The 43,986-nt window shown below is 73.7% G+C and carries 39 protein-coding genes; 26 read left to right on the forward strand and 13 right to left on the reverse strand.

The features are described 5' to 3' along the window. The 4 genes from ACZ3TI_RS38075 to ACZ3TI_RS38090 all read left to right on the forward strand — a co-directional run. Positions 1-111 (forward strand): acyl-CoA dehydrogenase family protein (locus tag ACZ3TI_RS38075; protein ID WP_358751260.1); only part of this gene is annotated, 111 nt, incomplete at its 5' end. 183 nt (positions 112-294) lie between these two features. After that, the gene (locus ACZ3TI_RS38080; protein WP_465734682.1) at positions 295-1,161 is read left to right on the forward strand and encodes an oxidoreductase; all 867 of its coding nucleotides are present in this window, start codon (positions 295-297) and stop codon (positions 1,159-1,161) included. A 104-nt stretch (positions 1,162-1,265) separates the two neighbouring features. Continuing rightward, positions 1,266-1,751 carry a GNAT family N-acetyltransferase gene (locus tag ACZ3TI_RS38085; protein WP_465734684.1) on the forward strand — a complete coding sequence of 162 codons (486 nt, stop codon included), beginning with the start codon at positions 1,266-1,268 and terminating at the stop codon, positions 1,749-1,751. A gap of 93 nt (positions 1,752-1,844) precedes the next feature. After that, positions 1,845-2,504 (forward strand): class I SAM-dependent methyltransferase, encoded by a 660-nt coding sequence (locus tag ACZ3TI_RS38090; RefSeq protein WP_465734686.1) that lies wholly within the window; start codon positions 1,845-1,847, stop codon positions 2,502-2,504. On the opposite strand, the gene ACZ3TI_RS38095 is transcribed toward ACZ3TI_RS38090, so the two are convergent. Next, complete coding sequence (locus ACZ3TI_RS38095; protein ID WP_465734688.1) at positions 2,501-2,887, reverse strand: MerR family transcriptional regulator; 387 nt, start codon at positions 2,885-2,887, stop codon at positions 2,501-2,503. The genes ACZ3TI_RS38090 and ACZ3TI_RS38095 overlap by 4 nt on opposite strands. Positions 2,888-2,958: 71 nt before the next feature. On the opposite strand from ACZ3TI_RS38095, the gene ACZ3TI_RS38100 reads away from it, so the two are divergent. The 4 genes from ACZ3TI_RS38100 (at position 2,959) to ACZ3TI_RS38115 (ending at position 5,537) form a co-directional block, all read left to right on the forward strand. Continuing rightward, positions 2,959-3,276, forward strand: a complete 318-nt coding sequence (locus ACZ3TI_RS38100; RefSeq protein ID WP_465734690.1) for an oxidoreductase — start codon at positions 2,959-2,961, stop codon at positions 3,274-3,276. A gap of 27 nt (positions 3,277-3,303) precedes the next feature. Beyond that, complete coding sequence (locus ACZ3TI_RS38105; protein ID WP_465734691.1) at positions 3,304-3,798, forward strand: peptidylprolyl isomerase; 495 nt, start codon at positions 3,304-3,306, stop codon at positions 3,796-3,798. 123 nt (positions 3,799-3,921) lie between these two features. After that, a complete protein-coding gene (locus tag ACZ3TI_RS38110) occupies positions 3,922-4,773 on the forward strand; it encodes an arylamine N-acetyltransferase family protein (RefSeq protein ID WP_465734693.1) in 852 nt (283 codons plus the stop codon). 128 nt (positions 4,774-4,901) lie between these two features. Further along, a complete protein-coding gene (locus tag ACZ3TI_RS38115; RefSeq protein ID WP_465734695.1) occupies positions 4,902-5,537 on the forward strand; it encodes a hypothetical protein in 636 nt (211 codons plus the stop codon). Between the two features lie 126 nt (positions 5,538-5,663). Here the strand turns inward: ACZ3TI_RS38115 and ACZ3TI_RS38120 are convergent, their stop codons facing one another. Continuing rightward, a complete protein-coding gene (locus tag ACZ3TI_RS38120) occupies positions 5,664-6,986 on the reverse strand; it encodes an LCP family protein (RefSeq protein ID WP_465734697.1) in 1,323 nt (440 codons plus the stop codon). Between the two features lie 432 nt (positions 6,987-7,418). Between ACZ3TI_RS38120 and ssuE the strand changes: the two genes are divergently transcribed. The 5 genes from ssuE to ACZ3TI_RS38145 all read left to right on the forward strand — a co-directional run bounded on the left by ssuE (position 7,419) and on the right by ACZ3TI_RS38145 (position 15,054). Beyond that, positions 7,419-7,976: an NADPH-dependent FMN reductase gene (gene ssuE, locus ACZ3TI_RS38125; RefSeq protein ID WP_465734699.1), complete on the forward strand. Its 558-nt coding sequence runs from the start codon at positions 7,419-7,421 to the stop codon at positions 7,974-7,976. Positions 7,977-8,331: 355 nt separating this feature from the next. Further along, positions 8,332-9,120: an ABC transporter ATP-binding protein gene (locus tag ACZ3TI_RS38130; protein ID WP_465734701.1), complete on the forward strand. Its 789-nt coding sequence runs from the start codon at positions 8,332-8,334 to the stop codon at positions 9,118-9,120. 16 nt (positions 9,121-9,136) lie between these two features. Continuing rightward, a complete protein-coding gene (locus ACZ3TI_RS38135; RefSeq protein WP_465734749.1) occupies positions 9,137-11,707 on the forward strand; it encodes an ABC transporter permease in 2,571 nt (856 codons plus the stop codon). Positions 11,708-11,853: 146 nt separating this feature from the next. Further along, the gene (locus ACZ3TI_RS38140; RefSeq protein WP_465734703.1) at positions 11,854-13,851 is read left to right on the forward strand and encodes a hypothetical protein; all 1,998 of its coding nucleotides are present in this window, start codon (positions 11,854-11,856) and stop codon (positions 13,849-13,851) included. A 162-nt stretch (positions 13,852-14,013) separates the two neighbouring features. After that, positions 14,014-15,054 carry a glycosyltransferase family 2 protein gene (locus ACZ3TI_RS38145; RefSeq protein WP_465734705.1) on the forward strand — a complete coding sequence of 347 codons (1,041 nt, stop codon included), beginning with the start codon at positions 14,014-14,016 and terminating at the stop codon, positions 15,052-15,054. A gap of 73 nt (positions 15,055-15,127) precedes the next feature. On the opposite strand, the gene ACZ3TI_RS38150 is transcribed toward ACZ3TI_RS38145, so the two are convergent. From ACZ3TI_RS38150 to ACZ3TI_RS38160, 3 genes are all read right to left on the reverse strand, one after another. Beyond that, complete coding sequence (locus ACZ3TI_RS38150) at positions 15,128-16,714, reverse strand: LCP family protein (protein WP_465734707.1); 1,587 nt, start codon at positions 16,712-16,714, stop codon at positions 15,128-15,130. Between the two features lie 225 nt (positions 16,715-16,939). Then, a complete protein-coding gene (locus ACZ3TI_RS38155; RefSeq protein ID WP_465734709.1) occupies positions 16,940-18,226 on the reverse strand; it encodes an LCP family protein in 1,287 nt (428 codons plus the stop codon). 37 nt (positions 18,227-18,263) lie between these two features. Next, a complete protein-coding gene (locus tag ACZ3TI_RS38160; RefSeq protein WP_465734711.1) occupies positions 18,264-19,055 on the reverse strand; it encodes a TIGR03089 family protein in 792 nt (263 codons plus the stop codon). Positions 19,056-19,159: 104 nt separating this feature from the next. Here ACZ3TI_RS38160 and ACZ3TI_RS38165 point away from each other — a divergent pair, with 104 nt between their 5' ends. After that, positions 19,160-20,311 (forward strand): peptidoglycan recognition protein family protein, encoded by a 1,152-nt coding sequence (locus tag ACZ3TI_RS38165; protein ID WP_465734713.1) that lies wholly within the window; start codon positions 19,160-19,162, stop codon positions 20,309-20,311. Between the two features lie 88 nt (positions 20,312-20,399). Here the strand turns inward: ACZ3TI_RS38165 and ACZ3TI_RS38170 are convergent, their stop codons facing one another. Beyond that, positions 20,400-20,891 (reverse strand): SgcJ/EcaC family oxidoreductase, encoded by a 492-nt coding sequence (locus ACZ3TI_RS38170; RefSeq protein WP_465734715.1) that lies wholly within the window; start codon positions 20,889-20,891, stop codon positions 20,400-20,402. Positions 20,892-20,897: 6 nt separating this feature from the next. On the opposite strand from ACZ3TI_RS38170, the gene ACZ3TI_RS38175 reads away from it, so the two are divergent. Further along, positions 20,898-21,863 carry a DNA-3-methyladenine glycosylase family protein gene (locus ACZ3TI_RS38175; RefSeq protein ID WP_465734717.1) on the forward strand — a complete coding sequence of 322 codons (966 nt, stop codon included), beginning with the start codon at positions 20,898-20,900 and terminating at the stop codon, positions 21,861-21,863. A 3-nt stretch (positions 21,864-21,866) separates the two neighbouring features. Here ACZ3TI_RS38175 and ACZ3TI_RS38180 read toward each other — a convergent pair whose 3' ends face one another. Genes ACZ3TI_RS38180 through ACZ3TI_RS38190 form a run of 3 tightly spaced genes read right to left on the reverse strand, consistent with a single transcriptional unit; the run spans position 21,867 to position 24,784 of the window. Next, positions 21,867-23,165: a coenzyme F420-0:L-glutamate ligase gene (locus ACZ3TI_RS38180; RefSeq protein WP_465734719.1), complete on the reverse strand. Its 1,299-nt coding sequence runs from the start codon at positions 23,163-23,165 to the stop codon at positions 21,867-21,869. Next, the gene (cofD, locus tag ACZ3TI_RS38185) at positions 23,162-24,121 is read right to left on the reverse strand and encodes a 2-phospho-L-lactate transferase (protein WP_465734721.1); all 960 of its coding nucleotides are present in this window, start codon (positions 24,119-24,121) and stop codon (positions 23,162-23,164) included. Before cofD ends, ACZ3TI_RS38180 begins: the two co-directional genes overlap by 4 nt. 42 nt (positions 24,122-24,163) lie before the next feature. Next, positions 24,164-24,784 carry a cysteine dioxygenase gene (locus ACZ3TI_RS38190; RefSeq protein ID WP_465734723.1) on the reverse strand — a complete coding sequence of 207 codons (621 nt, stop codon included), beginning with the start codon at positions 24,782-24,784 and terminating at the stop codon, positions 24,164-24,166. A 622-nt stretch (positions 24,785-25,406) separates the two neighbouring features. On the opposite strand from ACZ3TI_RS38190, the gene ACZ3TI_RS38195 reads away from it, so the two are divergent. The 3 genes from ACZ3TI_RS38195 to ACZ3TI_RS38205 all read left to right on the forward strand — a co-directional run bounded on the left by ACZ3TI_RS38195 (position 25,407) and on the right by ACZ3TI_RS38205 (position 31,642). After that, on the forward strand, positions 25,407-25,679 hold the full coding sequence (locus tag ACZ3TI_RS38195; RefSeq protein ID WP_030062195.1) for a WhiB family transcriptional regulator: 273 nt from the start codon (positions 25,407-25,409) through the stop codon (positions 25,677-25,679). Positions 25,680-26,011: 332 nt separating this feature from the next. After that, on the forward strand, positions 26,012-29,908 hold the full coding sequence (locus ACZ3TI_RS38200; RefSeq protein WP_465734725.1) for a glycosyltransferase family 2 protein: 3,897 nt from the start codon (positions 26,012-26,014) through the stop codon (positions 29,906-29,908). A 6-nt stretch (positions 29,909-29,914) separates the two neighbouring features. Next, positions 29,915-31,642 (forward strand): DUF5719 family protein, encoded by a 1,728-nt coding sequence (locus ACZ3TI_RS38205; RefSeq protein ID WP_465734727.1) that lies wholly within the window; start codon positions 29,915-29,917, stop codon positions 31,640-31,642. 69 nt (positions 31,643-31,711) lie between these two features. On the opposite strand, the gene ACZ3TI_RS38210 is transcribed toward ACZ3TI_RS38205, so the two are convergent. Beyond that, positions 31,712-32,164, reverse strand: a complete 453-nt coding sequence (locus tag ACZ3TI_RS38210; RefSeq protein WP_030245500.1) for a metallopeptidase family protein — start codon at positions 32,162-32,164, stop codon at positions 31,712-31,714. A gap of 163 nt (positions 32,165-32,327) precedes the next feature. On the opposite strand from ACZ3TI_RS38210, the gene ACZ3TI_RS38215 reads away from it, so the two are divergent. From ACZ3TI_RS38215 to ahcY, 6 genes are all read left to right on the forward strand, one after another. Continuing rightward, positions 32,328-32,693 (forward strand): DUF3499 domain-containing protein, encoded by a 366-nt coding sequence (locus ACZ3TI_RS38215; RefSeq protein ID WP_465734730.1) that lies wholly within the window; start codon positions 32,328-32,330, stop codon positions 32,691-32,693. Between the two features lie 186 nt (positions 32,694-32,879). Next, positions 32,880-34,265, forward strand: a complete 1,386-nt coding sequence (locus tag ACZ3TI_RS38220) for a phosphomannomutase/phosphoglucomutase (protein ID WP_465734732.1) — start codon at positions 32,880-32,882, stop codon at positions 34,263-34,265. 111 nt (positions 34,266-34,376) lie between these two features. Continuing rightward, positions 34,377-34,559 (forward strand): Trm112 family protein, encoded by a 183-nt coding sequence (locus ACZ3TI_RS38225; protein ID WP_097237660.1) that lies wholly within the window; start codon positions 34,377-34,379, stop codon positions 34,557-34,559. Positions 34,560-34,633: 74 nt separating this feature from the next. Next, positions 34,634-35,878, forward strand: a complete 1,245-nt coding sequence (locus ACZ3TI_RS38230; protein ID WP_465734734.1) for an SIS domain-containing protein — start codon at positions 34,634-34,636, stop codon at positions 35,876-35,878. Between the two features lie 159 nt (positions 35,879-36,037). After that, complete coding sequence (locus ACZ3TI_RS38235) at positions 36,038-37,015, forward strand: cation diffusion facilitator family transporter (protein WP_465734736.1); 978 nt, start codon at positions 36,038-36,040, stop codon at positions 37,013-37,015. A 337-nt stretch (positions 37,016-37,352) separates the two neighbouring features. Next, the gene (gene ahcY / locus ACZ3TI_RS38240) at positions 37,353-38,801 is read left to right on the forward strand and encodes an adenosylhomocysteinase (RefSeq protein ID WP_465734738.1); all 1,449 of its coding nucleotides are present in this window, start codon (positions 37,353-37,355) and stop codon (positions 38,799-38,801) included. Between the two features lie 77 nt (positions 38,802-38,878). On the opposite strand, the gene ACZ3TI_RS38245 is transcribed toward ahcY, so the two are convergent. Next, positions 38,879-39,958, reverse strand: a complete 1,080-nt coding sequence (locus tag ACZ3TI_RS38245; RefSeq protein ID WP_465734739.1) for a hypothetical protein — start codon at positions 39,956-39,958, stop codon at positions 38,879-38,881. Beyond that, positions 39,955-40,467: a SigE family RNA polymerase sigma factor gene (locus tag ACZ3TI_RS38250; RefSeq protein WP_465734741.1), complete on the reverse strand. Its 513-nt coding sequence runs from the start codon at positions 40,465-40,467 to the stop codon at positions 39,955-39,957. Before ACZ3TI_RS38250 ends, ACZ3TI_RS38245 begins: the two co-directional genes overlap by 4 nt. A 110-nt stretch (positions 40,468-40,577) precedes the next feature. On the opposite strand from ACZ3TI_RS38250, the gene ACZ3TI_RS38255 reads away from it, so the two are divergent. Continuing rightward, complete coding sequence (locus ACZ3TI_RS38255) at positions 40,578-41,213, forward strand: hypothetical protein (protein ID WP_465734743.1); 636 nt, start codon at positions 40,578-40,580, stop codon at positions 41,211-41,213. Positions 41,214-41,249: 36 nt separating this feature from the next. On the opposite strand, the gene ACZ3TI_RS38260 is transcribed toward ACZ3TI_RS38255, so the two are convergent. After that, positions 41,250-42,263, reverse strand: a complete 1,014-nt coding sequence (locus ACZ3TI_RS38260; protein ID WP_465734745.1) for an RDD family protein — start codon at positions 42,261-42,263, stop codon at positions 41,250-41,252. A 292-nt stretch (positions 42,264-42,555) separates the two neighbouring features. On the opposite strand from ACZ3TI_RS38260, the gene ACZ3TI_RS38265 reads away from it, so the two are divergent. Next, on the forward strand, positions 42,556-43,560 hold the full coding sequence (locus ACZ3TI_RS38265; protein ID WP_465734747.1) for a stage II sporulation protein M: 1,005 nt from the start codon (positions 42,556-42,558) through the stop codon (positions 43,558-43,560). Positions 43,561-43,986 lie beyond the last annotated feature (426 nt).

The raw sequence follows: 43,986 nt of genomic DNA on the forward strand, positions 1-43,986 counted from the left end.
TACACCCGTGACTACCCGGTGGAGCGGATGATGCGCGACGCGAAGATCACGCAGATCTACGAGGGCACCAACCAGGTCCAGCGCATCGTGATGGCCCGCAACCTCCCGTAACACCGCCCGACGGCGCACGACCCACGGCCCCCGAACCGCCCGTCCGCGGTTCGGGGGCCGTTCGCCGTCCGGCGTCCGACTGTCCTCCGGCTCCGAACCATCCTGGACGGATCCATGCGCCCGATGTCATAAATGATCGTCAACTCACAGGCAGCGAACGACGATCGCGGGAGATAACGGATCATGGGCAACACCCCCGAGCAGCACCCCGCCGGCAAGGTCTGGCTGGTCACCGGCGCCAACTCCGGTTTCGGCCAGGCGATCGCCGAGGCCGCCCTGGCGGCCGGCGACACCGTCGTCGCGGCGGCCCGGCGCCCCGAGACGCTGGCCGAGCTGGCCGCGGCGCACCCGGAGCGGCTGGTCCCGGTACGGCTGGACGTGACCGACCAGGAGCGGATCCCCGCCGTCGTCGCGGAGACCGTCCAGCGGCACGGACGGATCGACGTCCTGGTGAACAACGCCGGGCGCGGCCTGATCGGCGCCGTCGAGGAGTACACCGACCGCGAGCTGCGGGACCTCATGGAGCTGCACTTCTTCGGCCCGGCCGCGCTCACCCGCGCGGTGCTGCCGCACATGCGGGCCCAGGGCACCGGCGCGGTGGTGCAGATGAGCAGCATGGGCGGCCGCTTCTCCTTCCCCGGCGTGGGCGCCTACTCGGCCACCAAGTTCGCGCTGGAGGGGCTGTCCGAGGCGCTGGCGCAGGAGGTCGCCGGGTTCGGGATCAAGGTGCTGGTCGTCGAGCCGGGTGCGTTCCGGACGGGCTTCGCGGGCGGCGGCGCACTCGCCCATGCCGCGCCGATCGCCGCGTACGACCCGGTGGTCGGCCCTGTCCGCACCGGTCTGCCGGACTCCGACGGCAAGCAGCCCGGCGACCCGGTGAAGGCCGCCGCGGCGATCCTGGCCGCCCTGGACGCCGAGCGGACCCCGCTGCGGCTCGCGCTCGGCAGCGACGCCGTGGACGCCATCCTGGGCAACCTGGACGGCGCTCGGCAGGAGGTCGAGGCCTGGGCGGCGGTCGGCCGCGGCACCGACTTCGCCGCGGGGGAGTGACGGCGGGGCTCCCCGCTCGGGAGGCTCCCGAGGGAGCCGGAACCGGACGCTCCTGAGGAAAAAGCACACGCCGGCGGGCAGCCCCGCTCCTTATGCTGCCCGCCATGCACTCCGCCACCGCCACCCCCGCCACGCTCACCCTGGCCGCCATCACCCCCGAGAACATCGACGCCGCCCTCGCCCTGCGGGTGCGCCCAGACCAGGAGGGGCTGGTCGCGCCGGTGGTGAAGTCGCTGGCCGAGGCATACGCGTACGGGGAGACCGCCTGGCCCCGGCTGATCCTGGACGGCGAGCGGCCGGTGGGCTTCGTGATGGCCTTCTTCGACATCCACTTCTACCCGGAGCGGCCCGACGACCGCCCCCGCTCCGGCCTGTGGCGCCTGCTGGTCGACGCCGACGCGCAGCGCGGGGGCTACGGCCGCTTCGCCGTCGAGCAGGTGTGCGCGGAGATCCGCCGCCGCGGCGGCACCCGTGCCACGGTCACGTACGAGCCCGGCCCGGACGGCCCGACGGGGTTCTACGCCCGCCTCGGCTTCCGCCCCACCGGCGAGCTGAGCGGCGACCAGACGGTGGCGGAACTGGACCTGTGAGTCTGGCCGGGCGCCGGGCGCCGGGTCCCGGGTCCCGGTCCTCGGCCGAGAAGTGCCGCTGCGTCCCGGGCCCGGCGGGTAGGGTGCCGGACCATGACCGAGTCGGACTTCCTCACCACGACCAGGACCTTCTACGACACCATCGCCGCCGATTATGCCGACCGCTTCCGGGACGCGATGGACACCATGCCGACGGACCGCGCCCTGCTGGCGCTCTTCGCCGACCTGGTCCGCGCCGAGCGTCCGGACCCGAGGACGGCCGAACTCGGCTGCGGCCCGGGCCGGGTGACGGGCCACCTGCACCGGCTCGGTCTGGACGTGCGCGGCATCGACCTCTCGCCGCGGATGGTCGAGCTGGCCCGGGAGGCCTACCCGGAGGTGCCGTTCGCCGTCGGCTCGCTCTTCGACCTCCCGTTCCAGGACGGCGAGTTGGACGGCGCGGTGGCCTGGTACTCGATCATCCACACCCCGACGGAGCGCCTGCCGGAGGTGTTCGCCGAGTTCGCCCGGGTGCTCGCCCCCGGCGGGCACCTGCTGCTCGCCTTCCAGGTCGGCGACGAGCCCCTGCGCCTGGAGCAGCCCTTCGGCCACCCGGTGTCGCTGGACTTCCGCCGCCTGCGGCCTGAGCGCGTCGAGGAGTTGATCCGCGGCGCGGGCCTGCGGATGACCTCCCGTACGGTCCGCGAGCCGGACGGCGAGGAGAAGGTCCCGCAGGCCTACCTGCTGGCCCGCAAGCCCGGGGGCACGTCCTAGGCGGCTTCGGAGGACGGCTGTGACGGCTGCCCGGAGGCGGTGGCGATCACCTGGTCCAGCACCTCGCGCGAGCGCAGCAGGTCGATGATCATCCGGTCGATCCGCTCGCGCTCCGCGGTGAGCTCCTCGACGAGCAGCGGGGTGGCGATCTCGCTCGGGCTGCCGTCGGAGTCCCGCATGCAGGGGAGGATCTTGTAGATGGTGCGGCTGTGCAGGCCTGCCGCGAACAGCTCCTGGATGTGGACGACGCGGTCGACCGCCATCTCCGGGTACTCCCGGTGTCCGCCCTCGGTGCGGCGGGCGACCAGCAGGCCCTGCTGCTCGTAGTAGCGCAGCGAGCGCTCGCTCACGCCCGTCCGCCGGGCCAGTTCGCCGATCCGCATGCCGTCCACCCCGTCATCCGCTTCGAAGAGCCCTTGAACCTGACACGGATGTTAGCTTTTACCGTTCCGGCATGACGACGAAGACGGAAACCGCCGGTCTCTTCCAGCCCGCCGAACTCGGCCCGCTCCACCTCCCCAATCGTCTGGTGATGGCCCCGATGACCCGGACCCGGGCCGGTGCCGACGGCGTCCCCCGGCCGATCATGGCCGAGTACTACGCGCAGCGCGCCGGGGCCGGGCTGATCGTCGCCGAGGCCGCCACCCGCAATCCGGTCGGCCGGGACCAGCGGCGGCGCCGAGGGGTACACCGACTACCCCGCGCCGGCGGGGCGGAGCGCCGGATAACACGGCGCTCCGCGCCCGCGCCCTGCCGGGGGTACCGAGCGTGAGCCGACCGCTCGTGCCATGATCCCTGCATGAGTTCCAACGTTTTCTTCGACATCACCATCAACGACGAGCCGGCCGGCCGCATCGTCTTCAAGCTGTTCGACGAGGTCGTCCCGAAGACCGCCCGCAACTTCCGCGAGCTGGCCACCGGCCAGAACGGCTTCGGCTACGAGGGCTCCGGCTTCCACCGCGTGATCCCGGCCTTCATGCTGCAGGGCGGTGACTTCACCAACCACAACGGCACCGGCGGCAAGAGCATCTACGGCGAGAAGTTCGCGGACGAGAACTTCCAGCTCAAGCACGACCGCCCGGGCCTGCTCTCGATGGCCAACGCCGGCCGCAACACCAACGGCTCGCAGTTCTTCATCACCACCATCGTCACCGACTGGCTGGACGGCAAGCACGTCGTCTTCGGCGAGGTCGTCGAGGGCATGGACCTGGTGAAGAAGATCGAGTCGCTCGGCTCGCAGAGCGGCCGCACCTCGGCCAAGATCACCATCGCCAAGTCCGGCGTGGTCGAGTAATCACCGTCGCTCCTGACACGCGTACCGCCCCGGAAGAAGTCGGATCCGCCGACTTCCCACTCCGGGGCGGTGGCATTTCCCGCCCGGGCAGATCCGAAGGAGAGGTCCTAAGCCCAAGGACCGATGGCCGAGCGCCCCGGGCCCGGCTGGAATGGGCGGATGGACCACGACAAGGCGTACGGGGGCCTGACCCCCGCCGAGCGGACGGCGTACCTGGCGCGCATCGGCGTGCCCGACCCCGGGGAGCCGTCGGCACGGGCGCTGGCGCGGCTGCAGCAGGCCCACCTGCGGACCGTCCCCTTCGAGAACCTGAGCATCCACCTCGGCGAGCTGGTCGTACTGGACCCGGTGGCCCTGGTGGCCAAGCTGGTGGACCGGCGGCGCGGCGGCTTCTGCTACGAACTCAACGGCGCCTTCGCCGAGTTGCTGCGCTCCCTGGGCTACCGGGTGAGCCTGCTGGCGGCCCGGGTCTTCGACGGGGAGCGCCCCGGCCCGCCGTTCGACCACCTCGCGCTGCGGGTCGACCTGGACGAGCCCTGGCTGGTCGACGTCGGCTTCGGACGGTTCAGCGTGCGTCCGCTGCGCCTGGACGAGCGCGGCCCGCAGTCCGACCCGTGCGGCACGTTCACCGTCCGCCCGTACGGCGCCCACGGCGAGTTGGACGTCCTGACGGACGGCGCCCCGCAGTACCGCCTCGACCCGCGCCCGTACCCGCTCGCCGACTTCGGGCCGACCTGCTGGTGGCAGAGCACCTCGCCGGAGTCGCACTTCACCCGCTCGGCCACCTGCTCCCTGCTCACCGAGGACGGCGGCCGGACCACGCTCAGCGGCACCCGGCTCATCCGCACCGGGCCCGACGGCACCCGCACCGAGCGGCAGCTCACCGACGCGCAGGCGTCGGCCGCCTACCGCGAGCACTTCGGCATCGCGCTCGACCGGCTGCCGGGCACGCCGCAGGGCGGAAGGGCAGGGTAGCCGGGCGCGCGACCGTTCGGGGCGGAACCGGGCGATCACCCCGGCCGGCGCGGCCGCCGTCCTAGGCTCTCCTCGGACGCGGACCGGGCCGCGTCCCGAACTCGACGTCCCGGCAAGGTGGTTCACCGATGATCGAGCAGAGCGCCGACGACGGCGAGGTGACGTACGAGCAGGTGACGGTGGTCTCCCTGGCCTCCTGCGAACCGGTGAACGGCGGACCCGTGAACGGCGGGCCGGTGAACGGCGGACCGGCCTCCGGCGAGCCGGTGGGGCCGGCGCGGTTCGCGGTCCGGGTTGTCCGCGAGGGCATGACCGTCAAGCGGGTGGCGGGCTACTGGGTGCGCTGGGACGAGCGCCGCGGCGAGGAGGAGATCCGCCACCACGCGCGCTGGGTCGCCGACGAGGAGTACGTCATTCCGGACACCGGCAGCCTGGACGGCACGCTCGCCGTGACGGTCGCCGCGTACTGGACGGACGGCGCGCGCATCTTCTCCCGCCGCCCGAGCACGGAGACCGCGGTGGTCTTCCGGCCCGGGGAGACCGAGCACGAGCTGGTGCTGGAGCAGGCCGCGCCGCACCGCCCGGCGGCCCTGTCGGTGCAGTTGGCGCACGCCCGCTGGCTGGGCGGCGACGGGCAGCCGATCCACTACGGCTACTCGGGCGCCACCGAGGCCGCGGGCGGCGAGGGGGAGTGGCTGGTCCGCTTCCCGGAGTGCGGCACCGGCCTGCTGCCGTACGCCGGTCAGGCCGAAGCCGAGTACTGAGCCCGGCAGGTGGAACGCGACCGCCTCCTGGACCGGACGGGCCCAGGAGGCGGTGGCGACGGCGGTGGACCGGCGCGGTGACGAGCGGCATCCACTCATGGGGTCGCCGTCACGCGAAGTTCACCGCTACTTGAACTCCGGTACGGCGGTGTCGTTCTTGAAGGCGTCGAAGACCTGCTTGGACTTGCCGGCGTCCCACTGCACCGCGGACTCGCCGGTCTTGGTGCGGTAGTCCGCGTTGCCGATCGGCACGGTCATGCTCTTGCCGCTGCCGCCGTTGACGTCCTTCATGGCGAGGAAGAGCGAGCCGAGGTCGGTCAGCCCGCAGTCGTCGTCCACGATCAGGGTGCCGAGCGCCGAGTCGACCAGCGGGTAGAAGGTGAACGGGTCGAGCAGGTTGCCGGGGGAGGCGGCCTGGTGGGCGAGGGCGCCGAGGAACTTCTGCTGGTTGCGCATCCGGCCGAGGTCCTGGTCGGCCATCTGGTGGCGCTGGCGGACGAAGGCCAGGGCCTGCTTGCCGGTGAGGGTCTGGTCGCCGGCCTGGAGGTCGAGTCCGGAGTCCTTGTCCTTGATCGGCTGGTCGATCTTCATCTCGACGCCGCCGATCGAGTCGACGATGCCGACGAAGCCGGCGAAGCCGATCTCGGCGTAGTGGTCGATGCGGATGCCGGTGTTCGTCTCGACGGTCTGGACGAGCAGACGCCCGCCGCCCGCGCCGAAGGCCGAGTTGATCTTCGCGGTGGTGCCCTTGACCGGCTTGCCGTTGCTGCCCTGGTGCTCGGGGATCGGCACCCAGGAGTCACGCGGGATGCTCATCAGGGTGTTCCCGTTGTCCCCGATGTGCAGGATCATCATCGAGTCGCTGCGCTTGCCCTCGGTGTCGTGCCCGGTGTGCAGGTCGTCCTGCTCGGAGTCGGTGAGGCCCTGGCGGCTGTCGGAGCCGACGATCAGCCAGTTGGTGCCCTTGCCCGCGGCGGGGCGGCCCGGGTAGTCGGCGAGCACGTTCTCGTGGTTGAGCTTGGAGTCCGCCCAGAACCAGGTGGAGACGGCGGTCACCATGACGGCGATCAGCAGACCGAAGACCGACCACTTGACGATCCGCCGCCGCGGCCAGCGCGTGGGCTGCGTACCGGCCGGGCGGGCACTCCCGGGGGCACCCGGACCACCGGGACCACCCGGGCCGCCCGGGCCACCCGGCCCACCGGGACCGCCAGGACGCCCCGGACCGGCCGGTCCGCCGGGGTGGACGCCGGGCGCGCCGGCCCCCTGCTGCGGGACGCCGCCCAGCCGGGAGGGCCCCGGCTGCTCCGGCGGCCGCGGCGCGGGCGCCCCCGGGCCGCGCGGGTTCAGCGAGGCCGGCAGCGGCGGCTCGGCCGCCGCGCCGCCTCCGCCGTTGCCGCCGTACGGGTTCCCGCCGCCCCCCGGGCGGCCCTCCTGCCACGTGTTCATGCCGTCGAGGATGCCCGACCCCGGTCGGGCTGACTCCCCCCGGGGGCCCTACCAGGCCTCTTGTAGCCGTTTTGATGCACGCACCGGATCGTTCCGCCGCAAGGTCCCGAGGTCCGGCGTCGCCCACTCGGCCACGTACCCCGCAATGTCCGGACATCCGGTGTTCCAGAGGCTGAAACGTTTCTTGACCGGCTCGAACGCCGCGTGTTTGCATTCCAGGCATGGATCAGCGTTGGGCACTCACGCGTCGGCGGCACGTCGACCTGCGGCGTGGTGTGGCCTGTTCGCTCTGTCGCGGCTGACGCGCGCCCGTCGGAACCCGCACGTCCACCGACGTAGCGCTCCCGGTACCGGCCCCACCCCGGTCACCCCCACCGCAGCGCCCTCCCCCCGCTGCGCAGCGCCGCCCCGCTCCCAGCCAGAGGTGAACCCATGGCCGTCGTCCTGTCCGTTTCCGGCTCCCCGTCCGCCACCTCCCGCACCACCCGTCTGCTGCGCCACGTCGACGCGCGGCTGGCGGACCGCGGCCACCACGTCGTCCCCTTCGAGGCCCGCAGCCTGCCCGCGCACGCGCTGCTGTCGGGCGACTTCGACCACCCCGAGATCGTCGCCGTCACCGAGCTGTTCGCCCGCGCCGACGGCGTCGTCATCGGCACCCCCGTCTACAAGGCCGCGTACTCGGGGCTGTTGAAGGTGCTGCTGGACGTGCTGCCGCAGTACGCGCTCGCGGGCAAGGCCGTGCTGCCGCTGGCCACCGGCGGCTCGCCCGCGCACGTCCTCGCGGTGGACTACGCGCTGCGCCCGGTGCTCAGCTCGATGGGCGCCGGCCACATCACCCAGGGCTGGTTCGTGCTCGACCGCCACATCACCGCCCGGGAGGACGGGGCGACCGTGCTGGAGCGCGAGACCGAGACCCTGCTCGCCCCGGTCGTCGAGGGCTTCGCCACCGCCCTGGAGCGGCTGGCCGCACCGGCGTTGACCGGCTGCTGACCGGGCTGCCGACCGGCTGAGGACCGGTCGGGCGAGCACCCGCCGCGGCCCGTACGGGGCGTCCCCGAGACGGGCCGTGGCGACCCCTAGGGGGAGGGGCGCCGCGCCCCGTAGAACCTTGGTTGAGCCGCTTCATTCCGTCGGATGACGAGCGGTCCGCCGTCCACTCCTAACGTGGTTCACACATCCCCACCCGCCAGGAAGCGGCCCGATCCGGTCGGGTCCGGTGGCCAGGTCCACCGGGAGAGGGGGGACAACTCCCGGTCGAGGACTACTGCCTGCGCCATGTCGTGAGGCGGGCGGGCCCGTGAGGCTGGGGACCAGCGGGTGAGCGCATCTTCCTTAGGAGACTCCAGTGACGACGGCAGCAGCAGCCGTGTATGACCCCCAGCTTCCCGGCGGAGCCTCCGCCGTCGCCGCGTCGGCCCGTCAGGTCACGAAGGCGTACGGCTCGGGCGAGACCAGGGTCACCGCGCTCGACGCGGTGGACGTCGACATCCAGCGGGGCCGGTTCACCGCGATCATGGGCCCCTCGGGCTCCGGCAAGTCCACCCTGATGCACTGCCTGGCCGGGCTCGACACGGTCAGCGGCGGACGGATCTGGATCGGCGACACCGAGATCACCGGCCTGAAGGACAAGCAGCTGACGAGACTGCGCCGGGACAAGATCGGCTTCATCTTCCAGGCGTTCAACCTGCTGCCGACCCTGAACGCGCTGGAGAACATCACGCTGCCGATGGACATCGCGGGCCGCAAGCCCGACCAGGCCTGGCTGGACCAGGTGGTGGAGACCGTCGGCCTGGCCGGCCGGCTCAGGCACCGCCCGACCCAGCTCTCCGGCGGCCAGCAGCAGCGCGTCGCGGTCGCCCGGGCGCTGGCCGCCCGCCCCGAGATCATCTTCGGCGACGAGCCCACCGGCAACCTGGACTCCCGGGCCGGCGCCGAGGTGCTGACCTTCCTGCGCCGCTCGGTGGACGAGCTGGGCCAGACCATGGTGATGGTCACCCACGACCCGGTCGCCGCCGGCTACGCGGACCGCGTGCTCTTCCTCGCCGACGGCGTGATCGTCGACGAGATGCACGCCCCCACCGCCGACTCCGTCCTCGAACGCATGCGCCGTTTCGACGGCAAGCGCACCAGCTGAGCGGCGGGACGACACGATCATGCTGCTCAAGACCTCACTGCGGAGCTTCTTCGCCCACAAGGGCCGGATGGCGCTCTCGCTCATCGCCGTCGTGCTGTCGGTGGCCTTCGTCTCCGGCACCCTGGTGTTCTCCGACACCGCCACCAGCACCTTCGACAAGCTCTTCGCCGCGACCGCCTCCGACGTCTCCGTCCAGCCGCCCAAGCCGACCGAGGACGAGGAGCAGCAGGCCGCCGTCAAGCCGCCGACCGTCCCGGTCGCGCTCGCCGCCCAGGTCGCCGCGGTGCCCGGCGTGAAGCAGGCCGTCGGCCAGGTCATGGTGCAGAACGCGACCCTGGTGAACCCGGCCACCAACAAGCTGGTCGGCCCGACCAGCGGCGCGCCCACCCTGCTCGGCAACTGGACCGACACCCCGCGCAACCCGGTCCGCATCACCTCCGGCCACGCGCCGCAGGGCTCCGGCGAGCTGGTGCTCGACGCGGACACCGCGAAGAAGGCCGGGCTCGGCCTCGGCGACAGGCTCCGGGTGGAGAACTCCGGGGGCAAGCACGACTTCACCATCGCCGGCATCGCCACCTTCACCACCACCAACCCGGGCGCGGCGCTCGGCTTCCTGGACACCCCGACCGCCCAGCAGGTGCTGCTCGGCGAGCCGGCCTACACCTCCGTCGAGGCCTTCGGCGACGGCAGCCGCGGCAACGACCAGCTCAAGGCGGACGCGGCGGCCAGGATCGGCGGCGGCTACCAGGTCAAGACCGCGGCCGAGCAGAAGGACGAGAACACCAAGCAGGTCGGCAGCGGCCTCGACTTCATGAAGTACGCGATGCTCGGCTTCGCCTTCGTCTCGGCGATCGTCGGCGGCTTCCTGATCATCAACACCTTCTCGATGCTGGTCGCCCAGCGGACCCGGGAGATCGGCCTGCTGCGCGCCGTCGGCGGCAGCCGCCGCCAGGTCAACCGCTCGGTGCTGGTCGAGGCGCTGATCCTGGGTGTGCTCGGCTCGACCCTCGGGGTCGCGGCCGGCCTGGGCGTCGCGGTCGGCCTGATCAAGCTGATGAACGCGGTCGGCATGGACCTCAAGGCGGCCGACCTGCAGATCGGGCCGGACGTGTTCATCGCCGGCTACGCGCTCGGCATCCTGGTCACCCTGGTCGCGGCCTGGGTCCCGGCCCGCCGGGCGAGCCGGATCTCGCCGATGGCCGCCCTGCGCGACCACGGCACCCCGGCCGAGGCCCGCGCCAACCTGCTCCGTACGGTCGTCGGCCTGCTGCTGACGGCGGGCGGCGGCGTCCTTCTGGTGCTCGGCGGGCAGGCGGAGAAGGCGGCCACCGGCAGTCGCTACCTGGGCCTGGGCGTGGTGCTCACCCTGGTCGGCTTCGTGGTGCTCGGCCCGCTGCTGGCCTCGGCGATCGTCCGGGTGCTCGGCTCGGTGCTGCCGGCGGTGTTCGGCCCGTCCGGCAAGCTCGCCCAGCGCAACGCGATGCGCAACCCGCGTCGCACCGGCGCCACCGCCGCCGCGCTGATGATCGGCCTGGCGCTGGTGATCGCCTCCTCGGTGTTCAGCTCCTCGGCGGTCACCTCGGCGAGCGCGCAGATCGACAAGTCGGTGGGCGTGGACTACATCATCGCGGGCGGCCGTACCGAGGTCACCCCGGAGATGCTGGACATCGTGCGCCGGACCCCGGGCATCGACCACGTCACCACCCAGGCGTTCTTCGCCGCCAAGGTCCAGCTCGCGGACGGGCAGAAGGAGAAGACCGAGCTCACCGCCGTACCGCCGGCCTTCTTCGGCACCGACTTCCACCCGACCGTCACGTCCGGTGCGGTGGAGTCGATCGGGCGCGGCTCGCTGGGGATCGGCGAGGCCTTCGCCAAGGACCACAGCCTCAAGGTCGGCGACCAGGTGACCGTCGACTACGGCAAGGGCCGCACCCAGGCGCTGCCGGTCGGCGCGGTCTTCGCCAAGGGCGAGCTGTTCGGCAACGGTTCCTTCGTGGCCATGGACACCATGGCCACGGTGGTCCCGGCCGCCGAGCAGCCGCCGGTGTGGACCTTCTTCGCCAAGGCCTCCCCGGGCGCCGACGTCGCCAGGACGCTGACCGCCCTGCAGGACGGGCTCAAGGAGTACCCGCAGCTGACCGTCAAGGACCAGGCCGGCTACAAGGAGCTGGTGCAGTCCCAGATCAACACCCTGCTCTACCTGATCTACGGGCTGGTCGCCCTCTCGATCACCGTCGCGGTGCTCGGCGTGGTCAACACCCTGGCGCTGTCGGTGGTCGAGCGGACCAGGGAGATCGGCCTGCTGCGGGCGATCGGGATCTCCCGCCGCCAGCTGCGCCGGATGATCCGGCTGGAGTCCGTGGTGATCGCGGTGTTCGGCGCCGTCCTCGGCACCGGGCTGGGCCTCGCCTGGGGCGTCACCGTCCAGCGGGTTCTGCGGGACCAGGGCCTCGGGACGCTCTCCGTCCCGACCGTCACGATCGCGATCACCCTGGTCTCCTCGGTGGTGATCGGCCTGGTCGCGGCGCTCGTCCCGGCCTTCCGGGCCGGACGGATGAACGTCCTCGCCGCCATCGCGACGGACTGATCCGGCGCCGGGGGGCGTCGGAGCAGGGGAGAGGGAACGGGGGACGACAGGGGCCGGGTGCACACAGCGCCCGGCCCCTGCCGCGTACGCACGGCCCCCGGCCCCTGGCGCGGGTCGAGCCCTCGGAGGGCTGAGATGATCGTCCGATGTTCCCCTCGGACGCCCCGCCGCTGCCCAGCGCCGCGCCCCTCACCGCCGCGGCCGCCGACCGCTGGCGCGCCGCCCGTACGGCCTGGCGGCTGGACGGCCGCTGGCTGGCGCTGGTGCCGGTCGCGTTCGCGGTCCTGGCCACCGCCGTCGAGCCCAGCGCCGCCCGGTGCAACGCCCAGGGCATCTGCCGGGACACCTGGGGCTCGGCGCTGGCCGGCTGGTCGGTGCTGGCCGAGGTGGTCCTGCTGGCCGCCAGGGTGCGGATCCGGGCGCTGGTCCCGCCCGTCGTCCTGGCGTTGCTCTGGTACCTCCCGGAGGGGCTGGTCACCCCGCTCGCCCGCTGGTCGGCGGTGCTGCTCCACGTGCTGCTCACGGCCGTCCTGCTCGGCGCCGAGGCCGGCCGCCGCCGGGCGCGGCAGCAGCTGGACGAGCTGATGGCCCCGCCCGTCCCCTTCCCGTGGACGGCCGCCGGCGCGCCCTCGCCCGTCCTGTGCGACGGCCCGCCGGTGCTGCGCCGCGCCCTCGGCGTCCTGCTGCTCGTCGTCGCCGCGGCCTTCCCGCTGTACGGGTTCTGGGCGCAGGACCAGGCGGACGCCGCCGCCGAGCGGTCCGTCCGGGTCACCGGCACCGCGGGCACCAGCGACGCGGACGGCGTGCTGACCGTCCGCTTCCAGCCGCCCGGCGGCGGTCCCGAGCGCACCGCCGCCCTGGACGTCTGGTGGCAGCGGCAGCCGCAGCCCGGCGAGCCCGTCCCGCTGCTGGTGGACGGCGACTCCGTGCGCGCCCTGGGCGACGACTACGACCTCTCGGGCCAGCTGAGCGCCGCCGGCCTGATCGCCCTGCCCGGCCTGGTGCTGCTCGGCTCGGCCGCCGTCGCCGCGGCCCGCCGCGCCCGCCCCGCCTTCGAGGGCTCCGCCCCCGCGCTCGCCGTGCGGGTCCGCGCCGACGCCCGCGGCGACCTGCTGGTCCAGCCGCTGGACGGTCCGCCGGACGGCCCCGGGCTCTGGCGCCTGGTCGAGCGCGACCGCTACCGGTGGGCGCAGTACGGCGCCCCGGGCGGGGAGGGCCCGGCCTGGGTGCCCGAGTACCTGGAGACCGGCAGCGAGGACGCCGACTACCCCGACCCGCCGGTCCTCCTCGACCCGGAGGACGAGGACGAGGACGACGAGGACCTCCTCGACCGCGCGACCCCCGCCGAGGCCGCCGTCTGGCTGGCCCACGCCGGCCGCAGCGTGCCCGCCGTGCTGTACCGCGGCCCCGACGGCGACGACCACCAGGTCCTCGTCCGCCCCGGCCTGTTGGACACCGACCCGCACTGGGTGGCGGCGGTGGTCGCGCCCGCCGCCCGGGCCCCGCGGCTCAGCCGGCGCGCCGAGCGCTACCGCGAGCGCGAACTCGCCGTCGCCGTGCTGACCGCCGAGACCCTCGCCGCCGCCCCCGCGGCCGGGCCGGACACCGAGCCGGTGGCCGCCCGCCGCTGGGAGATGCCGCTGCCGCTGCGGGCGGCGGCCGGGCCGGTGGCGGCCGTGCTGGTCGCCGCCGCCGTGGTGCTGCTCGACGACGACGGCTGGTGGGAGAACCTGGTGCGCCCGCTCTGGATCGGCTCGGCGGCGATCCTCGCGTGCGCCCAGACGCTGTCCTGGCAGATGGTGGCCGACCGCGACGGCCTGCGGGTGGCCACCGCGCTGCGCACCCGCAGCTTCCGGTGGGCGGAGATCGACGCGGCGGCTGTCCACCGGAACCTGCTCACCATCAGGCTGCGCGGGGGCCGGGAGTTCTCCTTCGCGAGCCGGCCCGCGGTCTGGCTGGCCGGCCACTTCGGCGACCGCTACGACCCGGTGGCGCTGGCCCGGACGGTGGCCACCGCGGCCCACCGGCCAGACCTGCGCCCGGACCGCGTCCTGCCGGACCGGCTGGGCGACCCGCAGCACCTGCTGAACCGGCTCGCGCTGACCGGCTACGCGGTCTTCACCGTCGTCCACTACGCGCTCTGAACCCGCACCGGGGCCCGCACCCGACCCACCCCGCCGCGGGCCCGCACCGGGGTGGGAGTACGGTGTCCTTGATCACAGTGCCGGTGCCACGCCGTGAGGTGCGCGCGGCCGCCCAGACCGGGACAAGACGGGGACGCGTCCGCACCGGTACGGTTGGCCCCGATGAACACCAAGGCTGCTGAGGAGCTGCCGGCTGTCTCCGTGATCATGCCGGTGCTCAACGAGGAACGTCACCTGCGCACGGCCGTCCGGCGCATCCTGGACCAGGACTACCCGGGGCCGATCGAGGTGGTGATCGCCCTCGGTCCGTCCGCTGACCGCACCGACGCGATCGCCGCCGAGCTGACGGCCGAGGACCCGCGGGTGCGGACGGTCGCGAACCCCACCGGCCGGACGCCCGCCGGGCTGAACGCCGCGATCCGGGGCTCCAGCCATCCGATAGTGGTGCGCGTGGACGGCCACGGCCTGCTCACCCCCGGCTACATCGCGACCGCGGTCCGGCTGCTCGGCGAGATGGACGCGGCGAACGTCGGCGGCATCATGCACGCCGAGGGCGAGACCGAGTGGGAGAACGCGGTCGCCGCCGCGATGACCTCCAAGCTCGGTGTCGGCAACGCGGCCTTCCACACCGGCGGCCTGGCCGGCCCGGCGGACACCGTCTACCTCGGCGTGTTCCGGCGCGAGGTGCTGGAGAAGCTCGGCGGGTACAACGAGGAGTTCATCCGCGCCCAGGACTGGGAGCTGAACTACCGGATCCGCCAGGACGGCGGCCTGGTCTGGTTCACCCCGCAGCTCAAGGTGACGTACCGGCCCCGGCCCTCGGTGCGCGCGCTGTCCAAGCAGTACAAGGACTACGGCCGCTGGCGCCGGGTGGTCACCCGCTACCACCGCGGCTCGGTCAACCTGCGCTACCTCGCCCCGCCGGCCGCGCTGCTGGCCGTCACCCTCGGGCTGGTGCTCGGCGCCGCCGTCCACCCGGCCTTCCTCGCGGTGCCCGGCGCCTACCTGCTGGGCATCGTCGGCGGCGCGGTGACCGAGGGCCGCGGCCTGTCTGCCAAGGCCCGGGCGCTGCTGCCGGTGGCGTTCGCGACCATGCACCTCAGCTGGGGCTTCGGCTTCCTCACCTCGCCGCGCTCGCTGGCCCGCCGGGTGATCGCCAGCGTCGGCCCGTCCGCGGAGGACGTGCTCTCCAAGGCCGGCTGACGCCCAGCCCGTCCGGGGGGACCGCCGGTCCGACGGAGCGGGTGCGACGGACTGCTTCGGCCGTTTGCGCGGGCTACTTCGCGCAGACGTCGGTGTCGTCCGCCTGCACCCGCTGGAGGTCCTCGGGGGCTTCGGCCGGCACCGCCGTCGCGCCGGTGGGCGCGGTCAGGGCGTCCTTGCCGAGCACCAGCAGCAGCCCCGCCTTCGGGTCCGCCTTCGCGGCCGGCTTGACGGCGTCGCCCGGCAGCCCGAGGGCGGTGGCCAGGGCGCCCGCCGCGGCCTCCTGACCGGACTGGTAGGACACCGTGGTGCTTGCGGCGACCGGTGCGTCACTGCCGACGGCGGCCTTGGGGAAGCCCTTCGTCTGGAGCTTCTCGACGGTCGGCCCGGACTGCCCGCGCTTCCCGCTGCCGTTGCGCACCGTCACCTGGACGTCCTTGGTGTCCACCGCCGGGGCGGTGGCGGCCGGCGTGCCCGGTGCGGCCGGGGCGGAGCCCTCGGGCGCGGGCGGGGTGGCCGTCGCGGTCAGCGAGCGGTCGCCCGCGATCATCGAGAAGACCTGCCCGGCGTCCGGCTGCTTGAAGACCACCCGGTCCTTGTCCCTGGGGTCCTCCATGACGGGCACGGTGGCGAAGGTGATGTTCTTGGCGTCCACCTTGCTGATGTCCAGCGCGAGGTTCTTGAGCTTGTCCACGCTGCCGATGCCGTCGTCCACGGTCAGCGCCTTGGTGGCGGCGTCCGCGAGCTTGAAGAGCTTGGTCGGGCTGGTCAGGGTGTCGTCGCTCTTGATCTTGCGGATCATCGAGCTGATGAACTGCTGCTGCAGCGGGATCCGGGAGAGGTCGCCGCCGAATCCGACCGCGTGCCGGGTGCGGACGAAGGCCAGTGCCTCCTCGCCCTGGACCACGTGCCGGCCCTTGGTCATCTTGAGGTGGGAGCCCGAGTCGTTGATGTCCTTGGCCGCGCAGACCTCGACCCCGCCGACGGCGGTGGAGAGGGTCTTCACCGCCTCGAAGTTGACCTGCACGAAGTGGTCGACCCGGATCCCGGTGTTCTTCTCGACGGTCTTCCAGGTGCAGCCCGCGTCCCGCCCCTCCTGACCAAGGCTCTCGTTGAAGATCTCCCGCGGCGAGCCCGGGATCTTCTTCCCCTGGGCGGTCTGGCACTCCGGGATCGGCAGCATCAGGTCGCGCGGGAGGCTGATCACCGTCGCGTTGGAGCGGTCCTTGGCGATGTGGAACAGCAGCGTGGTGTCGGCGTGCCCGGTGCTGCCCTCGTCGCCGTACTCGCGCCCGAGGCCCTCCCGGCTGTCGGTGCCGATCACCAGGATGTTCAGCGCCTCCCCGGCGGCCTTGGGGCGCTCGGCCTCGTCGCCCAGCTGGACCTTGACCGAGGTCAGGTTGTCGTTGAAGTGCTTGTACAGGTAGTACGCCCCGCCGCATCCCGCGACCATCACCAGCGCACCGGTCCCGGCCGTCCACTTGAGCACCCGCCGGCGCCGGCTCCGCTTGGCCGCGGCGGCCGCGCGCCGCCGGCTGTCCCGGCGGCCCTCCCCGGCCGGTGCCGCGGGTGCGTCGGCGACCCGGCGGCGGCGCTGCCGGGGGACGCCGGGGCCCGGGTCGACCCGGGCCCGCCCGGGTTCCGGTTGCTCCTCGTGCACGGGGGATCCTTACCTTCGACCGGTCACGGCTCCGGCCCGCCCGTCCTGACGGGCCGATCCGGACACAGTAGACGAGCCGGGCGAAGGAATCGTTCCTGGTGTGATCTGCATCATGTTTGAACAAAGTGGAGGTAAATTCCGTTCGCCATCGAGCATTTGTCGGGTCCACCCGCGCCGACCTGCGGCGCGGCACGGCCCGGCGCCGTACCGCGCCGGACGCGGCGCTCAGTGCTGCGCGCAGGCGTCCACGTCGGCGGTGCGTCCCTCGAAGGTGGGTGACGCTCCCGCGGAGGGTGACGCCGCCGTCGCCGCCTCGGCGGAGCCCGCGCTCGGCCCGGCGCCCGGGCTCGCCGACGCGCCGCCGTCCGCGCCCGTCGACGCGCCCGCCGACGCGCCCGCCGACGGCGTCGACCCGGGCGGCCGCACGGTGACCGACCGGTCGTCCCGCAGTGCCGCGAACAGCTGGCCGGTCTGCGGCTGCACGAACTCGTCCCGGTCCGAGTCGTAGCGGTACGGGCGGCGCGGCGCGGTCAGGAAGACCACGTTCGCCGTGGGCACGCCGCGCAGGTCCTGGGTGAGGTCGTACAGCGCGCCGAGCGAGGACAGCCCGCCGTCCGCCCGGACCGAGGAGGTCGCCGCGTCCAGCACCGGCCACAGCCGCGCCGGGTTCAGCAACACCCCCTGTGACTCCGCCTTGCGGATCAGCGCGGCCAGGAACTGCTGCTGACGGCCCATCCGCTGGGTGTCGCTGCCGTCCCCCAGGCTCTCCCGGGCTCGGACGTAGCCGAGCGCCTGCTCGCCGTGCAGGGTCTGCCGTCCGGCGGGCAGGTCGAGCTTGGCGTCCTTGTCGTGGATCGGCTGCGGCACGCACACCTCGACCCCGCCGATCGCGTCCACGATCGTCTTGAAGCCGCTGAAGTCGACGATCACGTAGTGGTCGATCCGGATCCCGCTCAGCTGCTCCACGGTCCGGATCGAGCAGGCCGGGCCACCCGTCTCGAAGGCCCAGTTGAACTGCATCAGCCCCGGCTTGCTGCGGGTGCCGTCCGGCTTCTCGCAGGCGGGGACGGAGACCATGACGTCGCGCGGGACGGAGACCGCCGTCGCGTGCTTCCGGTCGGCCGACAGGTGCAGCAGGATCGTGGTGTCCGAGCGCTCGGTGCCCGCCTCGCCGCCGTAGGAGCCGTTCGAGCCGGAGCGGTCGTCGCTGCCGATCAGCAGGATGTTCTCGGCGCCCCGGGCGTCGGCGCTGCGGCTCGGCCGCTCCGCCTCCAGCTTGGCGAGCAGCCGGTCGGTGGCCGAGTCGGTCCGGATGTTGCCGTCCAGCTTGCGGTAGGCGATCCAGAGCAGCACCCCGGAGGCGACCAGCAGGAACGCGACGACGCCGGCGGTGATCATCAGCCACCGCCGGCGCCTGCGCGGGCGTCCGGACCCGTTCGGGGGAGCGTCCGCGGGGGGAGTGCCCCCGGCGGGAGTGTCGGTCGGGGGGTGCTCGGTGTCGTCCTCGGCCATGGCAGGGATCCCTACCCGCCGGGCCCGGGCCCGGGGGTCACCCGAGGCGCAGTGTCACCCGTTCGGATTCGATCCGCTTCTCCCACTGCCCGGCGTCCAGCGCCTGCGAGTTGCGGCAGAGCACCACCGAGGCGCCGGCCGCCAGCGGCGCCAGCAGGCCGGCCTCCAGGCCCGCCCAGTCGTCGTACGAGAGGGTGGACAGCACGCGGTCGCCGGACTTCAGGCCGAGGCGGACCGCCCCCTGCCGGGCCAGCGCGACGGTCTGCTCGCCCGTCAGCTTCAGCGGCAGCCCGTCCACCACGGTCTCCAGCGCCTGCCCGTCCGGGGCGACGGGGGAGTACGGCGCGAAGCGGTCGCCCTGGCCGGGCACCTCGGCGGCGTAGTCGAGGAAGCCGTCCGGGCGCTGCGGGAAGCGGCCGCCGAGCGGGCGCAGCGCGAGCGCGACCCGCTCGCCCTCGCAGGCATGGGCGGCCTCCAGGCCGTCCGGGCCGCTGACCACCAGGTCGGCGGTGGCCGGGTCGCCGCCCGGCACCGCCGTCACCCCGACCGACCAGCAGGCGAGCAGCCAGACGGCGCTCTGCCAGTGGGCGGGCAGCAGCAGTGCCGCCCGGTCGTCCGGGCCGGCATTCAGTTCGTCCTGGAGGAGGTTGGCGGTCTTGGCCACCCAGTTGTCGAAGGTCCGGGCGGACAGCTCCACCCGTTCACCGGTGGCGTCGTCGTAGAAGGTGACCAGCGGGGCCGCGGGATCGACCGAAGGGGTGCCGCCGCGCAGGAATGCGTGCAGCAGCTCGACGGGGGTGCGGGCATCGGCAGCGAAAGGCGCAGTCATGGTGCGCCCCAGCCTACGGCCTTCGAGTGGGAGGTCGGGAGGGGTGGCCGAACGGGAGCGGGGCGGCGTGGCGGCATCGGTAATTTGTCGCCAATATCCGTTTTATGCGTATCTCACTTCTTGCCGGCGCGGCCATAAGCTGCGTCGCCGCCCTGCTGCTCCAGCCGACCGCCGTCTCCGCCGTGTCCGCCGTCGCGGACCCGGTGCCGGCCGAACAGACCTCCGCCGGCGGCGGCACGGTGACGAGCCTGCCGCTGACCGCCGCCGAACACGGCGTCATGCAGCGCACCACCAAGCCCTTCTCGCTCATCGGGGTGAGCTGGGACGATCCCCGGCAGTCCCTCGCCGGCACCTCGATCAGGGTCCGCACCCACCGCGTCGCCACCGGTGACTGGACCGACTGGCACCAGCTGGCCGTCGAGGGCGAGGACGCCCCCGACGAGCGGGACGGCCGGGCCGGCATCCGCGGCTCGACGGCACCGCTGTGGACCGGCCTCAGCGACGGCGTGGCCGTCGAGATCACCCCCGGGCCGGACGGGCTGCCCGCCGGGCTCCGAGCCGAACTGGTCGACCCGGGCGCGGGCGCCGAGCAGTCCGCCCCGCTCACCCTGCCGGGCGAGACCGGGACCGCCCGGGCCCTGCGGGACCACGAGGCGCCGCGTCCGGGCATCGTCACCCGGGCGGGCTGGGGCGCCGACGAGTCGCTGCGCGACCCTGGCTTCGTCTACACCGGGACGGTCAAGGCGGTCTTCGTCCACCACACCGACACCGCCACCGAATACGCGTGCAGTGACGCGCCGCAGATGATCCGCGCGATCTACCAGTACCACGTCCAGAGCAACGGCTGGCGGGACATCGGCTACAACTTCCTGGTCGACCGCTGCGGCACCATCTACGAGGGCCGGGCCGGCGGCGTCGCGCAGCCCGTCCTCGGCGCGCACACCCTCGGCTTCAACACCGACTCGACCGGCGTCGCCGCGCTCGGCACCTTCACCTCCACCAGCCCGCCGCAGGAGCTGGTGGACGGCGTGAGCAAGATCGCGGCGTGGAAGCTCGGCCTGACCGGCCAGGACGCGGGGGGCTGGACCAACCTGACCTCCGGCTCCTCACAGAGCCGCTACCCGAAGGGAACGGTCGTCTCCTTCGCCACCGTCTCCGGCCACCGGGACGCCTTCGCCACCGAGTGCCCCGGCCAAGGCCTCTACGACCGGCTGGGCGACATCCGCTCCTGGGCCGCCCACCTCCAGGGCCGCTGAGCCACCGTCAGCACCCTCGCGGTCGGACCGGACGCTCCGAGGGGCCTGTCTCCGGACTCCCGTCTACGGATGCTCCGGATACAGGCCCTTAGCCCGGCCCCGGTCCCCGCCCGATCAACCTCCGCAGCTCCTGCGTCAACCCCGCCGCCAGGTCCGGCCGCAGGTCGAACCGTGCCGGGGTGTTCTGCAGCAGCGCGATCCGCCACCCCGCTCCGGCGTTCACCGCGATCACCGTCTGCACCGCGTTGAGCGCCGGGTCCAGGTCCTCCGCGTCCTCCGGCACCATCCCGGCGACGCCGTCCAGCTGTGCCACGCCCGCCCCCAGGGCCCGGACCCGTCGCACCTCGGCCACGTACTCCGGCGTCACGTGGTCCAGGAAGATCCGCCCCAGTTCGGAGGCGATCGCCGAGCGCCCGCGCAGTCGCGTCCCGTCGAAGCCGATCACCTCGCCGTCCTCGGCGAACGGCCCGGCGAAGGCGGAGCCGTCCCGTTGGTTCCACCCCTCCAGCGCCCGGTGGTACAGCGCCCGGACCGCGTTCTCGTCCCCGGAGGACAGCTCCGGCAGCCGCGTATCGTTCATATCCTCATGGTCGACCAAGGCGCTGGAGCCGGACAGCGGAGGAGGTGCGCGGCGGTGACGGGCGAGTCGGTGCGGCGCTGGCGGCCGGGCTTCGCGCTGGACGTTCCCCGGACCCTGCTGCCGCTGCGCCGGGGCCCGGCCGACCCGTCGTACCGGTCCACCGGTGACGGCGCCGTCTGGCGCGCCTCCCGCACCCCGGCGGGCGTCGGCACCCTGCGGGTGCTGCCGCGTCCCGCCGCGGGCGAGGTCGAGGCGAGCGCCTGGGGCCCGGGCGCGCAGTGGCTGCTCGACTGCCTCCCCGTGCTGCTGGGCGCGCAGGACGAGCCGGAGGCGCTGGTGCTGCCGCCCGGTCCGCTGCGGGACGCCCAGCGCCGTACCGCCGGGGTGCGGCTGACCAGGACGGGCCTGGTGCTGGAGTCCCTGGTGCCGGCGATCCTGGAGCAGAAGGTCACCACCGACGAGGCGTACCGCGCCTGGCGCACCCTGCTGCGGGACTTCGGCACTCCGGCGCCGGGCCCGGCGGAGGGGATGCGGGTGGCGCCGTCGGCCCGGGAGTGGGCGCTGGTGCCGAGCTGGGAGTGGCACCGGGCGGGTGTGGACCCGAAGCGGTCCGCGACCGTGATGCGCGCGGTCCGGCTGGCGCCGCGGCTGGAGGAGGCGTCCGCGATGGCCCACGAGGAGGCCTTCGCCCGCCTCACCGCCGTCCCCGGCATCGGCGTCTGGACGGCGGCCGAGACCCTGCAGCGCAGCAACGGCGACCCGGACGCGGTCTCGGTCGGCGACTTCCACCTGCCCAACCTGGTCGGTTGGGCCCTGGCCGGCCGCCCCCGCAGCGACGACGCCCAGATGCTCGCCCTGCTGGAGCCCTACCGCCCGCACCGCCACCGCGTCTGCCGCCTGCTCATCGCCACCGGCGCCCGGGCCCCCCGCTACGGCCCCCGCCTCACCCCCAACGACCACCGGGGGAGATGACCCCTACCGCACCTCGATGAAGGCGTCGGCGTCGCGGGCCGGGCGTTCGCGCGGGGGTTCGGCGGGGCGGCCGACGGCGATGGCGCCCATCGGGTCCCAGCCGGCGGGCAGGTCGAGGGCGGTGCGGACGGTGTCGCGGCAGAACATGGTGGAGGAGACCCACGCGGAGCCGTAGCCCTCGCCGGTGAGGGCGACCAGCAGGTTCTGTACGGCGGCGCCGGCGGCGACGGTGAACATCTCCCGTTCGGCGGTGGCGCGCCGGGTGTCGGGGTAGTGGTGCGAGCCGTCCATCACCAGGCAGGGCACGACCAGGTAGGGCGCGTCGCGCAGGACGTTGCCGCGGGCGGTGCGGCGGGCGATCCGGGCGTCGTCCCAGCCGTCGAGTTCGCGCAGGTCGCGCTGCCAGGCGGCGAGCATCGCGTCGAGCAGCCGGGTGCGGATGTCGGGGGACTCCAGCAGCACGAACCGCCACGGTGTGGTGTGGTGCGGGGCGGGCGCCGTGACGGCGGCCGCGACGGCGCGGCGGACGGCGGCCGGGTCGACCGGGTCGGCGGTGAAGGAGCGGACGGTTCGCCGCAGGGTGACGGCCTGCCGCAGGGCCTCGGAGGTGCCGAGCCGGAACATGTCGTCCACGGCGGGCCGGACCAGCGGCCGGGTGCCCGCGCCGTCCTCGGTGGTGACCAGGTGCCCGAGCCCGCGCACGACCGCCACCGGTACGCCGGTGGCTTTGCCCTTCACCAGGTCGGCGGCGGCGGCGAGTTCGTCGGCGGTCGCGGTGACGGTGAGCACCAGCTCGTTGCCGTGGCCGTCGGTGCGTCCGCGGTGGTCCTCCAGGACGGAGAGCCCGGCGGCGCCGATCGCGACGTCGGTGAGCCCGTTGCGCCAGGGCCGTCCGAAGGTGTCGGTGACGACGACGGCGAGCCGGCGGCCGGTGAGCCGCTGCAGCCGGGCCCGCAGCGCGCGGGCGGAGGCGTCCGGGTCCTCGGGCAGCAGCAGTACGGTGCCGGGGGCGGTGTTGGAGGCGTCGACCCCGGCGGCGGCCATGACGAAGCCGTTGCGGTTCTCGACGATCCGGGCCGGTCCGCGCCGGGCGACGACCCGGACGGTCTCGGCGTCGATCGCGGCTTCGCGGTCGGCGGCGTGCAGCAGCCGGCCCTCGGCCTTGCTGACGATCTTCGAGGTGACGAGCAGGATGTCGCCGTCCTCGAAGGTCCCGGCCTTGGCGATCAGCGCGCCGAGGTCGGCCCCGGCGTCGACCTCCGGGATCCCCTCGACCCCCAGGATCTGCAGCGGCGCGGTCACTTGCGGACCTGCTCCGCGAGCGCCAGCGCGGCCCGCGCCATCTCGGCGGTGGCCTCGACGTCGGTCATCAGCAGCGGGACGGCCCGGCAGGCGATCCCGGCGCCCTCGACCGCGGCGACCGACGCCTCGTCGGCGGTGTCGACCAGCCAGCCGTCGAGGAGCTCGGAGCCGTAGTTCAGCGCGACCGCCTCGGCGGTGGCCTCGACGCCGACGGCGGCGAGCACCTTGTCGGCCATGCCGCGCACCGGTGCCCCGCCGATGATCGGGGAGAGCCCGACGACCGGCGCCGGGGCGGCGGCGACGGCCTGCCGGATGCCGGGGACGGCGAGGATGGTGCCGATCGAGACGACCGGGTTGGACGGCGGGAAGAGGATGACGTCGGCGGCGGCGATCGCCTCCAGCACACCGGGCGCGGGCTTGGCGGTGTCCGCGCCGACCGGGATGATCGCCTCGGCGTCCACGGCGGCGTGCAGCTTGACCCAGTACTCCTGGAAGTGGACCGCCCGGCTGCCCTGCTCGTCGGTGATCCGCACGTGGGTCTCGACCCGGTCGTCGCTCATCGGCAGCAGCCGCACGCCGGGCTTCCAGCGCACGCACAGCGCCTCGGTCACCTGGCTGAGGCTGTACCCGGCGGTGAGCATCTGGCTGCGGACGAGGTGGGTGGCGAAGTCCCGGTCGCCGAGCCCGAACCACTCGGGGCCGACGCCGTACTCCTTCATCTCGGCCTTGATCGACCAGGTCTCGTCGGTCCGGCCCCAGCCCTGCTCCTCGTGGATGCCGCCGCCGAGGGTGTACATCACGGTGTCGAGGTCGGGGCAGACCTTGAGGCCGTAGAGGTGGATGTCGTCGCCGGTGTTGCCGATGACGGTGATCTCGTCCTGCGGTCCGACCGCCGCGAGGAGTCCGCGCAGGAAGCGCGCCCCGCCGATTCCGCCTGCCAGTGCCACGATGCGCATGGAGTCATCCTGCCACGGTCGGACCGTCCGTCAGGTCGGCGCTCAGTGCGTCTCGGCCTGCGCCTGCTGCTCCGCGTGCTGCTCGGGCACGGCGTGGGCGCCGTACTGGTTCATCTCGGTGAGGCCCGGGGTGTAGAGGTGGATGGAGACGGCGGGTTCGAGCGCGCCGTTGACCACCTCGTGCAGGTAGCCGGAGGAGAACACCCGCTGCCCGCCGGGCTTCAGGGCGCGGGCGCCTTCGCCGGCGCGCGTGAGGGAGCGCTCGATCAGCTCGCCCCGGACGACGGTCATCACGCCGGAGGACTCGCCGTGGTCGTGGAAGCCGCTGCTCTGGCCGGGCAGCCAGCTGAGCAGCCAGACCTCGTAACCGGGGCCGGTCTCCAGCCGGGCGTACCAGCGGGTCAGCGCGTCGTAGCGGACCAGCGGCTCCCAGCGGGCGCGGTCGGCGGCGATCTCGCGGACCAGCCGGGCGTACTCGGCGACGGTGGTCGGGTGGGCGGGCAGGTCGGTGCGGGCCAGGTGCGGGAAGGCCAGCGGGTCGCCGGCGATGGAGACGTCGCTGAGGCCGTCCGCCCAGCGGGCGGTGCCGGGGGTACGGGCGGAGCCCAGGCGGGCGAGCTTGTTGCGGTCGCGGTTCCGCTTGCGGATGCGGATCATGCGCACGGGAGTCGTCCTCGGAAGAGTCGGCTGGTTCGTCGGGATCAGCCGGATCCGGGATGTCCTGGGGCGGGACTCGCGGGCGGCCTCTGTGCTTCCTGGGGCGGCGCGCGGTGGGACGCGGGCGCCTAGATACAGCAGGAACAGAGGCGACAACAAGAGTTCACGGCACGGCGAAGCGTGGAACCGCTCCGGGGGCTGGCGAACTCTGACATAGGGGCAAGGACACAGCATCCGCCGGGTCGGTGTCAAACGGAAGGGTGCGGCATTCGAGTGGATTAGGCCCGGATCTTTCCCTGATGGGGTGATTCATCACCCTCTATGTTTCGATGGGAAGATCGCCGGGAAGGGAGGCCGATGACCGGTCTGTGGTGGTGACCGAGCGTCACCTGGCGAATGGTTGCGGACGGTTCGGCACTGTTCAGGACCTTGCGATGGAAGGTCCGTTGTGTCCGAATATGTACACTATTCGTAACGGCTTGGTGCCGGGGAGTGAATCCTGGCCCCAATACCAGAGCTCGGCTTGACTGGGCCAGAGTGACGCAACTGTAATTTCACTCGTGTCGTCAGCCGCACGAGGCAACGGCAACCACGGGGACGCCAAGTAGGGGCAGAGGAGGCGCGCCACATGAGCGAGCTCTTTGAGCTGTTGATCGGGGACGGCATCGCGGAGGACGAGGAGGAACTCGGCTGGCAGGAGCGCGCGTTGTGCGCCCAGACCGACCCGGAGTCCTTCTTCCCCGAGAAGGGCGGCTCGACCCGCGAGGCCAAGAAGGTCTGCCTCGCCTGCGAGGTCCGCTCGGAGTGCCTGGAGTACGCCCTCGCCAATGACGAGCGCTTCGGCATCTGGGGCGGCCTCTCCGAGCGCGAGCGCCGTCGGCTCAAGAAGAGCGCGGTCTGAGCGGGTGGCCCCCGACTCCCGCTGACCCTTCGGCAACGCAGGACAACCGCACAGCTGTACGGGCGCCTCACCGCGGTGGTGGGGCGCTTTCGTGTTCCCGGGCCCGTTCCCGACCCCTTGCCCGACCCCTTGCCCGGCCCCGTTCCCGAGCCCTCGCCCGAGCCCTCTCCAGACCCGGTGCCCGGCCCCTTTCCCGGCCCCGCCTTCACCGTCCCCGCACCGGCACCGCACGGCACCGCGGACGAAGCGTCCACCGGGAGCCGTTAGTGTGGTGCGCCATCCGGTTGCCGTTCACCGGCTGTGTCCACCGAGAACTGGGGCCCGCGCACTCGATGACCGTCTACAGCCACCAGAGCGGCTTCACCGCTTCCCGGCCGCCCGCCTACCCGCGCCACCTGGTCACCGCGGTGATCGTCTCGCACGACGGCGCCCGCTGGCTCCCGCAGGCGCTGGCCGGCCTGCTCGGCCAGGACCGGCAGGTCCAGCGCGTCCTCGCGGTCGACACCGGCTCCACCGACAACTCCCCGCAGCTGCTCGCGGACACCCTCGCCGACTGGCTGCCCGAGAGCGGCCCGCTCGTCCTCGGCCGCCGGGCCGGCTTCGGCACCGCCGTCGCCGAGGCCGTCTTCAACAGCCCGCCGCTGCGCCCCGAGGACCTGCCGTACCGGCTCGACCCCTCCGGCTACGACCCGGTCACCGGCGGCTGGGACGACTTCGGCGACCCGCTCGCCCAGGAGGACGACCTCGGCCGCGGCGGCCCGCGCGAGACCCAGCCGGTCGAGTGGCTCTGGCTGCTGCACGACGACTGCGAGCCGCAGACCGACGCGCTGCGCCGCCTGCTCCAGGTCGCCGACTCCACCCCCAGCGCCGCCGTCGTCGGCCCCAAGCTGCGCAGCTGGTACGACCGCCGCCAGCTCCTCGAGGTCGGCGTGACGATCGCCCGCTCCGGGCGGCGCTGGACCGGCCTCGACCGCCGCGAGCAGGACCAGGGCCAGCACGACCAGGTCCGCCCCGTGCTCGCCGTCTCCAGCGCCGGCATGCTGGTGCGCCGGGACGTGTTCGAGGAGCTCGGCGGCTTCGACAAGGCCCTCCCGCTGATGCGGGACGACACCGACTTCTGCTGGCGGGTCAACGCCGCCGGCCACCGCGTCGTCGTCGCCCCCGACGCCGTGCTGCGGCACGCCGAGGCGGCCAGCCGCGAGCGGCGCGCCATCGACTGCGGCGCCTCCCACCCGCACCGGGTGGACAAGGCCGGCGCCGTCTACACCCTGCTCGCCAACTGTCGCGGCGCGCTCTTCCCGTACGTCCTGCTGCGGCTGGTGCTCGGCACCCTGGTGCGGGCCGTCACCAACCTGCTCGGCAAGGACCCGCGCCAGGCCTTCGACGAGCTCGCCGGCCTCGGCCACGAACTCGTCCGGCTGCCAAGGCTGTTGGCCGCGCGCAAACGGCGCGCCCGGACCAGGGCGGCGGACGCCCTGGACGACCGCACGCTCTTCCCGGCACCCGGCGCCACCACCCGGCTGGCCGTCGAGGGCGTCATCGGCTCGCTCGGGATAGGGGGCGGCGACGACGCCGGCCTCGGCCGGCACGGCTCGGCCGAGGCCGGCGGCGACGAGGACGCCGAGGACCTGGTCGTCGAGCAGTTCACGCTGATCAAGAAGCTCGCCCGGCGCCCGGCGCCGGTGCTGTTCGCGGCCCTGCTGGTGTTCGCCCTGGTCGCCTGCCGCGGCCTGCTCGGCAGCGGCGAGCTGTTCGGCGGCGCCCTGCTGCCCGCCTCCGACGGCGCGGGCGGCCTCTGGTCGATGTACGCGGACGCCTGGCACCCCGTCGGCACCGGCTCCACCGCCGCCGCACCGCCGTACCTCGGCGTGCTCGCGGTGCTGTCCTGGCTGCTGTTCGACCACGCCGACCTCGCGCTCACCCTGCTCGTGGTGCTCACCGTCCCGCTGTCCGCGGTCAGCGCGTACCTGGTCTCCCGGCCGCTGCTGGACTCCAAGCTGGTCCGCGCCTGGGCCAGCGCCACGTACGCGCTGCTGCCCGCCGCGACCGGCGCGCTCGCCCAGGGCCGGATCGGCACCGCCGTCCTCGCCGTGCTGCTGCCGCCGCTGGCCCGCGCCGCCGCGATCGCGGCCGGCCTCGGCATCCGGGACGAGAGCGCCGCCAAGGGTGCCCGCCCGGGCTGGCGCCCGGTCTGGATGGCCGTCCTGCTGCTCACCCTCGCCACCGCCTTCGTCCCGCTGACCTGGGCGCTCGCGGTGCCGCTCTGCCTGGCGACGCTGGTCGCCGCGGTGGTGCGCGGCGGCGCGTTCGGCTCCGGCGGTACGGCGCTGCGGCTGCTCGGACTGCGCGTCCTGGTGATCCTCGCCGTCCCGGTCGGCGTGCTCGCCCCGTGGTCGCTCAAGGTGCTGTCGCACCCGCAGTGGCTGCTGCTGGAGGCCGGGCTGCCCGGCCTGCACGGCACCGGCGCGAGCGCGGCCGGCCTGCTGCTGGTCAACCCGGGCGGCGCCGGTGTGCCGCCGGTCTGGCTGTCCGCGGGTGTCGTGCTCGCCGCGCTCGCCGCGCTGCTGCGCGCCGACCGTCGCCGCGCGGTGCTCGCCGCCTGGGGCGCGGCCGGGGCCGGCCTGGTCTTCTCGGTCGCGGTGGCCGGCGCCTCCGTCACCCCGGCCTCCGGCGGCCCCGCCGTGCCCGCCTGGGCCGGCCCGGCCACCCTGATCGCCGGGATCGCCCTGCTCGCCGCGGCCGCGATCGGCGCCGACGGCGCCAACGCCCGTGTCGCCGGGATCGCCTTCGGCTGGCGCCAGCCGGTGGCCGCCCTGGTGGTGGCCGCGGCCGTGCTGGCCCCGCTGGGCACCGGCCTGTGGTGGGCGCTGACCGGCGCCGGCAAGCCGCTGCACCGCGGTGGGGCCGACCAGGTGCCCGCCTTCGTCGCCGAGGAGGCCGGCACCACCGACCGCTCCCGCACCCTCGTGATCACCGGGCAGAAGAGCGGCGGCGCCGTCCGCTACACCGTGCTGCGTGGCGCGGGCCTGACGCTCGGCCAGGCCGAGTCCACCGTGGACCCGGCGACCGGCACCGAGGGCGGTCTGAACAAGACGGTCGGCAGCCTGCTGGCCGGCTCCGGTGCCGACCAGGCCGGCGCCCTGGCCGGCTACGGCATCGGCTACGTGCTGGTCCAGCAGCCGGTGATCGACGCCTTCAAGGACGTCCTGGACACCACGCCCGGCCTGGTCAAGGCCAACCAGGACAACGGCTCCGCGCTCTGGCAGGTCAGCGGCGCCCCCGCGGTCCGCGCGGTGATCACCACCCCGGGCGGCAACCCGGTGGTCGTCCCGTCCGGCGCCCGCGACCTCACGGCCACCGTCCCGGCCGGTCCGGCCGGGCGGGTGCTGCGGCTCGCGGAGTCCGCCGCCCCCGAGTGGCAGGCCACCGTGGACGGCACCGCGCTGGAGCCCACCACGGTCGACGGTTGGGCGCAGGGCTTCAAGCTCCCGGCCGGCGGCGGCAAGCTGACCGTCACCCGGGAGGGCAGCCTCGCCCACACCGGCTGGATCTGGGCGCAGGTGCTGCTCGGCCTGACCGTCCTGGTGCTGGCCCTGCCCGGCCGCCGCAGCGACAAGGACGACGACCTGCCCGAGGAGGTGGTGGCCGCCGCCGCGCTGGCCGCCGCCGCCCAGGCGCAGGCCCCCGCCCCCGGCAGCCGCCGGGCCCGCCGGATGGCCGAGCGCGGCGAGGGCGGCGAGCCCGGTGCCGACGAGTCCGGGGTGTACGAGGGCCGGCCGGGAGCGGTCCCGGCACAGCCCGCAGGCGAGCCGGTGACCGAGGCGGTCCAGGCGGCCGAAGCCGTCCAGGAGGCCGAGCCGTACACCGACCCGTACCAGACGTACCAGCAGGCCGACCCGTACAGCTACGACCAGTACGCCGCCCAGCAGCCGGTGGCCGCGCCGTACGGCGGTCAGGGGTACGACGGCCAGGGGTACGACGGCCAGGGGTACGACGGCCATGGGTACGACGGACACCAGCCGCAGGCCTACCCGCAGCAGGGCTTCGAGCAGCAGGGCTACGAGCAGCCGTACCAGCCGGAGCAGCAGCCGTACGGCTACGACGGGTACCAGCAGCCGGAGCACCAGCAGCCCTGGCTGCCGGGGCAGCAGCAGGCCGACCCGTACTACGACCCGAACGACCCCAACGGCACCCGCCGGTACCCGCACCAGCCCGGATCGGGGAGCTGACCCGCGATGAAGAAGCCCGCATTCAGGAAGAAGTCCGGCGCCGGCGAGGCCCCCGAGCCCGTCGGGACCTCCTACGCGCCGGAGCCGGCCGCGCCCGCCCCGGGCGCCGGCCGGTTCGCCGGGAAGACCGGCGGGGCGAAGACCACCCCGTCCCTGCTCGCCGCGGCCGTGGTGCTCGCGGCGGTGTTCGGGATCGCCCAGATGCGTCCGCCGGCCGCCCCGGCCACGGCGGACGGGGGAGCGGCCCCGACCACCGCTCAGGTCGAGCGGACGGCGGCGGTCTGCCCGCAGCCGCTGCAGGGCCTGACCGGCTCGACCACGCTCAGCGCCTACACCCCGCCCGGGACGGGCTCCGCCACCGGCGGCGCCGGCTGGCTCACCGACGCGGCCGCGCCCGCCGTGCCCGCCGCCCAGCCCTCCGGCACCCCCTCGGCCCCGGCCACCCCGACGGCCACCGCGTCCGCCACCCCGGCCCCGACCGGCTCGGGAGCCCCGACCGCCGCGGCCCAGGACAAGAACGCCGCGCCCGCGGACGCCCGGCTGACCCTGGCCAAGCCCGGCACCCCGGCCACCGGCCCGGCGGCCAACGGCGACACCGCGCCCGGCACCGGCGCAGTCGCCAACGGCGCCCTCGCCCCCGGATTCACCGTCACCCAGACCACCGTGGTCACCGACCAGCGCGGCCTCGGCCTGTCCGGCCTCACCTGCACCCCGGCCGGCACCGGCTTCTGGTTCGCCGGCGCCAGCACGGCCGCCGACCGGGTCGATTACCTCAGCCTGGTCAACACCGAGCCCTCAGCCGCCGTGGTCGACATCAAGCTGTACGGCGACAAGGGCCTGATCGAGAACGACGCCGCCAACGGCCTCACCGTCGCTCCCGGCAGCTCCCAGGCCGTCCTGCTGTCGACCCTCAGCAAGGGCGCGGTCACCGACCTCGCCGTGCACGTGGTGGTCCGCTCCGGCCGGGTCGGCGCCGCACTGCACGCCGCCGACGGCAACAAGGGCGCCGACTGGATCCCGGCCTCGGCCGCCCCGGCCGCCACCCAGGTGCTGCCCGGCCTGCCCGCGGACACCGCCGGTGCGCGCCTGGTGGTCTGGGCACCGCCGGAGGACGACGCCGACCTGAAGATCCAGCTCTCCGGCAAGAACGGCTGGTTCACCCCGGCCGGCAACGAGTCGATCCACGTCAAGGCGGGCATGGTGGCCGCCGTCGACCTCGGCAAGGTCACCCGCGACGAGGTCGCCGGGCTGCGGCTGTCGCCCAGCGACGACAAGCACCCCACCCCGATCGTGGCCGGGCTGCGGGTCGACCGGGCGGCGGCCAACGGCAAGACCGACGCGGCCTGGCTCACCGGCAGCAACCCGGTCGGCGCCCGCGCCACCGTCGCCGACAACCGGGCCGGCGCCTCCACGCTCTACCTGACCTCCGCCGGCGACGCCGCGACCGTCCGGGTCACCGCCTCGGCCGGCAGCGGCGGCGGCACCCCGGCCACCAAGGAGGTCCAGATCCCGGCCGGCGGCACCGTCGCCCTCCCGGCGCCCGAGCCCGCCGGACTGAACGGCGTCTTCGCGCTCACCGCGGAGACCGTCTCCGGCGGCCCGGTGGTCGCCGCCCGGATGCTCGCCATCCCGGCCAAGGACGTGCCGATGTTCACCATCCAGGCACTGCGCGACGACCACAGCACCGTCAAGGTCCCGCAGGCCGCCCAGGACCCCGGCGTCGTCCTGCACTGAGCGAACCGAGCGGGCGGGCGATGCCTCGCCCGCCCGCTCGGCCGTGCTCTCCTTCGCTCGCCTCCGGGCTCAGTCCTCGTCGTAGCGCGGGTCGATGGCGTCCGGCGAGAGCCCCAGCAGCTCGGCGACCTGCTCGATCAGGATCTCGTGCACCAGCGCCGCGCGGTCCTCCCGGGTCTTCGCCCGGATCTCCACCGGCCGCCGGTACACCACGATCTGGCTCTTGCGCCCCTGCTTGCCCGGCGACACCCGCCCCAGTGGCACGCCGTCCTCGGCGTCGGCGCCGTCCGGCTCGTGCAGCGGCACCTCCTGGACGGCGAACTCCACCTCGATCAGCTGCGGCCAACGCCGCTCCAGCCGCTCCACCGACTCGCGCACGTAGTCGTCGAACAGTTCGGAGCGGGTGAGCGAGATCGGCACCTGCGGCGGCGCCAGCGGGCCGCGCAGCCCCCTGCCGTGCCGGTCGCGGTGCCGGGGGCGGCGCGCTGGGCCTGTCGATGACTGCGGTGCGGAGCTGTCCATATCACTGCCGAGAGTAGTCCTTGGACGGTCGGAAGTGGACCACTCCGACGGGGAATCGCCCGGGGCGGCCGAGACACGACCCCGGCGCTCGGAGGCGACACGGCACACCCTCCGGGCAGGCGGTCTTCGCTCCCCGGCGGGGAGTGCGGTACCGTCCACCCTCGTGAGCTCTGTACGTCGTTGTTCGCGGACCGCGTGCGGCCGGCCGGCCGTCGCGACGCTGACGTACGTCTACGCGGACTCCACCGCCGTCCTGGGCCCGCTCGCGACCTACGCCGAGCCGCACTGCTACGACCTGTGCGCCGAGCACGCCGAGCGCCTCACCGCCCCGCGCGGCTGGGAGGTCGTCCGGCTCGCCGCCGAGGCCGGGCCGCTGCGCCGCAGCAGCGACGACCTGGAGGCCCTCGCCAACGCCGTGCGCGAGGCCGCCCGTCCGCCGACCCCGCGTCAGGGCCGCGCGCCCGAAGGCGATTCCACCGAAGGCAGCCGCCGCGGCCACCTCCGGGTGCTCCGCTCGCCCGAGAACTAGGGCGCGTCCGGCGCCTCTCCGGGCGAGGCGGCGCGAATCGTCGGACACCCCCCGGCCCCCTTCCCGGCACGGGGCGTTCGTCCGGCCCGGGTACGCTGCCGGTCTACGCGCGCCACCGTGCCCCTCGACCGGGCGGGCGGTGGCCGTACCCGACCGACCACTTCCAGAGACCAGGGTGGAGCCGCAGTGCGCGACCTCAAGCAGCTCGTCAAGGCGTACGACGTCCGAGGCGTCGTCCCGGACCAGTGGGACGAGAGCCTGTCCCGGGCCTTCGGCGCCGCGTTCGTGCAGGTCACCGGCGCGACCGCGATCGTGGTCGGCCACGACATGCGCCCCTCCTCCCCGTCGCTCAGCCTGGCCTTCGCCGAGGGCGCCGCGGCCTACGGCGCCGACGTGGTGCAGATCGGGCTCTGCTCGACCGACCAGCTCTACTACGCCAGCGGCAAGCTCGACCTGCCCGGCGCGATGTTCACCGCCAGCCACAACCCGGCCCAGTACAACGGCATCAAGCTGTGCCGGGCCGGCGCCGCCCCGGTCGGCCAGGACACCGGCCTGTCCGAGATCCGCGAGCTGGTCGAGTCCTGGACCGCCGAGGACGACACGGTCACCGTCCCGGTCAAGGACGTGAAGCCCGGCGCGCTCTCCGCGCAGGAGACCCTGCGCGGCTACGCCGACCACCTGCTGGGCCTGGTCGACCTCACCGCGATCCGCCCGCTCAAGGTCGCGGTGGACGCCGGCAACGGCATGGGCGGCCACACCGTGCCGACCGTCTTCGACGGCCTGCCGATCGAGCTCGTCCCGATGTACTTCGAGCTGGACGGCACCTTCCCCAACCACGAGGCCAACCCGCTCGACCCGAAGAACCTGGTCGACCTGCAGGCCAAGGTCCGCGAGGTCGGCGCCGACGTGGGCCTGGCCTTCGACGGCGACGCCGACCGCTGCTTCGTCGTCGACGAGCGCGGCGAGCCGGTCTCCCCGTCCGCGATCACCGCCCTGGTCGCCGTCCGCGAGATCGCCCGCGCCCGGGCCGCCGGCGAGGCCGAGCCGACGATCATCCACAACCTGATCACCTCCTGGACCGTCCCCGAGGTGGTCCGCGAGCTGGGCGCCAAGCCGGTCCGCACCCGGGTCGGCCACTCCTTCATCAAGCAGGAGATGGCCGTCACCGACGCCGTCTTCGGCGGCGAGCACTCCGCGCACTACTACTTCCGCGACTTCTGGCGCGCCGACACCGGCATGCTCGCCGCGCTGCACGTGCTGGCCGCGCTCGGCGGGCAGCAGGGCACGCTGTCCGAGCTCACCGCCGAGTACGACCGCTACGCCGCCTCCGGCGAGATCAACAGCACCGTCGCCGACCAGGCCGCCAGCACCGCCGCCGTCCGCGCCGCCTACGCCGGCCTGGAGGGCACCACCGTGGACGAGCTGGACGGCCTGACCGTGGCCGGCCCGGACTGGTGGTTCAACCTGCGCGCCTCCAACACCGAGCCGCTGCTGCGCCTGAACGTCGAGGCCAAGGACCCGGCGAAGATGGCCGAGCTGCGCGACGGCGTGCTCGCCATCGTCCGCGCCTGACCGGGGCCCGCCCGAGCGGACGCGCCTGATCGAGGCCCTCGGTGCCCCGGCCGGTAGGGTTGCCTATCGGCCGGGGCACCTCCGTGCCACCACCGAACTATGGAGAGCCCCATGAAGCTCGAATCCTTCCTGCTGGAGATCCTGGTCTGCCCGCAGTGCCGGGCCGCGCTCGCCGAGGGCGGCACCGAGGAGCAGCCCGAGCTGGTCTGCACCGGCGCGGACTGCGGCCTCGCGTACCCGGTCCGCGACGGCATTCCGGTCCTCCTGGTGGACGAGGCCCGCCGCCCGGCCTGATCCTTGGGGCGGAGGCCCGATCCGCCAGGCCCCACCCCACCAGCCGCCCAGGACCGCAGCCGGAGGCCCGCCGCATGCTCGACGACACCCTGCTCGACGACCCGGCCGCCCTCCAGCGCGCCGACCAGGACCGCGCCCTGCTGGCCCTGGCCGGGGCCGGAGCCCGGGTCCGCACCGCACTGCGCCAGGCCGACGCGGCCGGCCTCGACCGACTGCGCCCGGACGGCCGTCCGCGCGCCGTGCTGGTCGCCGGGCACGGCAGCGCGCTGACCGCGGCCGAGATGCTGGCCACGCTGGCCGGCACCGCCAGCCTGGTCCTCCCGCTGCCGCCGACCGAGGCGGCCGCCCCGCGCGCCGACCGGGCCGGCGCCCGGCCCGCCTTCACCGCCGGGCTCGGCTGGCAGCTGCCCGGCTGGACCGGTCCGCTCGACCTGCTGGTGATCAGCTCCGCCGACGGCGGCGAGCAGGGCCTGGTCGGTCTCGCCGAGCAGGCCTACGCGCGCGGCTGCGCGATCGTCGTCACCGCTCCGGCCGGCAGCCCGCTGGCCGAGGCCGCGCTGCAGGTGCGCGCGCTGCCGCTGCCGTACGTGACCTCGGTGCTGCCCGAGGACGGCCCGCCCGCCCCGGCCGCCGAGCCGGACCTGCCGGCCGAGGACCCGGCGGCGCTCTGGTCCCACCTCACCCCGCTGCTGGCGCTCGGCCAGAAGATCGGCCTCACCCAGCTGCCGTACGACGCGCTGCCGGGCCTTGCCGACCTGCTGGACGCCGCGGCCGTGCGCTGCCGCCCCGACGCCGCCGCGTACACCAACCCGGCGAAGGGCCTGGCCGCGCGGCTCGCCGGGACGGTTCCGCTGCTGTGGGCCGACGGCCCGATCGCCGGGGCGGCCGCCGCCCGCTTCGCCGCCCAGCTGGCCGACCGGGCCGGGCGGCCCGCGCTGGCCGGGCAGCTGCCGCAGGTGCTCACCGCCCACCGCGGCATGTTCACCGGGCAGTTGGGCGCGGGCGCGGACCCGGACGACTTCTTCCGCGACCGGGTCGAGGAGCCGGACCCGCTGCACCTGCAGGTGCTGCTGCTGCGGCACGTCCCGGGCACCGCCGGATCGGCGGACGAGCAGGACGGACCGTCCGAGCTACCGGAGGAGGACGCGGGCCCGCGCGGCTTCGGCGTGACCCGGGCGCACCGGCTGGCCGCCGCGCACGACGTGCGCCTGACCGAGTACGCGAGCACCCGGCCGGACGTGCTGCACGCGCTGGCGGACCTGGTCGCGCTGACCGACTTCGCCGCCGTCTACCTGGGCCTCGCCGCCGCGCAGTCCTGAGACCGTCGGACCGGCCGGGCCGCCCGGCCGGTACGGTAGGCGCTCGACGACGCCGACCAGAACCCGTGAGGACGTTTCAGGCATGAGTGAGCGAAGCGAGCTCATCATTCAAAGGTGCGCATTGTGCGAAGCGCCCACCGAGCGTAGCGAGGCGGTCGCATGAGTGCCGAAGGCGGCACCAAGGCACTGGTGGCGGCGCTGTCCGCGAATCTGGCGATCGCGGCGGCCAAGTTCACCGCCTTCGGCTTCACCGGCTCCTCCTCGATGCTGGCCGAGGGCGTGCACTCGGTGGCGGACTCCGGCAACCAGGTGCTGCTGCTGGTCGGCGGCAGGCGGGCGCGCCGGGCGGCGGACGAGGAGCACCCCTTCGGGTACGGCCGTGAGCGCTACATCTACGGCTTCCTGGTGGCCATCGTGCTGTTCAGCGTCGGCGGCCTGTTCGCGATCTACGAGGGCTGGCACAAGGTCAACCACCCCGAGGCGCTGGAATCCTGGGGCTGGGCGGTCGGTGTGCTGGTCTTCGCCATCGCGATGGAGGGCTGGTCCTTCCTCACCGCGATGCGCGAGTCGGCGAAGGTCAAGGGCAGCCTGAGCTGGACGCAGTTCATCCGCACCGCCAAGGCGCCGGAGCTGCCGGTCGTGCTGCTGGAGGACACCGGCGCGCTGATCGGCCTGGTGCTCGCCCTGTTCGGCGTCTCGCTCACCGTGATCACCGGTGACAGTGTCTGGGACGGCATCGGCACCCTGTGCATCGGCGCCCTGCTGGTGGTGATCGCCGTGGTGCTCGCCCTGGAGACCAAGTCGCTGCTGCTCGGCGAGTCCGCCGACAAGGAGTCGGTGCGGCGGATCCGCGAGGCGCTGGTCGACGGAACGTCCGTCACCGGGGTGATCCACATGCGGACCCTGCACCTCGGCCCGGAGGAGCTGCTGGTCGCCGCCAAGATCTCCGTCAACGCGGAGGACAGCGCCGCCCGTGTGGCCGAGGCGATCGACGCGGCGGAGGAGCGGGTCCGGGCCGCCGTCCCGATCGCGCGGGCGATCTACCTGGAGCCCGACGTCTACAGCGCGGAGAAGGCCGCGGCGGGCGAGGACCCGGCCGCCACGCCCGGCGGGCCGGGCCCGGAGACCGCGCACTGACGGCCCTGCGCACCGGCTCGGGCGCCGGGGCTCGGGCACCGGTCGGACGGGGCTTGAAATCGGTCATCGGCGGACGGGTGACGGGGCCATCGGTGTAGATTCGTCCCCAGAGCCAGAACGTCGCTGCTGATGGCGGTCGATCGGCGGTCCGCACCCGTAAGGTGTGCGCCGGTCGAGGGAGAGAGGTCCTCCGACGGTTTGTGCTGCGCAGCAGGGAACCGGTCCACCGCCCGCGGGGATCCGGCGCCCCGGCGTGGCCGTGCACCCGTACGGCCTGCCGCGCGCGACAGCACGCCCGGACCTTTGGCCCCAACCCCCATCAGCGAGGAGCAGACGCATGTCGACCGACATCACCGGTGACTTCAAGGTCGCCGACCTTTCCCTGGCGCCGTTCGGCCGCAAGGAGATCCAGCTGGCCGAGCACGAGATGCCCGGCCTGATGTCCATCCGTGCCGAGTACGCCGAGTCGCAGCCGCTGGCCGGCGCCCGCATCACCGGCTCGCTGCACATGACCGTGCAGACCGCCGTGCTGATCGAGACCCTGACGGCGCTCGGTGCCGAGGTCCGCTGGTGCTCCTGCAACATCTTCTCCACCCAGGACCACGCGGCCGCCGCCATCGCCGTCGGCCCGGAGGGCACCCCGGAGAACCCGCAGGGCGTGCCGGTCTTCGCCTGGAAGGGCGAGACCCTGGAGGAGTACTGGTGGTGCACCGAGCAGGCCCTGACCTGGCCTGACGGCAAGACCCCGAACATGATCCTGGACGACGGCGGCGACGCCACCCTGCTGATCCACAAGGGCGTCGAGTTCGAGAAGGCCGGTGCCGCTCCGGACCCGTCGACCGCGGACAACGACGAGTTCCGGATCATCCTGGAGCTGCTCAACCGCACCCTGAAGGACACCCCGAACAAGTGGACCGAGGTCGCCGCCACCATCAAGGGCGTGACCGAGGAGACCACCACCGGTGTCCACCGCCTGTACGAGATGCACCGTGACGGCAAGCTGCTGTTCCCGGCCATCAACGTCAACGACTCGGTCACCAAGTCGAAGTTCGACAACAAGTACGGCTGCCGCCACTCGCTCATCGACGGCATCAACCGCGCCACCGACGTCCTGATCGGCGGCAAGGTCGCGGTCGTCTGCGGCTACGGCGACGTGGGCAAGGGCTGCGCCGAGTCGCTGCGCGGCCAGGGCGCCCGCGTCATCGTCACCGAGATCGACCCGATCTGCGCGCTCCAGGCGGCGATGGACGGCTACCAGGTCGCCACCCTGGAGGACGTCGTCGAGACGGCCGACATCTTCATCACCACCACCGGCAACAAGGACATCATCCTGGCCTCCCACATGGAGCGGATGAAGCACCAGGCCATCGTCGGCAACATCGGCCACTTCGACAACGAGATCGACATGGCCGGCCTGGCGCAGCTGCCGGGTGTCGTGAAGACCGAGGTCAAGCCGCAGGTCCACGAGTGGCGCAAGGCCGACGGCCGGACCATCATCGTCCTCTCCGAGGGCCGCCTGCTGAACCTGGGCAACGCGACCGGCCACCCGTCCTTCGTGATGTCCAACTCCTTCGCCAACCAGACGATCGCCCAGATCGAGCTGTTCACGAAGACCGAGCAGTACCCGATCGGCGTCTACGTGCTGCCGAAGCACCTGGACGAGAAGGTCGCCCGCCTGCACCTCGACGCGCTGGGCGTGAAGCTGACCACCCTGACCCAGGAGCAGGCCGACTACATCGGCGTTCCGGTCGAGGGCCCGTACAAGGCGGAGCAGTACCGCTACTGATGCGGTGTCGCTGACGTACTGACGCCGGTGGCCGGCACCCCCTGGGCGGGGTGCCGGCCACCGTTGTCCCGGCTCGTTCAGCGGACGATCACGTCGGAGGTCCAGGTGCTCGGGTCCGGGCCGAGGGCCTTGGTGTGGGCGAGCAGCCAGGGCATGCCGCCGAGCTGATCCAGGGTGGCGGGCAGTCCGGCCCCGGCGCCGACGGAGACCTCCACCCCGTTCTGCACGGTGACCAGCGGCGGGTTCGGGTCCGTGTAGGGCGAGCCGTCCGTGCTGGTGAAGGTGGGATGCGGCCCGTCGGGGCGCATGTTCACCGAGACGTTCTTGCCGTCGAGCTGGAACATCAACCACAGGCTCCAGGCACCCACACCGTCGGTGTCCGGCACCGAGAGCTGGACGTCGGTGGCCTTGAACGCCTCCGGCAGGCCGGTGAACCGCACCGGCAGCGGGACGTTCCAGTGGCCGAAGCGGACGTCCGCGGCGGCCTTGTGGAGGATCTCCTTGGTGACGTCCCCGGTCTTGCCGCCGTAGCCCGAGATCTCCGCCCAGCGCCCCGAAGCGGTCAGCCAGCGCAGCGTGGGACTGGAAGGCGCACCCCTGCGGGACGGGTCGTCGGCCAACCAGTAGGCCGAACGTCCGTCGATCGGCTCGGCTTCGACCTTGACGAACTTCCCCCCGACGGAGTCGGTCATCGGCGGCTCCTCGCCCGCCTTGTACTGCGAGAGCAGGATGCGCGGGGCCTCCTCCCCGGTGCCGCGGGCCTCGGCGCGGATGCCGTGGTAGCCGGTCTCGTAGCCGACGCTCCGCTCGCCGTTCGCCCATGCGGGCAGCCAGCCGAAGTGGACCTCGGTGGTCAGCGGGTCGAGACCGGTCGGAGTCGGGGTGGAGCCGGCGGACGGCGTGGGCGAGGTGGTCACCGTGGGGCCGGCCGGGGGCGCGGGTGTGGCGGAGCCGCCCCCGGGGGCCAGCAGAGCGGTGGTCGTGATCACCGCGGCGGTGACCACGGCGACGGCGCCGACCACGCTGCGCCGGCGGCGGCGCAGCCGGGTGGTGCCCTCGGCGATGGACCGGCCTGCGTCGATGAGCGGCGGCGGCGCGGGACCGTCGGCGAGAGCCGCCAGCCGGGCGGTCAGGTCGTCGTGATCCTTGGTGGTCATGGCGTCCTCTCGGCGACGGTGGGACGGGTGGTGAGGCTGCCGCGCAGGGTGCCCAGGGCACGGGAGCTCTGGCTCTTGACGTTGCCGGAGGAGCAGCCCAGGGCCTCGGCGGCTTGCTCGATCGACAGGTCGCAGTAGTAGCGGAGCACCACCGTGGCCCGCTGGCGGGGCGGCAGGGCGGCGAGGGCCCGGCGCAGGTCCAGGGAGGCGTCCAGGTCGACGTCGCCGGCCACGGTGTCCGGATCGGCCTCCGAGCGGACGGTGCGGCGCCACCACGGGGAGCGCTGCTCGGCCAGGAAGGTGTTCACCAGCACCCGGCGGGCGTAGCCGTCCCGGTTCTCCATCCGTGCGGCTCGCGCCCAGTTCACGTACAGCTTGGTGATCGTCTCCTGGACCAGGTCGTCGGCCCGGTGCCAGTCCCCGCACAGCAGATAGGCGACCTTCCGCAGCCAGCCGCTCCTGGAGGCCACGTACTCCGTGAACTCCTCGTCGCGCGTCTGCTTCGCCATCCGCACCCCCTCTCGTCATGACGACGGCACCGGTCCGGTGCCGTCCACCCCCCTAATGCGCGCACCACCGGGGAACGTTGCATCGCGGGTGCGCACGTAGGCTTTCGGGCATGCCCAATGGCCGGTACTCGCTCCACGACACGCACGACCACGTCCTGCTCGGCGAGGAGCGCTTCAGCTGCGCACCCGGGGCGGCCGGGTGGCGGTACGTCTCCAAAACCTACGCGCCGGACGGCCGGGTGATCGGCACCGTCGACCTCACGCTGGACTCACGGGCGCGGCCGCTGCGGATGGAGCTGCGGGCCGGCGGCTGGCAGGTGCGCGGCGGGGCGGTGGACGGGGTGGCCTGGGTCCGGACCGCCGCGGCGGACCCGGGCGGCGAGCACGCGGTGGAGGGACACGACCGGGCCCACGCCTTCACCGGGCGCTCGCCCGGCTTCCTGGTCGCCACCGCCCGGCTGCTGCGGCTGCGCGAGGGGGCGAGTGCGCGGGTGCGGCTGGTGGCGTTCACCGAGCCGGTGCTGGCGCCGCGCACCCTCGACCAGGGGTGGTTGCTGGAGGGCGTCGACCCCCACGAGACGGACTCGGGGCCGCTGCTGGTCGAGCGCTACCAGGTCGCGGACCTGGAGACGGGCGAGCAGCAGGTCGTGCACCTGGCGGGGGACGTGGTGCTGTCGGCGGACGGGGTCGAGCTGGAGGAGCTGGAGTCGCCGCCGAACGCCTGGCGGGTGGGGAGCGAGGAGTAGCCGCCCGCCACGGGAGCAGCCGCCCGCCTCGGGCGGTCAGGAGGGCGGGACGAAGCCGGTGCCGGCGGCGGGCTTCTCGAAGGACAGGGGCGTCGGGGCCGGAGGCGCTGCCGGGGCGGCGGGCACTGCGGGTGCGACCGGGGCGGCGGGCACTGCCGGTGCGACCGGGGCGGGTGCCGTCGGGACGCCGAGGACCCGCAGGGGGCGTCCGTCGGCGGTGGTGGGTGCCGGAGCGGGGGTCGGGCTGGGTGCGGGGCCGTGCGCGGGTATCGGCCCGGCTGCCCACAGCTGCCTCTGGGCCCGCGTCCACTCCCGCCGCTGGCGCTCGGTGAGCACCGCGCCCAGGTACGCCGCCGGGTGCAGGCCCGGGGGCACCGGGTGGCCGATCCGGGCGGAGAGGTCCTCGGCCAGCCGGGCGGTCATCCGGTTCATCACCGCCGGGTCCAACTGACCGATCCGGCCGAGCAGTTGCCGGACGCCGAGCCAGAGCGGCTCCGGAACGGCGGAGAAGTCCATCGCGACCAGCTCGCGGCCCATCGTCTGCAGCAGGTGCGGGTGCACCGGCGGCAGCGGACCGGAACCGCCCGAGCCCGGGGTGCGCTCACGGACGACCACCGTCCCGGCGAAGATGTCACCGAGCCGCTTGCCCTCCGAGTGCACCGCCGAGGTGATCACGGCCGGGGAGCCGGACAGGGCGATCAGCTCGAAGAAGCCGACCAGTCCGCGTACCAGCGAGTGCCGGAACCGCACCGGCCCCCCGTCGGTGCGCACCACCCGCAGACCGAGCGCGGCCTTGCCGAGCGAGCGCCCGTGGCTGAGGGTCTCGACCATCACCGGGACGGCGATCAGGAAGAACACCATCAGGCCGATCATCGTGGCCGCCAGCGCCGCACCGTCGAGGCCGATCAGAGCGACGCTCAGCAGCAGCGTGACCACCAGCAGGGCGGCGAACTCCACGAGCAGGTCGAGCACGATCGCCAGTGCCCGGCTCGGAAGCTTCGCCGTCTGCAGGCCGAGGACGACCGCCTCACCCGTCACCAGGTCGCTCAAGACACCTGTCCGTTCACGCTCTTGGAGCCCGTACGGCTCGCCCATGGAGATCCGGGACCGCCGAGGGCGGCAGCGCCGGGGGAGGGAATCGTCCCGGACCGTTCCCCCATGACCCGCTCTCCGCAGTCTGATCCGCAGCCGCCAACATACGGGGCCCGGCGGGCGCACGGGAAGTGAGATCCCGGCGGCCGCCGTCCGGGCCGCTGCTGGCATGCTGGGCCGCACGTGTCCGTACGTACCTGCCCGCCCGCGCACGCACGTCCGCGCCCACTGCCGATCATGGAGCCGCCGAATGGACCTGGACGTCTTCGTCGCCACCCACCAGGGGGAGTGGGCTCGGCTGGACGCCCTCGCCCGCAAGCGCAGGCTCGACGGCGAGGAGGCGGACGAACTGGTCACCCTCTACCAGAGGGTCACCGGTCACCTCGCCAAGGTCCAGGCGGCGGCACCGGACCCGGCGCTGCTGAGCCGGCTGACCGGCCTGGTCTCGCGCGCCCGCAGCACGGTGACCGGCGCCCGCACCAACGGCTGGCAGGACGTCGCCCGCTACTACACGGTGAGCTTCCCGGCCGCCCTCTACCGCGCGCGCCGCTGGTGGGTGCCGGTCGCGATCGTCTCGCTGCTCGCCACCGCGGTGCTCGCGTGGTGGATGGCCACGCACCCGGAGGTCCGCAACAGCCTCGTCACCCCCGGCGACCTGCGGGAACTCACCCGGCCCGGCGGACAGTACGAGGCGTACTACTCGGACCGTCCGGCCAGCTCCTTCGCCGCACAGGTCTGGACGAACAACGCCTGGATCGCCGTGCAGTGCCTGCTGTTCGGGATCGCGCTGGGCATCCCGGTCCTCTATGTCATGTGGACGAACGTGGTGAACCTCGGCATCGGCGTCGGGCTGATGGCCTCCGCCGGGCGCCTCGATGTCTTCCTCGGTCTGCTCATTCCGCACGGCCTGCTGGAGCTGACCGCCGTCTTCGTGGCCGGCGGCCTCGGCCTGCGCCTCGGCTGGACCGTCATCGACCCCGGCCCGCGCACGCGCGCGGTGGCACTGGCGGAACAGGGGCGCTCGATCATCGGCATGGCGATGGGACTGACGACGGTGCTCGCGGTCGCCGGCGTCCTCGAAGCCTTCGTGACCCCGTCCGGTCTGCCCACCTGGGCCCGAATCGCCATCGGGGTACTGGTGGAGCTGGCCTTCCTGCTCTACGCCCTGGTGCTGGGCCGAAAGGCCGCGGAAGACGGAGAGTCCGGCGACGTGGACGCGGCCGACCGTGCGGACCTGCAGCCCGTCGCGGCCTGAGCCGGATGTGATCAACACTCGTCTGACCTGCTAGTCTTCCCTCATCCCGACCAAACCATTGACGTGGTGAGGGTGGGCTAGTAGGTTTGAACGGTTGGGACTGACTGGACAACGGTCAGGCCCGGGCGTTAGTGTCTACGACACCGCCGAGATCGAGGCGAGCGCGTTTCACGAAATGCGCGCCCTCCGACGAAGCAAATCCCACGGACAGAACGTTCCGAAAGCTTTGATAAGCTTCCGGACGAAGTTCGCAGGAAATCCCGCCAGCGGGAATCGGATGAATGAAACTCCGGAAAACGGAGCGGAAAACATCTGATAAGCTGGAAACACGAAGAACGAAGCCCGGAGGGTCCGCTGGAAGGCGGTCCGAAGGAAGCGTCCGTTCCTTGAGAACTCAACAGCGTGCCAAAAGTCAACGCCAGATAT

Source organism: Kitasatospora sp. NPDC023120 (assembly GCF_055560835.1).

Bases quoted from the DNA above. Each gene is read 5' to 3' on its own strand.
- ACZ3TI_RS38230 (WP_465734734.1), top strand. From the start codon at position 34,634: ATGCTCGACGACACCCTGCTCGACGACCCGGCCGCCCTCCAGCGCGCC.
- ACZ3TI_RS38120 (WP_465734697.1), bottom strand. From the start codon at position 6,986: ATGAACACGTGGCAGGAGGGCCGCCCGGGGGGCGGCGGGAACCCGTAC.
- ACZ3TI_RS38110 (WP_465734693.1), top strand. From the start codon at position 3,922: ATGGCCGAGCGCCCCGGGCCCGGCTGGAATGGGCGGATGGACCACGAC.
- ACZ3TI_RS38115 (WP_465734695.1), top strand. From the start codon at position 4,902: ATGATCGAGCAGAGCGCCGACGACGGCGAGGTGACGTACGAGCAGGTG.
- ACZ3TI_RS38140 (WP_465734703.1), top strand. From the start codon at position 11,854: ATGTTCCCCTCGGACGCCCCGCCGCTGCCCAGCGCCGCGCCCCTCACC.
- ACZ3TI_RS38245 (WP_465734739.1), bottom strand. From the start codon at position 39,958: ATGACCACCAAGGATCACGACGACCTGACCGCCCGGCTGGCGGCTCTC.
- ACZ3TI_RS38175 (WP_465734717.1), top strand. From the start codon at position 20,898: ATGGTCGACCAAGGCGCTGGAGCCGGACAGCGGAGGAGGTGCGCGGCG.
- ACZ3TI_RS38255 (WP_465734743.1), top strand. From the start codon at position 40,578: ATGCCCAATGGCCGGTACTCGCTCCACGACACGCACGACCACGTCCTG.
- ACZ3TI_RS38210 (WP_030245500.1), bottom strand. From the start codon at position 32,164: ATGGACAGCTCCGCACCGCAGTCATCGACAGGCCCAGCGCGCCGCCCC.
- ACZ3TI_RS38165 (WP_465734713.1), top strand. From the start codon at position 19,160: ATGCGTATCTCACTTCTTGCCGGCGCGGCCATAAGCTGCGTCGCCGCC.
- ACZ3TI_RS38145 (WP_465734705.1), top strand. From the start codon at position 14,014: ATGAACACCAAGGCTGCTGAGGAGCTGCCGGCTGTCTCCGTGATCATG.
- ACZ3TI_RS38205 (WP_465734727.1), top strand. From the start codon at position 29,915: ATGAAGAAGCCCGCATTCAGGAAGAAGTCCGGCGCCGGCGAGGCCCCC.
- ACZ3TI_RS38090 (WP_465734686.1), top strand. From the start codon at position 1,845: ATGACCGAGTCGGACTTCCTCACCACGACCAGGACCTTCTACGACACC.
- ACZ3TI_RS38095 (WP_465734688.1), bottom strand. From the start codon at position 2,887: ATGCGGATCGGCGAACTGGCCCGGCGGACGGGCGTGAGCGAGCGCTCG.
- ACZ3TI_RS38100 (WP_465734690.1), top strand. From the start codon at position 2,959: ATGACGACGAAGACGGAAACCGCCGGTCTCTTCCAGCCCGCCGAACTC.
- ACZ3TI_RS38265 (WP_465734747.1), top strand. From the start codon at position 42,556: ATGGACCTGGACGTCTTCGTCGCCACCCACCAGGGGGAGTGGGCTCGG.
- ACZ3TI_RS38235 (WP_465734736.1), top strand. From the start codon at position 36,038: ATGAGTGCCGAAGGCGGCACCAAGGCACTGGTGGCGGCGCTGTCCGCG.
- cofD (WP_465734721.1), bottom strand. From the start codon at position 24,121: ATGCGCATCGTGGCACTGGCAGGCGGAATCGGCGGGGCGCGCTTCCTG.
- ACZ3TI_RS38195 (WP_030062195.1), top strand. From the start codon at position 25,407: ATGAGCGAGCTCTTTGAGCTGTTGATCGGGGACGGCATCGCGGAGGAC.
- ACZ3TI_RS38085 (WP_465734684.1), top strand. From the start codon at position 1,266: ATGCACTCCGCCACCGCCACCCCCGCCACGCTCACCCTGGCCGCCATC.
- ACZ3TI_RS38225 (WP_097237660.1), top strand. From the start codon at position 34,377: ATGAAGCTCGAATCCTTCCTGCTGGAGATCCTGGTCTGCCCGCAGTGC.
- ACZ3TI_RS38170 (WP_465734715.1), bottom strand. From the start codon at position 20,891: ATGAACGATACGCGGCTGCCGGAGCTGTCCTCCGGGGACGAGAACGCG.
- ssuE (WP_465734699.1), top strand. From the start codon at position 7,419: ATGGCCGTCGTCCTGTCCGTTTCCGGCTCCCCGTCCGCCACCTCCCGC.
- ACZ3TI_RS38155 (WP_465734709.1), bottom strand. From the start codon at position 18,226: ATGGCCGAGGACGACACCGAGCACCCCCCGACCGACACTCCCGCCGGG.
- ACZ3TI_RS38250 (WP_465734741.1), bottom strand. From the start codon at position 40,467: ATGGCGAAGCAGACGCGCGACGAGGAGTTCACGGAGTACGTGGCCTCC.
- ACZ3TI_RS38105 (WP_465734691.1), top strand. From the start codon at position 3,304: ATGAGTTCCAACGTTTTCTTCGACATCACCATCAACGACGAGCCGGCC.
- ACZ3TI_RS38200 (WP_465734725.1), top strand. From the start codon at position 26,012: ATGACCGTCTACAGCCACCAGAGCGGCTTCACCGCTTCCCGGCCGCCC.
- ACZ3TI_RS38080 (WP_465734682.1), top strand. From the start codon at position 295: ATGGGCAACACCCCCGAGCAGCACCCCGCCGGCAAGGTCTGGCTGGTC.
- ahcY (WP_465734738.1), top strand. From the start codon at position 37,353: ATGTCGACCGACATCACCGGTGACTTCAAGGTCGCCGACCTTTCCCTG.
- ACZ3TI_RS38160 (WP_465734711.1), bottom strand. From the start codon at position 19,055: ATGACTGCGCCTTTCGCTGCCGATGCCCGCACCCCCGTCGAGCTGCTG.